Origin of the sequence: Flavobacterium alvei, assembly GCF_002920895.1 — a bacterium.
Lineage (GTDB): Bacteria > Bacteroidota > Bacteroidia > Flavobacteriales > Flavobacteriaceae > Flavobacterium > Flavobacterium alvei.
The window spans coordinates 461,372-519,042 of the sequence record NZ_PQVG01000001.1; the positions used below are offsets into that span (position 1 = coordinate 461,372).

Consider the following 57,671-nt stretch of genomic DNA (forward strand, 5'->3'; position numbering starts at 1 on the left):
AGAATCAGCAAAAAAACACATCAAAGCAGTTTTAGACGAATATAACGTGAATGCTGTTGACACCTTAATTGGTGATATCGTGCCACCAGATTCTTTAATGAAGACATTGACCGATAGAAAAATTGCCGAGGAAGAACAAAAAACCTATCAAACACAAAGAATGGCACAAGAACAACGCCAAGGTGTTGAAAAAGAAACCGCCATTGCCGATATGCAAAAGGAAATTGTAAAAGCCTCTCAAAGTGTAGAAATTGCTCAACGAACTGCCGACGCAACCGTTAAAAAAGCCGAAGGAGATGCAACCAGTTTAAAATTGAATGTAAATGCAGAAGCCGAAGCTACTAAAATGCGTGCCAATGCCGAGGCAGAAGCAACCAAAGCTAGAGCAGGAGCCCAAGCCGAAGCAACCAAACTGAATGCCAGTGCAGAAGCTGAAAAAATTTCAAAAACAGGTTTGGCCGAAGCTGAGAAAATTATGGCAATTGGTAAATCTACTGCCGAAGCTTATCAGTTGCAAGTTTCTGCAATGGGTGGCGATAACTTTACCAAATATAAAATTACAGAAGAAATTGGAAAGGGCAACATTAAAGTGATTCCAGATGTTTTAATTTCAGGAAATTCAGGCTCCGATGGTGGAATTAGTGGTCTTTTAGGGATGAAACTAATGGAAATGATGGATACCAAAAACGAAAAACAAGAACCTAAAAAATAATTTTTTTAGAATTTAGTCCCGAATTTCGGGAGCAGATGTAAAACCGAAGTAGCAATGCTTCGGTTTTTTTAAAACAAACTTTCATTTATTTTTGAAAGTTTAAAAACTTTTACTTACATTTGCTATATGGAATTCAAAGAAGCAAAAAATAAGTTTGTACAAACCTGGGGAGCATTAGGCTCGCAATGGGGCATTAACAAAACTATGGCGCAAATTCACGCTTTGTTGATGGTGTCTAACGAAGCTGTTTCTATGGAAGAAGTAATGGAAGAATTGCAAATTTCCCGTGGCAATGCCAGTATGAATTTGAGAGCTTTGATGGATTGGGGCATTGTCTATAAAGAATATAAAGCAGGCGAAAGAAGAGAGTTTTTTACAGCCGAAAAAGATTTAGACGAATTGGCCGTAAAAATCGCCAGAGAAAGAAGCAAAAGAGAAATTAAACCAGCGCTAAAAATTTTAAAAGAAGTTTCATCGATTCAGTCTAATAATACTGCTGAAGAAACTCAGTTTATTGAGCAAACTACCAAACTTTACGATTTTGTTTTGAAAGCTGATAATGTTTTGGATAAAATTACCGAATACAAAGACAATTGGCTTACCAAATTAGTGGTTAAGTTTATGAAATAGAATTAAAAAAATTTAACCAAAACTTTCATTTTTTTCTGAAAGTTTAAAACATAAAGAACTATGAGCTTTTTAACCGCCGAATGGAAAAACTTAGCCTTAATCAATTATGAAATTGATGCTAAACTATTAAAAAAACACCTCCCAAAAGGAACAGAAATTGATTTATGGAATAACAAATGTTATGTAAGTTTAGTTGGTTTTATGTTTAACAATGTGAAATTAATCGGGTTTAAAATTCCGTTTCACAGCAATTTTGAAGAAGTAAATTTGAGATTCTATGTAAAACGCTTCGAGAATGGAGAATGGAAACGCGGTGTTGCTTTTATTAAAGAAATTGTGCCGAAGCCAGCCTTAACTTTTGTAGCAAATACTATTTACAAAGAGCATTATCAAACGATGCCTATGAAACATTCTGCCACTGAAAATAAAAATTCAATTGATTTTGTTTATCAATGGAAAAACAATAATGAGTGGAATTCAATTTTAGTAGCAACAGAAAAAAACAGCATTGAAATTGATCATAATTCTGAAGCTGAATTCATCACAGAGCACTATTTTGGTTATACAAAAACAAATAAAAACATCACTTTTGAATATGAAGTAAAACACCCAAGATGGCAACAATTACAAGTCGTCAGCTACAAAATTGATGTTGACTTTGAAAATGTGTACGGTAATGACTTTGTTTTTCTTCAAAACCTGGAACCAACTTCTGTCATCCTTGCAAAAGGCTCTACCGTAACAGTTGAAAATAAAAAGAAATTATTATGAACCTCAACATCATCGGCTATTTCATTTACCTAGCCATCACGGTTTTCATTATTCTAAAAGTGGGTAAAATCTGCTACACTAATGGCAATGTTTATGTAGCTGAATTAATCCCAAATCACAAAGAAATCTGCCAAAAAATAAATCAGGTTTTGTTACTGGCGTATTATCTACTCAACATTGGGTATTGCGCAATGACTTTGATTTCGTGGGAGAAAATAATTTCGATTAATCAACTCATTGAAACCATTGCAATAAAAACAGCAATTATCATTTTTATCATTTCGATATTACATTACGGGAACATTATAATCATTACCAAATACATTCAAAAATTAATCAAATAATATTAAAAATAACATTATGGAAACTACAAAAATTCTTATCGGCTACGCCATCTATTTACCAATTGCATTATTACTAACCTATTATGTTTCTAAAACACTTTTTAAAAACGGAAAAATATTTATGCTCGACATTTTCAAAGGCAGAGAAGATATAGCACAAGCCACCAACAAACTCTTCGAAACTGGGTTTTATTTACTCAACATTGGGTTTGCTTTGATGATTCTCGAAATTCAATTATACAATAACAACTATCAGGAATTAATCGAAAAATTAAGTTACAAAATTGGCGGATTTTCTATTTATCTTGGACTGATGTTGTTCTTTAATTTATACTTTTTTTTTAGAGGAAAAAGAAAAGCCAAAGAAACTCAAACCACAGATAGATTAGTATTTAAAGCCTAATTACCTAACAAACCAATCAGGTTTCAAAAACCTGTTAGGTTTAACATCCGACAAAATGAACAAACTCATTATCGCAGCAGGAACTGGATTTTTAGGTCAAAGTCTGCTGGATCACTTTAAAGATAAATTTGACAAAATCGTCATTCTTACTCGTGGAAAGAACAGAACGGAGGGCAGTATAAAATACGTCAATTGGAATGCAAAAACGCTAACCGGCTGGGAAACTGAATTAGAAAATGCGACAGTTTTAGTAAACCTTGCAGGAAAATCAGTTGATTGTCGCTATACCAAAGAGAACAAAAAAGAAATTTTATTATCTCGAATTGAAAGCACCAAGATTTTAAATAAAGCCGTTTTAAAATGCTTAAATCCCCCAAAACATTGGCTGAATTCATCAACATCTACCATTTATAGGTTTTCATTAGACAAAGAAATGGATGAAGTTAATGGCGAAATTGGCAATGATTTCTCGATGAATGTGGCTCAATCTTGGGAGAAAGCTTTTTTTAAAACTGAAACTCCCAAAACCATAAAAACAACTTTACGAACTTCTATAGTTTTAGGAAAAAACGGAGGAGCTTTTATTCCGTTAAAGACTTTGACAAAACTCGGCTTTGGTGGAAAACAAGGAAAAGGCAATCAATTTATCAGTTGGATTCACGAAGTAGATTTTGCCAGAGCCATTGATTTTATAATTGAAAAAGAAATGACTGGAGTTGTCAATATTGTTTCTCCAAAACCAATTCTAAATTTTAATTTTATGAAAAAACTACGAAAAGCAGTTGGTTTTCCTTTTGGTATTCCAATTAATACTTTTTTGTTGAAAATTGGATCTTTTTTCATTCGAACAGAAGCCGAATTGGTTCTAAAAAGTAGAAATGTGATTCCGAAAAGACTTTTAGAAAATGGATTCCAATTCAAGTTCGGAAATATTGATGCTGCTTTTCAAAATTTATTAAAAAATGACAACAATCCATCTCACAACAAAAATAAAAGCCACAAAACAAATCGTTTTTGATGTTTCCAGAAACATTGATATTCATCAGCAATCTGCAAGCAAATCAAATGAAATCGCCATTGCTGGTGTAACTTCTGGATTGATAAATCTAAACGAAACCGTAACTTGGAAAGGAAAACACTTTGGATTTTATTTAACTCATAAAAGCCGAATTACAGTAATGGATTTATACAGCTATTTTGTGGACGAAATGGAAGAAGGTAAATTCAAAACCTTCAAGCACGAACATTTTTTTGAAGAAAAAAACAGACTTACCATAATGACAGACCAACTGCAATATGAAACTCCGTTTGGTATTTTTGGGAAATTATTTGATTATTTGTTTTTGAAAAAACATTTGACACAATTTATTTTGGAAAGAAATAAAATATTGAAAGTTATAGCGGAAAATAGTTGAAAATTTAAAAAACTAAAACCAACCACCACCACAAAATAGGCACACTTTCTACCCAAAAAGAAGTGTAATATTTGGAACGTTTCTCATTCACAAAAAACAAAAACAAAGTGACAATAACAGCAATAGCAATAACCAAAAGTAAGTACTCAATAGTACCATTGAAATTACTATTGAAAAATTCTAAAACACAAAAAATCATCAACAAAATATATCCCAAATTTTTAGTCCGCTTCACTCCTATTTGCTGAGGAACAGTTTTCAAATGTGGGTCATCTTTTGCTAAATCAATTATTTCAAAAATCAATATCAATACAAAAATCAATATAAACCGTTGGATACATTTAAGATAAAAATCGGAAGTAATTGAAATTCCTGAATCCAGAATTGGCAAAACAACTGTTACTCCAACCCAGCACAGCGCCACAATATAAATTTTTACGCCAGCCCAATTTCGAGCATTTTTTCTATTTGGAAAGAAAGGAAGTGTATATAATAATGTTAGAATAAAAACTACAACAGAAACGATTTGCGTAATACGTTGCAATTGTAAAAAACAAAAAACAGCTACGAGCAACGACAAAAAACTCAGAATTAGAATTAATTTCAGTTTTAGTCCAATTTTATTTTTGGCTCTGGCCAAACCTTCATATTTCACAAAGTTATAACCCAAAACAGATCCGAAAAAACCAAAATAACCAATCCAATCATCTCCTATAATATGAAACATATTTTGAGTCATCATTATCAAAGATAGACAAGACAAACCCACGTGAATACTGCCGTCTATATAAAAATCGAAAACTTTTCTTAGAATCCTCATTTTACAAAAATAACAAAACTGTTAACAAGACAGGGTTTTAGTTGAAAAATTCCTAAAAATCAATCCCTTTAGCTCCTTTTTTTCTGATATTTCTCCGTAAATTTGCGGCTCAAAAAACAACACTTTTATCACTACATGAAAACAGATGCTTTTGCTTTAAGACATATTGGGCCGAGAGAAAACGATATTCAACATATGTTGAAAACCATTGGAGTTGAATCTATCGAACAACTGATTTACGAAACGCTTCCTGATGATATTCGCCTAAAAGAACCACTAGATTTAGACCCAGCGATGACTGAATATGAGTATTCAAACCATATTCAACATTTGGGCAATAAAAATAAAATGTTCCAATCCTATATTGGTTTAGGCTACAATCAGGCTATTGTTCCTGCTGTTATTCAGAGAAATATTTTTGAAAATCCGGGTTGGTACACCGCTTACACACCCTATCAAGCCGAAATTGCACAAGGTCGATTAGAAGCTATTTTGAATTTCCAAACGATGGTTATTGAATTGACAGGAATGGAAATTGCCAACGCTTCTTTATTGGACGAAGGAACAGCTGCAGCCGAAGCTATGGCGTTGTTATTTGACGTTCGTTCTCGTGATCAAAAGAAAAATAACATCAATAAATTCTTCGTATCAGAAGAGATTTTACCACAAACTTTATCGGTTTTAGAAACTCGTTCAACTCCAATCGGAATAGAATTGGTTGTTGGAAACCACGAAACTTTTGATTTTTCTTCAGAGTTTTTTGGAGCCATCCTTCAATATCCGGGCAAATTTGGACAAGTTCACGACTATACTAATTTTATTGCCAATGCAAAAAACAACGAAATAAAAGTAGCCGTTGCTGCCGATATTTTAAGTCTAGCAAAACTAACTCCTCCGGGAGAAATGGGAGCAGCTGTTGTAGTAGGAACCACGCAACGTTTCGGAATTCCGTTGGGTTATGGCGGACCACATGCTGCTTATTTTGCCACAAAAGACGAATACAAAAGAAGTATGCCAGGAAGAATTATTGGCGTAACAATAGATACCGACGGAAATCGTGCGCTTCGAATGGCTTTAGGAACACGTGAACAACACATAAAACGAGAAAAAGCAACTTCAAATATCTGTACAGCCCAAGTTTTATTAGCCGTAATGGCTGGAATGTATGTAGTGTATCACGGACCAAAAGGCTTGAGATATATTGCCAATAAAATCCATTCATTGGCTGCAACTTTGTCAAACGAATTAGGAAAATTAGGTTTCGAGCAAACCAACTCCGCTTTCTTTGACACCATTGTTGTAAAAGCCGATGCCAAAAAAGTAAAAACAATAGCAGAACAAAACGAAATTAATTTCTACTATATTGACGAAAATACAGTTTCCATTTCTTTGAACGAAACTACAAGTATTCCCGATTTGAATAAAATTATTTCTGTTTTCGCTTCTGCAAATAATACTCAGGCAACAGCAATAGAAACTTTAACAGAAACCAATCATTTTCCTGCTAATTTAGAAAGAACTTCTACATTTTTGGAATATGATATTTTCAACAAACACCATTCCGAAACCGATTTGATGCGTTATATCAAAAAACTAGAACGCAAAGATTTATCCCTAAATCACTCGATGATTTCGTTAGGTTCTTGTACCATGAAATTGAATGCTGCAGCCGAAATGTTGCCATTAAGCAATGCCAATTGGAACAACATTCACCCTTTTGCTCCATTAGATCAAGTGCAAGGGTATCAAGAAATGTTGTCAAAACTCGAACAACAATTAAACGTAATTACTGGTTTTGCAGGAACTACTTTGCAACCCAACTCAGGTGCGCAAGGCGAATATGCTGGACTTATGGTGATTCGTGCGTATCATCAATCTCGTGGTGACCACCATAGAAATGTTGCGCTTATTCCTTCATCAGCACACGGAACAAATCCTGCTTCGGCAGCAATGGCAGGAATGAAAATAATTGTAACTAAAACACTAGAAAACGGAAATATCGACGTGGAAGATTTACGTCAAAAAGCTATCGAATACAAAGACGATTTGTCTTGTTTAATGGTTACTTATCCTTCGACTCACGGTGTTTTTGAAAGTGCTATCCAAGAAATTACAAAAATTATTCACGAAAACGGTGGTCAAGTCTATATGGACGGAGCCAATATGAATGCACAAGTTGGATTAACAAATCCAGCAACCATTGGAGCTGACGTTTGCCACTTGAATTTACATAAAACATTCGCCATTCCTCACGGTGGTGGTGGACCAGGTGTTGGCCCTATTTGTGTAGCGAAACATTTAGTTCCGTTTTTACCAACAAATCCAGTAGTTTCAACTGGTGGCGAAAATGCTATTTCTGCTATTTCTGCTGCTCCTTGGGGTTCGGCTTTGGTTTGCTTAATTTCTTACGGTTATATTTCGATGTTGGGTGCCGAAGGTTTAAAAAGCTCTACTGAACACGCCATTTTGAATGCCAATTATATTAAAGAAAAATTAAACGGACATTACGACACTCTATATTCTGGAGAAATGGGTCGTGCAGCTCACGAAATGATCTTAGAATGTCGCCCTTTCAAACAAAAAGGTATCGAAGTAACTGATATTGCCAAACGTTTGATGGATTACGGTTTTCATGCACCAACGGTATCTTTCCCAGTTGCTGGCACCTTGATGATTGAACCTACTGAAAGCGAAAATCTAGAAGAATTAGACCGTTTTTGTGACGCAATGATTTCTATCAGAGAAGAAATTGAAGCTTCGACATTAGAAGATAAAAACAACGTCTTGAAAAATGCTCCACACACTTTAGGAATGCTTACTGCCGATGTTTGGAACTTTCCTTACACCAGAGAACAAGCTGCTTTCCCATTAGATTATATTGCAGAAAACAAATTCTGGCCAACCGTTCGTAGAGCCGATGACGCTTATGGAGACAGAAACTTGGTTTGTAGTTGCGCGCCGATTGAGGCTTACGTAGAAAATTAAAAACTTCAATGATTCATATAAAAAATGCCTCGTATTTTTACGAGGCATTTTTTGTTTTTCATTTAATAGAAAACTAATATTTGTATGCTATTCCTTTTCTAATAGCTTGTACTGCACCAAATGAAACTCCATTGGCCCCAGATTCATTAATATCTTTATCGGCTGTCATAAATACAAACGGGCATCCCAATTTTGCAGCTTCCATCTTGAGTTTTTTATCAGCTTTTGAATCTCCTGTGTTTCCGGTGTGCATGTTGATAAACGCAGTTTTACCTTTAATTTCACCAACTTTTTTTAATCCAGCTATATATGATTTGTCTTCAAGAATTATAACTTTATCCCAATCATTTTCTCCATTGACAACAATTTTTTCAGTAACTTCTTCTACTCGTCCACTTTTTCCATAGACAATTTTTTCTATGGCATATTTTCCAATAGAGTTCTCTGCATCTTCTCCGTCATATTTATAAACAACAACGTATTCGTCAACACGAATAACCTTCCCTTTTACAATTTCTCCATTATGTTTTGTAATTACATCTACTTGAGCATAAATTGAACCTGAAAACATAGCAATTGCAAACAATAAAATAATTTTCTTCATTTTTATTTTTTTTTAAATTAGACACAAATATACAAAACAAATCTTACACAAATAAAAATTAATAGCTAAATTTACACCCATTATGACAGACATTCAAACACGCGAGGATTTACATTTATTAATGAGCGAATTCTACAAAAAATTACTTGGCGATAGTAAAATCAGTTTTATATTTACCCAAATAGCAAAAATAGATTTAGAACCTCATTTATTAGACTTAGTCGATTTTTGGGAACAAATCCTTTTTGACAGGGGTAGTTACCAAAAAAATGTGATGCAAATTCATTTGGATTTAAATCAACAATCAAAACTTTCTGAAGAACATTTTGCTATTTGGCTCCATTATTTCAACACCACAATTGACAAAAATTTTGCAGGTCAAATTGCCGAAAATATGAAAACAAGAGCCCTTTCGATTGCAACAGTGATGAAAATAAAAATGTAGCGTTTTGTTGTTTTTAGCAACATATCATCAGAAATTTGCTAAAATACACACTTTTCAATAATTATATGCGCGCATAGTATATTTTATCTGAAAATCTCAATTATTATCTATAATTTAGCATGATATTATTTATTTATTTACAATGAAAATTAAAATAACAGGTGTAGGGAGTTACATTCCCGAAATTCAAGTTGCCAATTCTGATTTTGACAAACATGTGTTTTTGAATGAAGATGGTAGTTCATTTGGATATCCAAATGAAATTGTAATCAAAAAATTTAAAAGCATCACAGGAATAGACCAAAGACGATATGCTGCCCCAGACCAATGTTCCTCTGATTTAGCTTTTTTAGCTTCGCAAAAAGCGATTGAAAATGCAGGTATTGATCCCGAAACTATAGATTATATTATTTTTGCTCACAATTTTGGTGATGTAAAATCAGGAACCACTCAATCGGATATAATTCCAAGTTTGGCCACACGCGTCAAACATAAATTACAAATAAAAAATCCAAAATGTGTTGCCTATGACATCCTTTTTGGCTGTCCTGGCTGGGTTGAAGGCGTGATGCAAGCCAATGCTTTTATCCTTTCGGGTATGGCAAAACGTTGCTTGGTTATTGGAGCCGAAACACTTTCCAGAGTTGTTGATGATCATGATAGAGATTCTATGATTTATTCTGATGGTGCTGGAGCCACAATTATTGAAGCATCAGATGACGAAACAGGAATGTTGTCTTACGAAAGTGCCACTTTCGCCAATGATGAAGCAGGCTATTTATTTTTTGGAAAATCATACAATCCAGATTTAGCCTCAGACACAAAATACATAAAAATGTTTGGTCGAAAAATTTACGAATTTGCCTTAAGCAATGTACCCGCAGCAATGAAAAGTTGCCTCGACAAAAGCGGATTAGACATAGACGATGTAAAGAAAATCCTAATTCACCAAGCCAACGAAAAAATGGACGAAGCCATCATTCACCGTTTTTACAAATTATACGGCAAAACCCCTCCTGAAAACATTATGCCAATGAGCATTCACGATTTAGGAAATAGTAGTGTGGCAACCGTACCAACACTTTACGACCTTATTTTGCAAGGAAAATTAGAAAATCACGAAATCAATAAAGGAGATATTTTAATTTTTGCATCGGTTGGTGCTGGGATGAATATCAATGCTTTTGTTTATAGATATTAAAAAGTTTGTGGTTTATGGCTTTTTGTTCGTGGTTTTAACACAACTATAAACCATAAACTATAAACTACAAACATCACTTTATGTACGAAAAAACATTTCCCAATAAAAGATTCAAACACACTTTAGAATTTTTACAAAAACACATTTCGACTTCCGAAATTATTTTCGATTTAGGTGTTCCTAATCCTTTTTCGAAAATAATGATCGAAAACGGATATACTGTAAAAAACACTACTGGCGAAGATATTGACAACAATCAAACGGCATTGCAAAACGAAAGCTACACTGTTTTTACAGCTTTCGAAATCTTTGAACATTTATTGAATCCTTACACGGTTTTAGAAAATGTAAAATGTGACAAATTGCTAATTTCAATTCCATTGCGTTTGTGGTTTTCATCAGCTTATCGCAGTAAAACCGATATGTGGGACAGACATTACCACGAATTTGAAGATTGGCAATTAGACTGGTTGTTGGAAAAAACCGGTTGGAAAATCATCGACAGAGAAAAATTTACACATCCTGTAAAGAAAATTGGTTTTCGTCCCTTGTTGCGATTTTTTACGCCGAGGTATTATATCGTTTATGCAGTTAAAGAAAAAAGAGAATAGAGCAAAGAAAAAAGAATACACTTATGCGTTATTACATCATTGCACCTGCCTACAACGAAGAAGCATTTATACAGCTAACATTAGACAGTCTAGTCAATCAAACAGTTTTGCCTAGCAAATTAATCATCGTCAATGACAATTCCACAGATAAAACTGCCGAAATAGTTAGCTCTTATTCTCAAAAACATCCTTGGATTCAATTGGTAAACAAAACTTCCGAAAACATCCATTTACCTGGAAGCAAAGTCATTCAGGCTTTCCAGAAAGGATTCGAAACCTTGGATGAAAATTATGATTTGATTGTAAAAATTGATTCCGATTTAATTTTTCCAGCAAATTATTTCGAAACGATTATCAAACATTTTCAATCCGATGAACGAATTGGAATGGCTGGCGGATTTTGTTATATCGAAAAAAATGGCAATTGGATTCTGGAAAATCTAACGGATAAAGATCACATTCGAGGCGCATTGAAAGCGTATCGCGCAGCAACTTTCAAACAAATTGGTGGCTTAAAACCAGCTATGGGCTGGGATACTGTTGATGAGCTACTTTGCAAATACTACAATTGGAAAGTAGTTACCGACGAAAGTTTGCACGTAAAACACCTGAAACCAACGGGTGCTAACTACAACAAAACGGCTCGTTATAAACAAGGAGAGGCCTTTTATACCTTGGGCTATGGATTTTTTATTACCGCAATTGCATCGGCTAAATTGGCAATGATGAAGAAAAAACCTTTACTTTTTTTAGATTACATTCAAGGGTTTTGGAAAGCTAAAACTTCCAAAAAACCAATGTTAGTTAATCCCGAACAAGCCAAATTCATAAGAAACTATCGTTTGCAGAAAATGAAGGAGAAATTGTTTTAAGTTAAAACTCATAACTCATAACTTATAACTCACAACTTCTTAGTATTTTTGACAATATTTAAAAATTATGATGCTTCTTCGCTATTTATCCCAAATCGGAAAATACTTCTTGATGTGGAAAGAAATTTTCAGCAAACAAACCAAATGGTCTGTAATGAGAGGGCTCATCTTCAAGGAAATTGATGACTTAATTATTGACTCCTTAGGAATAGTGGCTTTCATTTCCTTCTTTGTAGGCGGTGTTGTTTCTATTCAAACCGCATTAAATTTAAATAACCCTTTGATTCCCAAAACTCTTATTGGTTATGCCACACGAGAATCGGTAATTCTAGAGTTTGCACCAACTTTTATTTCGGTAATTATGGCTGGAAAAATGGGTTCCTTTATTACATCAAGTATTGGGTCTATGCGAGTAACCGAACAAATAGATGCCTTAGAAGTTATGGGAGTAAACTCCTTAAATTATTTGGTTTTCCCCAAACTAATTGCTGTTCTTTTGTATCCATTCGTAATTGGGATTAGTATGTTTCTGGGCGTTTTTGGTGGGTATATTGCAGCAGTTTACGGTGGGTTTGGTGCTAGTTCAGATTTTATCGATGGTTTACAAATTAATTTCGAACCTTTTCACGTTACCTATGCCTTTATTAAAACTTTCATTTTTGGAATATTACTAGCGTCTATTCCTGCTTTTCACGGCTATTATATGAAAGGTGGCGCACTTGAAGTAGGGAAAGCAAGTACCGTTGCCTTTGTTTGGACATCGGTTTTAATTATTTTAGTGAATTATATACTAACACAATTACTTTTAACCTAATGATAGAAATTAAAAACATAGAAAAATCATTTGGTGAAACCAAAATTCTTAAAGGCGTTTCTACAATTTTTGAAGCTGGAAAAACGAATTTAATTATTGGGCAAAGTGGTTCAGGGAAAACCGTTTTATTGAAATCACTACTCGGAATTCACACTCCTGAAGTAGGAACAATTTCTTTTGATGGCAGAATATATTCCGACCTCAACTCGGATGAAAAACGCGAATTGCGAACCGAAATAGGAATGCTTTTTCAAGGAAGCGCCCTTTTTGACTCGATGACCGTATCTGAAAATGTTGGATTTCCATTAAAAATGTTCACAAACGACAACAAAAAAAAGATACAAGAGCGTGTTGATTTTGTTTTAGAAAGAGTCGCTTTAGTTGGCGCTCATAATAAATTACCCTCCGAAATATCGGGAGGAATGCAAAAGCGGGTTGCCATCGCTAGAGCCATTGTGAACAATCCAAAATATCTTTTTTGTGACGAACCCAACTCAGGTTTAGACCCAAACACGGCAACTCTAATTGATAATCTTATCCGAGAAATTACCGAAGAGTATAACATCACGACAGTAATCAACACCCACGATATGAATTCTGTGATGGAAATTGGCGAAAAAATTGTCTTTCTTAAAAATGGTTTAAAAGAATGGGAAGGCACAAAAGAAGAAATTTTCAGAACAGACAACGAAGCTGTTGTTGACTTCGTTTATTCTTCAAATTTGTTCAAAAAAGTCAGAGAAGCTTATTTGAAGGAATAAAAAAAGTTCTATCTAAATATTTTTTTTTAGATAGAACCCGTTTTTAAATTTGCATAGTCTTTTATACGAACTGAATACACCTATAAATGAATAACTAAATTAAAGTTTATTTGCCAAAGTTGTTATTCGTTTTATATCTTGCTCTTTACTTTTAGGGTAAATAAGTAGAACTCCCTCTTTGTCCACAATAATGTAATCGTGCAAACCATCAACAACGATGATTTTATCGGCATCAGACCTGATGATATTACCTGAGGCATTTTCTAAGACAACTTTTGCATTAATAACCCCATTTTTATTCTCATCTTTATCTAGTTTTTCGTGAAGCTGACCCCAAGTTCCCAAGTCGTTCCAATCAAAAGTAGCTGGAAGAACATAAACATTTTTGGCGCTTTCCATCACGGCATAATCAATAGAAACATTTTCGGATAAAGCATAATTCTCTTCGATGAAAGTTTTCTCGGCAGGAGTATTATAACTTTCTAAACCTTTAAGAAACAAGGCGTTCATCTGTGGTTGAAACTTTTCGAAAGCTTCAGTTATCGATTTGGCACTCCAAATAAAAATACCACCATTCCACAAGAAATTACCGCTTTTTAAGAACGATTTTGCCGTTTCATAATCTGGTTTTTCTCGAAATTGCGATACTTTTTTGATTGGATTAGCATCGGTTTTGTCATATTCAATATATCCAAAACCAGTGTTTGGGAATGTGGGTTGAATTCCAAGTGTCATCAACGCATTTTCATTGGCGCAAAAATCAAAGCATTGCTTTAAATTGGCTGCAAATTCATTTTCGTCTTCAATCCAGTGATCGCTTGGTGCAACAACCATAACAGCATCTGGATTTTGTTTTTGAATTTTTAGCGAAGCATATAAAATACAAGGAGCTGTATTTCGCATGGCTGGTTCTAACAAAACTTGCTCTTGTTTTACCAATGGCAATTGCTCCAATACAATAGCATTGTATTTTTCATTGGTTAAAACCAATATATTTTCCACTGGAATCAATTTCGACAATCTACTGAAGGTCTTTTGGATTAAGGTTTCCCCTGCCCCAAGCATATCGTGAAATTGTTTTGGAAATTCGGTCGTACTTACTGGCCAAAATCGAGATCCAACTCCACCAGCCATTATAATTGCGTAATAATTTTTATTCATTTTTTATATCTTTATTTAATAAATATCAATCTTTTGGCTACAAATGTATTTATTATAATCTAAATCAAAGCATCAAAAACACAATTGAGTTTTGTCTTTCGTTAAAATGCATTTTTTTACGTTCAACTAACATTATCCTGGAATTATTTCGACTTCGGCATTGGCATTAAACAAGAATAATCTTCCAGTATTTACTTCAATACATTCATATCGTTTGGTTCGAAGTCCATTTTTCTTAAAAATTCTTCCATTTTTAATTCGGAATAAACTGCCAGATGGTACTTCGTGAATATAATGAATATCGGCTTTTCTTTCGTCAAATTGTTTTAATGCAAAAGCAAGTCGCGCATCGGTATCGCTGCTAGCGGTGGGATTTCTGAAATGATTAGCCACCAAGGGCAAAATCGTATTTGGAAATATTTCGGGGCGGATATAAGGAATCATCAACCGTTGAAAAGTATATTTCCACTCATTGCCGTGAGGTTTTATATTTCGTCCAAATTTTTCAAAAGCAACCAAATGCGAAATTTCGTGAATTAGCGTAATCAAAAATCGGTATTTATTCAGGTTGGCATTGACCGTAATTTCATGTTTACCTGTCAATCCTTTTCGATAATCGCCGTGACGAGTTTGCCTTTCATTCACAATTTTGAGATGCACTTGATTGGTAACAATCAGCTCAAAAACTGGTTTTACGGCGTGTTCAGGCAAGTATTTTGATAAGGTTTCGGACAATTGTGAGTTTTGGGATTTAGGATTTGGGATTTAAAAATTTGGAATTTAAGTTTTTACGGATTCGTGGATGAAACTTGCAGTACTTTTCCGTTGTAATATTTATTTCCAGTTAAGGCGAAGTCAAAAATATAATTGGCCATTTCATTTGCTGAAATGGGTGCTTCATAACCTGGAAAAGCTTCTTGTAACATTTCGGTTTGAACGGCTCCAAGTGCTAAAACATTAAACGAAATTCCTCTTTCTTTGTATTCTTCTGCCAATAATTCTGACAGGGTAATTACCGCTCCTTTACTCGAACTATACGCTGCCAAACCTGCAAATTTTAAACTGCCTTGAACACCACCCATTGAACTAATCGTAACTACGTGGCTTCCTTTTTGCAAATACGGAATACAAACCCGAGTCAAATTGGCCACTCCAAAAACGTTAACTTTATAAATATTTTCGAAATCGGTTTGGGTTAAGGTTTCAAATGGTTTGCAAATTAAACTTCCTGCGTTATGAATGATGATGTCCACATTTTTCCAAGAATTTGAAAGAAAATTTTCTACTTTGTGCATTTCGTTTTCATCGGATAAATCTATGGAAAGGCAAGTTATATTTGAATTTTCAATAAATGCTTGAGGCGTTTTTCTGGAAATGGCCAAAACCTGATGTCCAGCATTGGCAAACTGCAAAGCCAATTCATAACCAATTCCTCTTGAAGTTCCTGTGATGATAATGTTTTTCATAAAGCGAAAATAAGCAAAATCTTTAAAAAAAATGATCCGAAAATTTCAAAAAAGAAGCTTTTGGACTTTTACGGCAGCGTGACTAAATGTTTTTGGTCACAGATTTTCACAGATTTAAAAAAAACAGATAGAATTAACACCTACTCTCTCCGAAAATAGTTCTTAAATTTAATTCCTTTTGGCCCTAAAATATTTTTTATACACTTTATATGCTTGAAAAACTGCGAGTGCTATAAAAAACAAAGGGATCACAATTGGTACAATATATTTTGAAAAAGAAAATGTGATTTTGGAAAACGAATCCAACAGAAGTATGGCGGACAGCATCCCAAAAAAAGTTCCTATTACTATTCCTGATATATAATAATATTTAAGCTTATTGACCAATGAGATAGAATTGGCATTCAGTAAATACAAATTCCAACCTACCCAAAAAGGTATTTGAAGAAAATTAAATCCGCACAAAACCATCCCAATTAAAAAAGGAGAATAGTGAACATAATTGGCTAAATAATTATTTTCTTCTAAGGTTAGATTGGAGTTTGCATAAAATAAATAAGCCAACAACAGAAAGAAAAAAACGGCGAAAAAATTAATCAACTTCATTAATTTTTGATTTTCAACTAATTGATTGGCAAAAATAACGGTCAAATAAATTACGAATGCCTCGACTAAAATTACTCCGAACAAATAATAAACCAATGCATTTATGCCTAATGTAGTAAAAACTTCTACCCCAATAATATTCAAATAACCAAGAGGCAATGAACCTATAAAGCTTACTAAAAAACCAAAAAAAATATTTTTTAATGCTTTCATTTATTAAAAATTAAGAATCTTTTTGTTTTGCTCCAAATGCAATCGATATTCTTGCATTCCTTCTTTGTGTGACAAATAGGGAATTGCTTTTTTGTGATTTTGAACACTAATTTTATACATATAAGTGATGTGTCGTGCCAGTTCTTTCCAAGCAAAAAACAAGGAATTTTTGGGATCATAAATATGTGTGGGTTCGCTTGCTGCTCCATTTAATTCTACAATTTGAAAGCTGTCGCCTTTTTCTAATTCCTCAAAAGTATTGTACATTACATCCATTCTTCCAAAATAAAAACCTGGAATTTTAAGGCAGATTTCATTTAGAGTTTGGGTCAGTTTTGGCGTAATCCAATGACTTATATCTATAAACTTTGCGCCACGAGCGTGATTGCCATACGGAACCAAATTTAGTTTTTCGCCTTTGGGCAAAATGGCAAACAATTGTTTTCCGTATTCCTGTTTCAAAACTTTCAACTGCAATTCATAACGTGGATTTTTCTTGATTAATTCTTCGGCAGTCGAAACACCATCTCCTTCAATAATCAAGAATTCTTTAGCTACAATTCCAGTTATTCTGCCTGCTTTTTCATTTGGATAACGTATATAAAAAATTCCCACTTCATTTGGATACGGAATTAAATCTTGCACTAAAAAATCAAAATTGGCTTTGCCCAAATAGTCTTTTAATTCACTAAACGATGAGATTTTTTTTACCGCTGAACCACGCAAGCCTATATCTGGTTTGGCGATAAAAGGAAAATGAATTTTATTTTCTGCAATACTTCTTTCTACTATTTCAACTGCGGTTTTTTCTTTGATTAAAATTGTTTTGGGATAATATTGCTGCGGAATCAAATCATAAATAGCTTTTTTGCTTTCCATTATAAAACCTCCGTTTTTTATAGTTGGATTGGACGCATTAAAGAAAAAAATAGATCTTGCCTTAAAGGCATAATAAACCCAAAGAAAATAAATAGGAATATACAAAACCTGAAAAGGCCAATACTCCCAATGGGTTAGTTTATGAAAAAATAATTTCATCTGTTAATTTATTAAATACTAATAAAAGCGGTTGAAAATTCCTGTTCGGCAATTAAATCGCGATAATCAATAACGCTTTTGTTTCTTTTAATGGTTACTTGAGTAATACTCACTGTTTTTAAAACATTTTCTCGATTGATAATCAAGCCATTTTCAGAATCATCCCCTGATGTGTTTTGATGAAAATCGAGCATATCTGAAGCGGCAACAGTTGTTTTGTTTTTCAAAAAATCAGCAAACCAATCCGAACGTTTTTTTCTGATTGCTTCAGGATATAAAGTAACTGACGACCAAATATAATTTTGTGATTCGTCTAACTGAGTCGTTCTTTTTTTGGAACCATCCCAAATCAGTTCATAGAGTGCTTTGTCTTGATATAAAACCAAAGTAAAAGGTTCAATGTTTTCGAGATTGATCTGCTTCCAAAATTCTTTAGGTGAGTCTGAAGCTATTATATCCAAAGCAATTAATCCACGACTTTTCCTATACGAAAGATGAACTTCATGTTTGATGATTCCTCCATTCAACACTACCAAAACCGTTCCATTCGCATCTGCAACAAACCAGGTTCCTCCTGCTTTCTGATCTTTGGGATACATTAGATTTTTACCGTTAAACGTATAGCTTTGGGGTAGAATGGCACTTGGGCGAATCACTTTTTCATCCCGATTAGAAGTGATTATTACCTCATCATTATTACGTACAAAACTTACTGTACACATTGTTTTCTGTATTCTATGGTGGAGCGAGCCACACCAAAATTTTCATTTATTAAAATATTTTCATATTGCAAAACAGCCACTTTTATCAATGCCTGATGATGAATGCAATGTTCTAAATTATACAGCAGTTCTCTGTAATAATTGCTTTGAATCCTTAGAACAAGTCCGTTTATCACTTGTTCTAAATAGATTGTTTTGTCTTCATTTTGAAGACCTATTTTTACATCAAAAATACATTGCTTTGCAAATACTGATTCTGTTTGAATGCGCTGATTTCGTTCTCGATTATCATAATTCAATAGTCCAGAAGCATAACTATTTTGAAGACATTGAAACATTTCGATAATGTGTCGCGTATGCTCGCCAATGGTTGAATTACTTAACGCTTTACAAGATTTAGAATAATCAGTATCAGACAATTGATCTAACAAATTAGTTAACTCGTCTAAACTTTGATGTATGGATTGTATCAACATAATTATTTTATTTTTAGAAAGTTAAACACTTTATATCTATCCAAATAAAGCAGCACTAAACAACATATGAATGTAATTAAAGCCAGCGCAAAAAGAAATCCTCCATCTCCCTGAACTTCAACCCCTAAAACAAATATATGCGAAAAAATGGCACCAATCATAACTCCACAACCGCCCAAAGCACCAAGCCAGGTTGTTTTTGGAATTAAAAGCAATATGGCTACAATTAATTCGGCAATTCCAGAACCTATTCGTCCATAAGGTTCTATACCTAAGGTAGAAAATATATAAATACTTTCGGGTGCTGCCGTAAATTTGAAATACAAAGTTTGCACTAAAATTACCGAAGCCACTATTCTTAAAATCCAGGTTATTTGATTTTTTTTCATCGCTTTACTATTTATAAATTTTTCTCCAGTTGTTTTCTGCTTTAGCTTTCAAATTAGCTTCATTTTTATTCCAGTTTTTCAACGTATTATTAAAAAATGCATTGTAAAATAAATAGAGTTTTCCGTCCATAATTTTAAAAGTTTCGGGGTTTATTTCGACTTTATCGCCTGAATCACCCATTGCAAAAGCACACCAACCGCCAAATTGTGGTTCAAAATTTGCCGGATTTTTTAGAAAAACAGCTTTATTTTCGGCTGATGAAAATTTATATACAACTCCCATATAAGAAGCCGTCAATTCATTTTTTCCTTTTACTGCTTTGTTTTGTTTAAAATAAGCCACAGGATCGTAGCCTTGAATGGCCACTTTATTTTCTAAATTAAATTGCGCTATTCTTTTAGCGTCATTTTGCGAAAAACTGGTTAAGGAAATCAATCCTAACATAACAACGAGGAATACTTTTTTCATAATCTATGAAACTTAAAATGAATATTTATATAAAATTCCGGCAACAAAACTTCGAGTCAATCCGTCTGGACGCACTTCACGGACTACAAATGGAGTGGCTAACGAAAGCTCAATCCCATTTTGCTTATTGATGTCATAAGCAGTAATCAGATTTCCATTTATGGTCAGCCCATCCGAACCAGCAATGGTTTCTCTTTTTCCAAAAATATTTTCAAAACTATCTTCTCCTAAATGATAAATAAACAACAGATTGGGTTTAATGGTAAATTTATTATTAGTTGTTTTTATCGAATAAGTAGCTCTTAACAACGCATCGGGTTTGCGTTCAAACAAATTTGTCGAAGGAAAATCATCTGGTCCGCTATATTCTTTGAAATACGAGTTTTTATTCGAATTGATTACCGGAATTTGGACAGCGCCATTAAAATCCCATTTCTTGTAATGCAGATTTGTTCCCAAAAACAAGTCCATCGTTCCTAAACTGGATTGGTAATCCATTGGCAAAGAATAGCCGTTAATTTTAAGATTAGAGGAATTAAAAGGAAATTTCAAACCCACAAGTGTGCTCCACTGCTTTTTATTCTTTTCTTTAAAAGTATAATTTCCAATTAAATAAGCATCACCAAATTGGCTCTTTGTTCCAAAACTTCCTTTTGCCGCGGAAAAAGCAACCTTGGAAGTAAAAGAATAGTGTTCGTTAAAACGTTTGGTATAACTAATATAAGGAGAAAAATATTTCACATCCGATTCTCCTGCTCCAAGAATGGCAGCTACTTCAATAGTATTTCTAAATTCTTTTTCATTAGATTGAAAAGCGTGATTAATAGAACACAAACCAGCATCACTACAACCTTGTGCAAACGAAAAATTCACAATTAAAGCAAACGAAACAATAAAAAATATCTTTTTCATAGTTCTAGATTTAATTTTGAATTAATGATGCAACCGCAAACAAATGATTGTATTGCTGGCAATTAATGAGTACGTATTTATAATCGGAAATAATAACCGATTCCGGGATTGAATAAATCATAGCTGGATTTAGATTTCCCAAATTAACAAATTCTGTGGGAGTACTTGTTTTAGATAGATACACTTTCAAATCAGGACCATCGGAAATAGAAAAATTTTCTAATTTTAATTTGTATTGATTTGCTTCGAAATAAATTTTCACTCCACCAGCCACTGATATTCCTGATGTTGGCACAAAATCTCCCTGACTTTTTAGAATTGAAATTGGAGAAACTGGTGCTGGAGCAATAGTATTGCTTGTTAAATCGCCCTGCACTTCACAAGAACATATGATGACAAACAATCCGAATACTAAAAATACAGTTCTCATCTTGATTTATTTTAAATTTTTTAAAACTGGCACTAACAAATCCGATGTTATTCGATGTTTGAAATCGGGTGAAATATATTCGAAAAGTATATCTGAATCTTCATTAACCACAAAAACTGCTGGAACTGGCAAAAAACTAGAGTTAACTCCATTTGAATTTACGTTAATAACTGATTTATAGTTTTCTGGAACTTCAAAAGCAATCCCTACCGCTTTGATTAATTCACCTTTGGAATCCGAAAGCAAAGTATATTTTATTTTATCTTTTTCTTTAGTAATTTTTAAATTTTCAGGAGCATCTGGACTTACTGCAATAATTTGAAATCCTAAATCGATGATTTGGTTTTCGGCTTCAGACAGTGCAGACAAATGCATATTACAATAGGGACACCAACCGCCACGGTAAAAAATCAAGACAGTTTTTTTATCGTTAAGCAAATCAGAAATCTTTACATCAGCATTTTCAGAAGATTTTAAACTAAGGTTTGGGATTTTCTCTCCTATCAATAAAGGAGATATATCCGTTGCGACTTTAGGAAGTGCATTTTGAGCATTGGTGACAAAACTCACTATTACGAGTAGAATAAAAAGTGTTTTTTTCATAGTTTCAAGTTTTACATTTTTAATAACAATGTAAAATTACTTCAATATGAAAAAACGAATTGTCGGCTAATTTACAGTTTGAGCAAAATAGTTACTTTTAACTGGAAGCTCTGGCAAAACCCACCGTATCGCGATACATTTGGGGTGAAACATAAGCATTGGTTTTAAAAAAACGGCTAAAATAATGCTCATCGTTATAACCCAATTCAAAGGCGATTTCTTTGACCGGCTTATTGGTAAGATATAGTTCTCTTTTGGCTTCAATAATAATCCGCTCGGCAATTAAATTAGTAAGCGTTTTGTTGAAATGATTTTTGGTAATTTTTGCTAATGCCTTGGGAGTAATATGCAGCAAATCGGCATAATCTCTTGCTGTGTGTTTTGTTTTGAAATGAATTTCTATGTAATTTTTTAGATTTTGAAGTATAAAAGGCTCTTTATCTGAAACGTCCAACAACACCTCTGGATGCTGTTCTTTCTTAAGACGAGATGCTGTTATTAAAAATATTTTTAAATAAGAAATCAAAAGTTCGTACTGTGCCAATGCCGTATTTTGCATCTCGACTTTCATTTGTTCTAAAACCATTTCCAAAGTTGTTTTCGAAACTTCATCAAGAGTAATATAGGGTGGCTGATATATATTATTAAACAAAACACCATTGCAGGCTACCTCTTGATGATGCTTAATTATGCAAAAAAAATCGGGATGAAACCGAATCACGACACCCTCTATCGAATTGTTTGGCTCAATCATAAATGGCTGATAAGGTGCGAACGAGAGCAATTGATTTTCGACAAAATCATATTCTGAAAAATCAACTTTAACGGTACCTTTTCCTTTTTTAATCCAAATCAAAGAATAATAGTTTACTCTTTGAATTTGATCAAAATGAGTATTATCCATAAAAGAAAACAGCTTAAAAGCAAGATTTCCATTTTGTGGATTTATTAAGGTAAAGTCGGACTGATTTATCATAGAATTCAAATTTTACAACCTATTTAGCTTAAACCTGATGCTTTCAATTTATTTTTAAGACTCTCTATTTCTTCTTCTAATTTTGAAATGTATTGAAATTTTGGTTCAAAAGCTATTTGTATTTCTTCAACAGTAAAACGGGGTTTGATATGTTGTGGACAATTCCAATCAAAAGCCTCAATATGAAAAAGGATTATTCGCTCCGGACGAAACTCATATTCACCTAAATCGAGTTTAGCCAGCAGTTGAGGATTATCTTTGAGCTCAGCAATTTCGGCTTTAGCAAAAATTTTCAATCTCGCCCTTGCTGGATAATCCACCAAAATTAATGCTGCATTATTATTAGTCGCAAAATTACCAACAGATATGTATTGTTTGTTTCCTGAAAAATCAATGAAACCAATAGTATCTTTATCCAAGACTTTCAAGAAGCCTTTAGGACCGCCACGATGCTGAATATATGGATAGTTTTTTTCGCCAATGGAAGCCAAATAAAAACTATCCCGATTGGCTATAAAACCCATTTCATTTTCGGACAAACCATCAATGACATTGAATTTTTCCATTCTTTCATATCCCTTTCGGCTGCCGTGTTCTTCCTGCAGCTTCTTAACAGCATCCGAAAATGCTATTTCGGCAAAATTTTTAGCCATAACAATTATTTTAATTTTCTATCCTTTTCTTCAATTGGCAAATCATTAATACTGGCAAATCTTTTTTGCATCAGGCCATTTTCATCAAACTCCCAATTTTCATTTCCATACGCTCTGAACCATTGGCCTTCTTGATTTTGATATTCATATTCAAACCGAACAGCAATTCTGTTTTCGCGAAAACCCCAAAGTTCCTTTTTAAGCTTATAATTTTTCTCTTTATCAAATTTTCCTTTTAAAAAAACAACTACCTCATCTCTGCCATTTATAAAATCCGTTCTGTTTCGCCATTCGGTATTTATGGTATAGGCTTTAGAAATACGATCTGGATCTTTACTATTCCAGGCATCTTCTGCTAGTTGCACTTTTTGCAAAGCTGTTTCCAAACTGAATGGAGGCAACGGAAATTTTTGTTCAATTGTATTCATATTTCATTGTTTAAGAGTTAAAAAAACAAACCAACCCAAATTGAATTGGTTTGCCAATTTACAAATTAAAGCGCTGGAGCTAATGGAAAATCTACAGGTATCTGAGTTAGATTATGCAAATAATTCATCGCCGTTTTATCGCTTATTTGAAGAATTAAATCCACCAGATTTTCGTTGTTATATCCTTGCGAGAAAAAAGCATCTACTTTGTCTGAGCTTGCTTTTCCTTTATTTTCAGTAACATCAGCGGCTAATTGTACCAAAGCATTTAATTTAGTATCCGAAGATTTCCCTTTTCTGATATCTAGCAATTGATCTTCTGAAAACCCGTTCATTTTTCCTAAAACCAAATGAGCGCTTTGGCAATACACACATCCGTTAACTTGGCTTACAATTAAATTTACTGCTTCTTTCTCTTTATTAGACAAAGATGTTTTGGCGTTTTGATAGGCTAAAAATCGCTCTAAACCGTTTTTAGAATACCCAATTGTGGCATACAAATTAGGAACAAATCCTAATGCCTTTTGCAAATTATCAAAAACTAATTGATTGTTTTCTGAAACTTCTTCTCTTGCTGGAACTGTAAATGTTGTCATTTTTGTTTTGTTTAAAATTGCTTGTCGATATTGACAGTGCAAAGATGCGACGGCCTTCAAACAATATAAATGGACAATTAACGTGGCTTGATGGACAATTTTCCCCAAGTGAATATTTTCTCCAAAATCCTGTCAGGATAAGTTATAGTTGGGTTATATCAGCAATGATAATTTCTTTTCTGTTATACATTATAAGATTATTGGCTTCCATTTCATTCAGTAATTGAGTTGCGGTTTGCCTTGAAGTACAAATAATCTGGGCAATATCATTTTGGGTTAAATAATTACCAATAGTAACCGAATTCCCTTCTCTGACTCCTTCTTTTTCTGCCCAATCCTTCAGGAATTGGTACAATCTGGTTTTGGCATCTTTAGAAATTAAATTGGCATAACTGTTTTTGATGCGCTTCATTTTCAGCCCCACAAACTTGGTATAGGAAAGTGCCAAGGTGGGATTTCTTAGCAATAAATCTTCAAAATCAGACATCAGAAAACTGCAAATAGTCACATCATCCGAAAGTACTTTTGCATATTCATTGGCTTTATCATCTGTTTCCAAAGTTAATTCGCCAAATAAATCCCCTTTCTGAATAATGTCTTTTATAGTTTCATTTCCATCTTCATCAACGGCTACAATTTTGATATTTCCTTTTTTGAGCAAAAAAATACGAGGCACATCGGAAGAAGAGAAATAAATAATTTCTCCTTTTGATGCTTTTTTAAAACCAGTGATAATGCACAATTGTTTGATTTGCGACATACTCAATGTCCAAAACAATTTGTGGTCTCGTAAATACCAGTATTTTAATTCTTCATACATAAGATTGCGTCGATAATGTGTAAAAGTAAATAAAAAACCCTTCAAAATTTTCAACTCTGAAGGGTATTATAAATTAATACTTTCAATCTAGTGAGCAATAATACTTCGTGAAATCACGATTTTCTGGATTTCGGAAGTCCCTTCATAAATTTGGGTAATCTTGGCATCACGCATCAATCGCTCTACGTGGTATTCGCGAACATAACCGTTTCCTCCGTGAATCTGCACAGCTTCAATTGTAGTATCCATAGCGGTTTGCGATGCAAAAAGTTTGGACATTGCCCCACTAATGTCATAATTATGATGATGATCTTTATCCCAAGCTGCCTTCAAACAAAGATGACGAGCAGCTTCAATATTGACAAACATATCGGCTAATTTGAATGCGATTGCTTGATGGTTACAAATTTCTGTGCCAAAGGATTTTCTTTCTTTTGAATATTTTAATGCTAGTTCATAAGCTCCAGAAGCGATTCCCAATGCCTGAGAAGCAATCCCAATTCTTCCTCCAGCCAAAGTTTTCATTGCAAATTTGAAACCGAAACCTTCCTCTCCAATTCTGTTTTCTTTAGGTACTTTTACATCATTAAATTGCAATGAATGTGTATCAGAACCACGAATTCCCATTTTATGCTCTTTCGGTCCAACGGTAAATCCCGGCATATCTTTGGTCATAATCAACGCATTAATTCCTTTGCTTCTTTTCTCGACATTGGTTTGGGCAATGACAATATAAAACGAAGCTGTATTCCCGTTAGTAATCCAATTTTTTGTTCCGTTTACCAAATAATAATCGCCCATATCGATAGCGGTTGTTTTTTGCGAAGTGGCATCGCTACCAGCTTCGGGTTCGCTCAAACAAAAAGCACCGTGAATTTGACCCGATGCCAAAAGTGGCAACCAATGTTGTTTTTGTTCTTCGGTTCCAAATTCCTGCAATCCCCAACAAACAAGAGAATTATTGACAGACATCACCACCGAAGCTGAAGCATCAATTTTAGAAATTTCTTCCATTGCCAAAACATACGAAATTGTATCAAGACCGCTTCCGCCGTATTTTGGATCGACCATCATTCCCATAAAACCGAGCTCTCCCATTTTTTTGATTTGTTCAGCTGGAAAAATTTGCTTTTCGTCTCTTTCAATTACACCAGGCAAAAGTTCGTTTTGGGCAAAATCTCTGGCAGCTTGTTGCACCATTAATTGCTCTTCGGCTAGATTAAAATCCATAATTATTTAAAATAAATGACGTTATTTGTTATAAAAATACATTCAAAGATAATTTTTTATACGGAACTATTCAATTATGATTCGTAAATTTGACTAATGAAAAAAAATTACTACAACGTTATCGGATTAATGTCAGGAACCTCGCTGGATGGAGTTGACTTATCTCATATTAAATTCCAATTAATCGATACCAAATGGACTTTTGAAATCCTAGAAAGTGAAACCATTAGCTATAGCCAAGACTGGATTGACCAACTCAAAACAGCAGTAGATTTTTCAAAAACACAGCTTGAGAAACTAAACCACGATTACACTAAACTTCTCGCTTCGATTATTTCTAATTTTATTGAAAAACATAAAATTGAAAATCTGGATGCCGTTTGCTCTCACGGTCACACTATTTTGCATCAACCCCAAAATGGATTTACGTTACAAATAGGCAACTTGCCCGAAATAGCAACTTTGACTCATCAAACGGTGGTTTGTGATTTTAGGGTTCAAGACGTCAAATTGGGTGGTCAAGGCGCTCCTTTAGTTCCTATTGGTGACCGAATTTTATTTTCGGACTATGATTATTGTATTAATTTGGGTGGTTTTTCAAACATCTCTTTCGAACAAAACAGCAAACGAATTGCTTTTGATATTTCGCCTGTAAATACAGTTCTGAATTTTTATGCCAATCAATTGGGGTTGAATTATGATGACAAAGGCCAAATTTCACGAACAGGAAAAGTCAATACCAATTTGTTAAACGAATTAAATGCCTTGGATTTTTACCAACAAACCTTCCCTAAATCATTGGGTTTTGAATTTGTAAAAGAAACTGTTTTGCCTTTAATTGAAAGTTACTCAATTGCTGTTGAAGACAAATTATATACTTTTACAGAGCATGTGGCTTTACAAACTGCTTTGGCTTTGGATCTCTTCGAAACTCGCAAAGACAAGAAAAGTCGAATGTTAGTAACTGGCGGAGGTGCTTATAATGATTTTCTAATTGAGAGAATTCAATCCCAATTACCTGAAATTAAACTTGTTATTCCGAAGTCAAAAATATTAGAATTCAAAGAAGCTTTAATATTTGCCTTACTTGGCGTCTTGAAATTGCGAGGCGAAATTAATGTTTTGAGCAGTGTAACAGGTGCAAAAGCAGATCATAGTTCGGGAGAAATTTATTTCTTTACTTAGCAACTTTTAAAAAATGATACAAAAAACCCGAAACATATCTTCAAAATTATTCAAAGAATTTTTAGAAAGTGAAAAAGCAGGGGGACTTATCCTAATAGCCTGCACATTGATTTCATTGGCATTGGCGAATTCTATTTTTAGTTCAGAATATATCCATTTTTGGCACACCTCTTTTCATGGTCAACCTATAGAATATTGGATTAATGATGGATTAATGACCATTTTCTTTTTGCTGATTGGTTTAGAATTAGAAAGAGAAGTCTATCAGGGAGAATTGTCGAATATCAAAAATGCGCTTTTACCTATTTTTGGAGCCATTGGAGGAATGCTTATTCCAGCAGCCATCTATTTATATTTTAATTATGGTACTTCAACTCAATCTGGAGCAGGAATCCCGATGGCAACCGATATTGCTTTTGCCTTAGGAATCTTATCCTTATTAGGCAATAAAGTTCCAACTTCACTAAAAATATTCCTGACTGCATTGGCGGTTATTGATGACTTGGGAGCGATTTTAGTAATTGCTTTATTTTACACTAAAACTATTTTTTGGACCAACCTTTGCATTGCAATGGGCATTTTTGTTGTCTTGTTAATTTTAAACCGAATCAAAGTAAGAAACCTAATTACTTATTTGACTTTGGGAGTTGTGATGTGGTATTTTATGCTTAATTCTGGTGTGCATGCAACAATTACTGGAGTTTTAGTAGCTTTTGCAATCCCTTTTGGAAATGGAGATAAAAAATCTACATCCTATATATTACAACATTTTTTGCACAAACCAGTCGCATTTATCATACTTCCAGTTTTTGCATTGGCAAATACAGCCATCATTTTGGATTTGGATATGCAAGAAATTGTAACCCAGCATTACAGTATCGGAATTGCATTGGGACTTATAATTGGAAAACCTCTTGGAATTTTTACATTAAGTTTGATTGCAGTAAAATTAGGCATTTGCAAACTTCCTAGTGACCTGAATTGGACTTCTATATTTGGCGTTGGATTCTTGGGCGGAATTGGATTTACAATGTCTATTTTTGTGACCTTATTAGCTTTTGAAGATGTAAGTATAATCAATCATGCCAAAATTATAATTCTACTTTCTTCTTTACTAGCTGGAATAATTGGATTTGTCGGTTTGAAATTTGTATTAAAAACGGATTAATACCATTTTAGTAAGCAAGCAATTTTTAGTACATTTCAACGTTTTTAAAACCAATACGCATTAACACATTAGCAATGAGCACGACCATTTCTTCCGATCAAAGAAAATCAATACTAATCTCCGTTTTATTATACGGACTCTTGCTGTTGATTTTATTCTTCATTCGATTTTGGCCTCCAGCTAATCTGGAAGAATTGACTGGTGGCGGAGGTGGCGGAGGCGTTACCGTTAATTTTGGCGACAGCGATTTGGGTTCTGGAGCCAATTATAAAAGTGAGATTTTGGACATTCACAATCAAGCCAAACAAACTCCAACTCAAGCTACTCCAGACGAATCCATCTTGTCACAGGAAAATACCACAGAGGAAAGTGTCGTAATTCCGCAAAAAGAAAAGCCTCTAAAACCAACGCCTGTAGTAAAAGAAGAACCGAAACCTGTTGTAGTAGCCAAACCAAAAGTTTCAAATAATACTAATGATGCTTTGGCAAGTATTATGAAAGGCTCGAATAAAGGTGGTGATGGCGATGATAAAACAGCTGGCAACAAAGGAAAAGCCAACGGAAGTTTAAGTTCTAATGGCTATTATGGAACTGGAGGATCTGGAGGCGGAACTGGCGGAGGTAACGGAACCGGCAACGGAATTGGAACAGGAAGCGGATACGGTGCTGGAAGTGGTGGAGGTTCTGGAAATGGAAGTGGCGGAGGTTATTCATTAGGAAATAGAAAAGCGATTTCTAAACCTGCTCCAAAATACACTTGCAATGAATCTGGAAAAGTCGTTGTAGAGGTATCTGTTGATAGAAATGGAAGAACAACTAGTGCGATTGCTGGAGTAAAAGGTTCGACCAATACGGCAAGTTGTTTATTAGAACAAGCCAAAATTGCTGCAATGAATACACGATGGGATGCCAGCAGCGATGCACCAGAAAAACAAGTAGGCAAGATTGTTTATAATTTCAATTTGAATTAAGAATAGAGATGAATTTATATAGATAAAATAAATAAAAAATGCCTCGGAATGAATTCGAGGCATTTTTGTTTGATAGTTTTATAGAAAATCAATACTATTTCGGACTAGTAGCAATCACAAATTTCAGATTGTTTTTTACCCCAATTTGTAAAACATCAACTAAATCTTGAACTTGTAAATTGAACGGAATCCGTACAATAACCGTTTGATCTTTTTGGGAGTTCATTTTTGACATTAAAGTTGTTTCTAATTCTTCGAAAGGAACAGGCTGCTTGTCGAGATAGAATTTCTTATCTTCGGTAACGGATAAACTAATGTATTGTTTGTTCGTTTTCTCGTTAGATTTAGCTTTAGGCAATGTCATTTTAATCACATTCGGATTCGCCAAAGTGGATATAATCAAGAAAAAAAGCAATAAGAAAAACATAATATCACTCAACGAAGAGGTAGCAACCTCGGCGTGGAATCTTCTTTTTCGTTTTATGGACATTGCGCTATGATTTTTGAATAATATTTACAAATTCTAATATTTGCTTTTGGATTTTCAGCGCAAAATTATCAATCTTACCGTTCAATAAGTGATAAGCACTGTAAGCAATAATTCCCACGATTAAACCAGAACCACTACTAATCATTTTTTCATACAATCCGCCTGAGATATTACCAATACTGATATTTTCAGTTACTGAAATGCTGTAAAATATCTTAATAACTCCCGAAATTGTTCCGATAAATCCTAAGGTTGGAGCAATTCCTGCAATCAATCCTAACTGTCCTAAATGTTTTTCCATTTCGCCAATTTCAATATCGGCAGCACGATCCATATTCGATTCAATTTCAGAAATAGGTCTGCCTATTAATAAAATCCCTTCTTTTATAACATTTCCAGAAGAAGTATTATTTCTTTCTACGATAGACAATGCCCTATCCAACTTTCCAGAGTTGAGATTATCTCTCACATCTCGCATCATTAGAGAATCAATTTTAGACGCTTTTTGAATGTATAAATAACGTTCGATTACTAAATAAAATGTATAAAATAAGAGAATTGCAATTGGAATTAAGAAAAAACCTCCTTTAAAAATAAATTGTAAAACCGAGATTTCTGTGTTAGGAGCGATATTTTCGACTACTGCACCAGTAGCAGCATTGGCAATAGTATCGGCTTGTAATTGGATTAAACTAAACATAAATTATTATTTTATTCATTAATTCTAAAAAATACTTGAAATTTGCAACCAAAGATACTTTTCGATGTACAATTAAACTAAAAAAAACGAAAATTATTTTAGTCCACCTCCTATTTAACAGAAAATGAATTATCAAGAAACCATAAACTGGATGTTTAATCAGTTGCCAATGTACCAACTTCAGGGCGCATCGGCTTACAAAAAGGATTTGACAAATGCTCATTTGCTTTCGAATCATCTTGATAATCCTGAAAAAAAACTAAAATGTATTCACGTTGCAGGAACCAACGGCAAAGGTTCTACATCGCATATGTTGGCATCGATACTTCAGGAAGCTGGTTACACCGTTGGGTTATACACTTCGCCACATTTAAAAGATTACAGAGAACGCATCAAAATTAACGGGGAGGAAATCTCGGAAGATTTTGTATGTGAATTCATAACCAAAAACAAAGCTTTTTTTGAAGCCAATGATATGAGTTTCTTTGAAATGACTGTTGGTTTGGCTTTCGATTATTTTGCCAAAGAAAAAGTGGACATCGCCATTATCGAGGTGGGAATGGGTGGAAGATTAGATGCAACAAATATTATCACACCACTGGTTTCAGTAATTACAAATATTGGTCTTGATCATACTCAATTTCTAGGCAATACTCTAGAAGCGATTGCTTTTGAAAAAGCAGGAATCATCAAACCTGCAATTCCTGTTGTTATTGGAGAATACACTCCCGAAACTAAGCCTGTTTTTTTGTCCAAAGCCAATGAAAATCATTCTGAAATATACTTTGCTTCTGACTTGATTTCGCATAATTATCCATCAGATTTGATTGGAGATTATCAAAAACACAACAAAAAAACGGTTTTGCAAACCATTGCCGTAATCAACTCCCAAAAGGAATTTAAAATCTATGAAACCGACATTAAATCGGGTTTATTGAATGTTGTACACAATACAGGACTCGAAGGGCGATGGCAACAACTAGGCGATTCACCAAAAATAATTTGCGATACAGCACACAACAAAAATGGATTGAAAATCGTGATGAAACAAATCCAAAAAGAAAAATTCGACACCTTGCACATTGTTTTGGGAGTAGTAAACGACAAAGATTTGGATGGAGTTTTACCCCTATTCCCTACTAATGCAATTTATTATTTCTGTAAACCCAATATTCCTAGAGGCTTAGAAACAAATGTTTTACAACAAGCTGCGTTAAAACACAATCTTATTGGAGACACATATCCTTCTGTTGCAAGCGCTTACAGCCAATCTAAGAAAAATGCCACGGGTAATGATTTTATTTTCATTGGTGGAAGTACCTTTGTTGTCGCTGAATTGCCAATAAACAAAAGGATTTCACTTTAATACACCTTTTTTTTATAAAAAAATAGTTTAATTTAATCTAAATAAATGATTATTAATTGATTAGCTTTATGTTCTAATTTTCAATTAATTAACCATTTAAACTAGATTATTATGAAAAAAAGTAGTTTTTTAGCATCGGTAATGTTAATTTTAACATTTATTTTGAGTACAACAATTTGTGCTCAAGAAGAACAAAAACCTGTATTCATTACAGTAACAACTATGCATCGAAATCTTAATGCAGACGGAAAAGATTGGCGAAAAACAGAACAGGAATATTATGACAAGGTTACAAGTAAGAATGATTTAATCATTGGTTCCGAAATTCTGACGCATTATTATACTGCCAACAGTACTGAAATTTTACATATTTCAGTTTACAAAACCTGGGAAGACATTGAAAAATCAGCAGACGTTTCAGACGAATTAATAAAAAAAGCTTGGCCAGACGAAAAGGCTAGAAAAGAATTTTTCGACAAACAAAGAAGTTATTACACCACCATGCACTCTGACGAAATCTACACCTCTTCACCATTAGCAGGTCATAAAGAATTAAAAACCGATTCGAAAGAACCCATGATTGTTTACATTCGAAAATCTCAATTATCTATGACTGGTCAAGGAAAAGGATTAAAAGAATTCAATGAAAAAGTAACTTTAAAAAACCCATATATAAAAGCATACTATCCCCACCGCCATTATTGGGGAGCTGATAGTAGAGATTTTGTAGAAGCATTTTTGTTTGATTCTATGTCTGATATGGAAAAATCAAGCGATAAAGACGATGAATTAATAAAAGCAGCCTGGCCAAAAGAAGAAGACAGAAAAGCTTTTTTTGACGAAATGAGAAAATCTTTTACGGGACTTCATGGTGATTTCATCTACCACAATGAGCCCACAATGTCTAAATAACATCCAAATTAATCTAAAACAACTCCATTTCACTAATTGAAACGGAGTTGTTTCTTTTAGAACACAATCCTAATAAATTAGATTCTAAGCAAATACAAAATCACGGAAAAAAATAATGAAATTTATATGAAAAAGTTTTGCAAAAGCGAAAAACCTGTCTATATTTGCACTCGCAATCACGAAATGATAGCAACCTAATAAAATAGGGCGATTAGCTCAGCTGGTTCAGAGCACCTCGTTTACACCGAGGGGGTCGGGGGTTCGAACCCCTCATCGCCCACCAAGAAACTTCAACAGAAATGTTGGAGTTTTTTTTTGCCCAAATACTTCCACACAACTTTTATTTTAGGATTGTTTTAAAAAGTTCTAAAAAAAATGAAATATCTTCGTAAACGATTACGAAAAATCTATAAAAAATGACTTACCAACCAGCAACAAACAGATATGACCAAATGGAATATCGCAGATGTGGAAACTCAGGAATTAAACTTTCGGCTTTTTCATTAGGATTATGGCACAATTTCGGTCACAACAGTGATTTTGAAAACAGCAGAAACTTGATAAAAACCGCTTTTGATAATGGAATTACCCATTTTGATTTGGCTAACAATTATGGCCCACCTCCTGGATCGGCAGAAGAATGTCTGGGGAAAATTTTAAAATTAGATTTCAAAAACCACAGAGATGAAATGATTATTTCGTCGAAGGCGGGTTATACGATGTGGGATGGCCCTTATGGCGATTGGGGTTCAAAAAAATATTTGGTTTCCAGTCTAGACCAAAGTTTAAAAAGAATGGATTTGGACTATGTAGATATTTTTTACCATCACAGACCAGACCCAGAAACGCCTTTGGAAGAAACTATGGCAGCATTGAATTTAATTGTGCAACAAGGAAAAGCGTTGTATGTTGGTATTTCAAACTACCGACCTGCCGAAGCCGAAAAAGCGTTCAAAATATTAAAAGAAATGGGGACACCATGCCTAATTCACCAACCCAAATATTCGATGTTTGAACGTTGGGTCGAAGATGGACTTTTGGATTTGTTAGGAAAAGAACATGTGGGTTGCATTCCGTTTTCGCCTTTGGCACAAGGATTATTAACCGATAAATATTTAAACGGAATTCCTGCTGATTCCAGAGTAGCTACAAGCGGACAATTTCTAAACGCCAATCATATTACTCCTGAAGTATTAGAAAAAATCTACGCTTTAAACAATATTGCCAAAGAAAGAGGCCAAAAATTAGCCCAAATGGCTTTGGCTTGGATTTTACGTGACCCAAGAGTGACTTCGGTATTAATTGGTTCAAGCAAACCCGAACAAATTTTAGATTCTATCAAAGCTTTAGAAAACACGAGTTTCAGCAAAGAAGAATTAAACAATATTGATTTGATTTTAAAGTAACAAACCCAAACAATAATGAAGAATTTCAAAAAAACAGAAGCAAAACGATTTAGCTTCATACTTATTTTAGTATTTGCCACAACAGCGATCTTTTCGCAAGGGCGAAAAACAATCAATTTTGACGCCAATTGGCAATTTACAAAAGGAGAAATAGCTGGAGCCGAAAAACTTACATTTAATGACAAAACTTGGAGAACACTCGATGTTCCGCACGATTGGAGTATTGAAGGGCCTTATGATCGTGAAAATCCGTCGGCACGTGGTGGCGGTTATTTGCCAACAGGAATTGGTTGGTATCGCAAAACATTTCAATTAGACGCCGCTGATGCTAATAAAATACTAACCATAGAATTTGATGGCGTTATGGCCAACAGCGATGTATGGATTAACGGAAACCATTTAGGAAAACGTCCGTATGGCTACATCAGTTTTACGTATGATCTTACGCCTTATTTGAACTTTGGAAAAGGAAAAACCAATGTCATAGCGGTTCGAGCTGATAATTCTGTCCAACCTGCTTCTCGTTATTATACTGGTGCTGGAATTTATCGTCACGTACGTTTGGTAGTTGTAAATCCAACACATTTCAAACATTGGGGAACACAAATTACGACTCCAAATGCATCTGCACAAAAAGCGGTTGTGAGCGTTAAAACTGAAATAGAAAACAAAGGAGCAGCTGGAACTTATAAACTGCAAATTGATATTGTTGACAGCAAAGGAAAAATTGTAAAATCTAGCGAAAGTCAAGAAAATATTGCAGCCAATACAACCAGCAATTTAGCCAAAGAAATGGAGGTTCAAAATCCTAAATTATGGGATATTGAAGCACCCAATTTATATACTGTAACTACCAAATTGTATTCCGGAAAAACGCTTATTGATAATGAGACGACTACCATTGGAATCAGAAATGCTGAATTTAGAGCCGATACTGGTTTTTGGTTAAACAATAAGAATTACAAGATAAAAGGAGTTTGCTTGCATCACGATGGTGGAGCGGTTGGCGCTGCAGTTCCGCTTGGAGTTTGGAAAGAACGCTTGAAAAAATTAAAAGAAGTGGGCGTAAACGGCATTCGAACTTCACACAATCCTGTTGCTCCAGAATTTTTGGATTTATGCGATCAAATGGGATTTGTGGTGATGGACGAAACTTTCGACACTTGGACAGCGGCCAAACACAATGGCGAAAAAGGCTATAATTTAATTTTCAAAGAATGGTGGGAACAAGACACCAAAGACATGGTTTTAAGAGACCGAAACCATCCTTCGATAGTTATTTATAGCATTGGCAACGAAGTTCACGATGACCTTAGTTATCCTGAAGGCTTTAAAACCTATAAAATGCAGGAAGATGTTGTTAAAAAACAGGACAATACTAGACCTGTAACTATGGCACTTTTCAGACCCGCCAATTCTAAAGTTTACCTTAGTGGCTTTGCCGATCATATGGAAATTGTGGGTCAAAATTATCGCGAAAACGAACTGATAGCTGCACACGAAGCGCATCCAACTTGGAAAGTTATTGGCACCGAAAACACTCATGTGCTTGTTCAATGGTTGGCATTGCGAGACAAGCCCTATATGGCAGGACAATTTTTATGGACGGGTTACGATTATTTAGGCGAAGCCGATTGGCCAGAAACCACTAACAATCAAGGTTTATTTGACAGAGCCGGAAACTGGAAACAACAATCTTTGCAAAGAGACAGTTGGTGGTCTGAAGAGCCTGTGGTGCACATTGTGAGAAAATCGGATAATGCGGGAGCTGGTGTTTGGGTTGCTGATTGGACGCCGAATGATTTTGACACTTACGACAATGCCAAAGTGAATGTCTATAGCAATTGTGAGGAAGTAGAACTTTTTTTGAACGAGAAATCATTAGGTGCCTTAAAAAAACCTGCCGATGATTCTCCAAGAGAATGGAATGTTACTTTTGAAGCTGGGACGATCAAAGCCATTGGAAAAAACAACGGAAAAATTGTTGCTCAGGAAGAACAGACTTCTGCTGGAAAACCTGCTAAAATTATCTTAACCAAAAGCATTCCAACTTTAGCTAACAATTGGGACGATGTGACATTTATTACCGCAACGATTGTGGACGAAAAAGGAATTAGATGTGCCACTGCCGACAATCAAATTAAATTTACGATTACGGATGCTGGCAAAATTATTGCGGTCGATAATGGAAACATTATCAATCACGATGGGTATCAAGGTCCAGCAACTAGAACTTATCAAGGTACGGCAATTGCTATTATCAAAGCAAACAAAAATAGTGGAACCATTTCACTAAAAGCAACTGCCGAGGGTTTGACATCCGATTCTATTGCAGTTGAAATTGTATCGAAAAAATAACACTATTCAGATTATGAAATTAGTCTAATTTTTACAAACATAATTTCAAAAAAAACACAAAAAAACCGTCTCGAATTATCGGGACGGTTTTTGGTTTTTAGGCTTTGGCTACTTAGCTATTTCCCTTTTTGAAATCAGCTAAGAAAGTAGCTAAACCAATATCGGTCAATGGGTGCTTCAACAAACCTTCGATAGCACTCAAAGGACCTGTGATTACATCCGATCCAATTTTGGCACAATTGATAATGTGCATTACATTACGAACTGATGCAGCTAGAATTTGAGTTTCGTACCCGTAATTGTCATAAATCAATCTGATTTCTTCAATTAAAGCCATTCCATCTGTAGAAATATCATCTAGTCTTCCGATGAAAGGAGACACATAAGTTGCTCCAGCTTTTGCAGCCAATAATGCTTGACCTGCAGAAAACACTAAAGTAACATTGGTTCTAATGCCTTTGTTTGAAAAATATTTACATGCTTTAACTCCGTCTTTAATCATCGGTAGTTTAACCACGATTTGAGGATGCAAAGCAGCAAGCATTTCGCCTTCGGCAACCATTCCTTCAAAATCTGTAGCGATTACTTCGGCGCTTACATCTCCATCTACTAATTCACATATTTTTACATAATGAGCAAGGATATTATCGGCTCCAGTAATTCCTTCTTTCGCCATTAGCGATGGATTAGTCGTTACACCGTCTAAAATTCCAAGATCATTGGCTTCTTTGATGTCTTTTAAATTGGCAGTATCTATAAAAAATTTCATTTCTTTTTGGGTTTATTTTTGATTAATTATTTACTTTCTTGAATGTATTTTAGGATTTCTTTGCTAGCACTTTCAGGGTTGAAACCGAATTTTTGGTCTAAAACGCTTGCTGGTGCTGAATAACCAAAATGACCCAGTCCGATCACTTTTCCGCTATCGCCAATTAACCCTTCAAGGTTTACAGGAAGTCCCGCAGTAAGGCCGAAAACTAATTTTCCTTTAGGAATTACGCTTTCTTGGTAAGCTGCAGATTGTTGTTTGAACAAACCTTCTGAGATAATAGAAGCTACATTTACTTTTAGGTTATTCTCTTTCTCCAAAATAACAGCAGCATCCATAAGTGTTGCAACTTCAGAACCGTTAGCGAATAAAGTAATATCAGGATTTGCAACTGATTTTACTAAATATCCTCCTTTGTTAGCTTCGGTAGCCTCTTGGTATCTTGAAGTTCCCATAGCTGGAATGTCTTTGATATTTTGTCTTGAAAGAATCAAAGCCGTAGGAGTTGTTGTGTTTTTCAACGCCATATCCCAAGCAACAGAAGTTTCGATAGCATCGGCAGGACGAAGTGCTAGTAAACTTTGGTGACCTGAATGGTTTTTGATTTTTTCCATCAAACGCATTTGCGCTTCTTGCTCAATTGGTTGATGTGTTGGCCCGTCTTCACCTACTCTAAATGAATCGTGAGTCAAGACATATTTTACTGGCAATTCTTGAATAGCTGCCAATCGAATCGCTGGTTTCATATAATCTGAAAACACAAAGAAAGTAGCTACAACTGGAACAACACCTCCGTGAAGAGCGATTCCGTTTGCGATAGCAGTCATTGTTAATTCAGCAACTCCGGCTTGTAAAAAAGCTCCTTTGAAGTTGTTTTTTTGCAAAACAGTAGTTTTTTTCAAGAAACCATCTGTTTTATCACTGTTAGATAAATCTGCCGAAGAAACGATTACGTTTTCAAGGTTTTCGGCCAAATATCCTAAGACTATAGAAGAAGCTTCTCTAGTAGCTACATTTGCTTTTTGAACCACTTGGCTTAAATCTAAATCAGGTAATTTTCCAGAAAGGAACATTTCCATTTTTTGAGCTAAAGCTGGATTAGCTGTTTTCCAAATAGCAATAGTTGCTTTTTTAACAGCAGCATCAGCCACTTTTTTAGCTAAAACTTCAGTATAATATGTCTGAACTTCTTCATAAATATCGAAAGAACTTTCTGGATTGGCTCCAAGATTGATTAAGGTTTGTTTGAAATCAGCTTTGGTATCACCAATTGGCTTTCCGTGCAATTCACATTCTCCTTCATACATATCTCCGTTTGCCAAAACGCAACCTTTACCCATAATGGTTTTACCAATAATTAAGGTTGGTTTTTCTGATTCAGCATTGGCATCGTCTAATGCTTTACGAATTTGAGCGTGATCGTGACCATCAATTGTGATTACTTTCCATCCCCAAGCTTCGTATTTTTTAGCAGTATCTTCAGATGTAACTTCATCCGTCATAGAAGAAAGTTGCACATCATTTGAATCATAGAACATAATAAAGTTGTTCAACCCTAAATGTCCTGCTATACGACCAACACCTTGCGAAATTTCTTCTTGCACACCACCATCAGTGATGAAACCATAAATGGTATGAGTAAAAAGACTTTCGAATCTAGCGTCTAGGAATTTGGCAGCAATTGCAGCTCCAACTCCCATTGCGTGTCCTTGCCCAAGTGGTCCAGATGTGTTTTCGATTCCTCTAAGAACATCAACTTCAGGGTGTCCTGGAGTTACTGAACCCCATTGTCTGAAATTTTGTAAATCTTCTTTAGAATAATTTCCTAATAAACTATATTGTGCATACATCAAAGCAGATAAATGTCCCGCATCCATAAAGAAACGATCTCTAAAAGGCCAGTTCATTTCAGTTGGATCAAAATTCAAATATTCGGTATAAAGAATGTGTAAGAAATCAGCACCTCCCATTGCGCCTCCAGGGTGACCTGAATTTGCTTTTTCAACCATTGATATGGCTAAAGCTCTGATGTTGTCAGCAGCTAAATTGTCAATTTGTTTGTTCATTTTTTCTATTATAATTTATTGTTTTTATTCTCAATTCACATTGTATATCACCAAAATAGATAATAAGTGTGAAAAATACATTTACAAATGTAGCCAAATTAATAATACAAAATCAAAAAAAAATTCGTTCTCTTTTTGTCTAAAAAACAGAAGCTATGATAATGCAAATAAATTGATAGATTTTATACGTTCTTTATTTGTTTTCTAAAACACAGAAATCTGAGTTGGAAGAAGAAATAAAAAAATCAATAATTTAGAAACAGTTGCGTTGGATTATCAACAAATTTTTATGCAACTACTGCTGCTAAAAATTCATTTTTTAAACGGGGCAAAAATAAACAAATTAGTCTTTATAACGGTCAAAAAAAGCATAATAATTACTAAAAAACGGCTTTTTATTCTAAAAAAACAAAACCTCTTTACGTTTAAAATCAGCGATTAACAACTTGTTTTTTTAATGATTTCGAACAACTTATCGAAACGAAATCGATTTTTCAGAACCTAATCACTTGTGTTTTTTGCTAAATTCCAAACAAAACATCAATATTATTATTGTAATCAAAAAAAATAAAACAAAATATCTTTTGTGTATCAAAATATTTTATAGTTTTGTTAAACAATCGATTGTTTTATGCAATCGTTTGTTTTAATAAAATCTATTAATTTAACAACCATTAAAAAACTAAAAATCATGATTAAAAAATTACTTTTTCTACTTGTAACGGTAACTTGTACATCATTTACAATGAGTGCACAGAATTTATTATTAAACAGCACTCTTGAAGCTGGAACTGGAGACAGTTTTACCAATTGGTCAAGAACCTCTGGACAAACAAATTTAACGGCTGAAACTGTTAATGTTCATGGAGGCGTTAGAGGTCTAAAAGCTGTTTCGATGGGAACTAACGAATGGGATGTACAGCTCCAGAGTGATGCCGTTACCACAGTAGTTGGTACTAGTTATGAAGTGACTTATTGGATTAAATCTGTTGGCGGTGCTAGTACTATCCGTTTATCTACTGTTAGTTCTGGAGGAAATGCTTATGGTGCTGCTACTACAATTGGAACAGCTTGGCAACAAATCTCTTATTCATTTACCGCTAATTCAACCTCAACAAAAATTAGTTTCGATATGGGAAAAAGCACTGACACATTTTATATAGATGACATTGAAATGTATTCTTTGACAAAAAACAATATAGTAAATGGTGGTTTTGAAACCACTCCGGGTGCTTCTGGAAATGTATTTGCCAATTGGAATGCTACTAATGGTGCTGCACAAATGACACAAGAATTGACCCAATTCCGTTCAGGAGCTAGTGCTTTGAAAGCGATTTCTACTGGCGCCAACGAATACAATGTTCAACTACAAACAGACAACGTAACTACTGTAATAGGAAGAAGTTATGAAGTAGCCATTTGGATTAAATCTGTTGGTGGAGCTAGTAAAATGCGTTTATCAACTTCAGGAGGAACAGCTGTTTACGGAAACTCAACTACTATTGGCACAAGCTGGCAAAGATTAGCTTTGGTCTTCAAAGCTACTGCTACTGCCACAAAATTAAGTTTGGATTTAGGAAAAAGCACAGAAACATTTTATATTGATGATGCCTCTTTTAATGAAGCTCAAACTGTTCCATTGAAAACAGAAGCATTTGCTAAAAATGATAAAATCGTTTTCTATCCAAACCCAGTTACCGATAATTTGAATATTAGCTCAGAAACAGCTATCAAATCAGTATCGATTATCGATCTTAGTGGAAAAACAGTAAAAAAAGTTAAGAGTGCAGATGCTATTGAAACTGTTAATTTATCTGATTTAAGTCATGGCATGTATATTATTTCTACAGACACTAACAAACAATTTAAGTTTTTGAAAAACTAAAAAAGAAAGTATTTAATAAGCAATATTTGAAACAGTGGTAAGCATAAAGTTTACCACTGTTTTTTTTACCTATAACTATCCCAATACAAGCTTTAACTAAAGTAATTTGTTTGGCATTATTGGATTTAAATGCTGAACAGTTGCCATTACACCATCCATTTGTGCCAAAGCAAACATTCGACCGTGAAACGAATATCCTGGATTATAGCCTTTGTCTTCGTCACCCAACATCATTCGACCGTGATCGACTCGCATTGGTAATTTTGTATTTTCAGCTTCAAAAATAGAAACCAATTCTATCAAATGTCCACGACCTTCTAGATGGGAAGCCTCAATGAAATTACCTCCTTCTAAGGCTTCGGTACTTCTTAAATGCACAAAATGGGTTCGTGATGCAAATTTCCTTGCCAACTCAGGAACATTATTCCGGATACCTGTACTCAACGAACCTGCACAAAACGTTAATCCGTTATGCGGATTATCAACGGTGTTCAAAATCCATTGAATGTCTTCTTCATTGGTAACAATTCGTGGCAAACCGAGCATTTGAAACGGTGGATCGTCAGGATGAATGCACATATTAATACCATATTGTTCGCAAACTGGCATAATCCGATTTAAGAAATAACGCAAGTTTTCACGCAATTCATTTTTATCGATATTGTCATAAACTGCTAGTAGTCTATTGAATATTGCCACAGGATTTTGGTCTCCTGCTTTTATATTTCCATTAATGAAGCCTTGTGTTTTTACAATAATAGTGTCTATCAATTGTTGTTTTTCGGCTTCAGTAATAGTTTTATCTAGTTCGTAAACCTTAGCCAATTCTTCATTTGTATAATCCTTATCGGCGCTTTTTCGATTCAGGATTAAAATGTCGAAATAAGCAAATTTGATTTTATCGAAAAACAAAGTCGAAGTGCCGTCTTCTAATTTATACTCTAAGTCGGTTCGAATCCAATCGATAACGGGCATGAAATTATAACAAATGGTTTTCAAACCTGATTTTCCAAGATTTTCAAGACTTATAATATAGTTGTCAATTAATTGGTCTCTATTGGGCGCATTGTTTTTTATGCCTTCGCTCACTGGAAGACTTTCTACAACCGACCAGCGCAAGCCTGCATTTTCGATATAATTTTTCAAATCCAAAATGGCATCTTCCGTCCAGATTTCACCATTCGGAATATCGTGCAATGCAGAAACAATGCCTTCTACTCCAATTTGGCGAAGCATCGATAAAGCTATTTTATCCTTTTTGCCAAACCATCTCCAAGTTTTTTCCATAATTATACGCCGCTAAATGCACTAAAACCACCATCTACTGGCAACACTACTCCTGTAATAAAACTCGCAGCATCGCTACACAAAAACTGAACAGTTCCGTTTAATTCCGCAATATCTCCAAAACGCCCCATTGGCGTTTTTGCTAATACTTTTTTACTTCTATCTGTGAGCGAACCATCCTCATTAATAAGAACTCTACGGTTTTGGTCACCAATAAAAAAACCTGGCGCCAAGGCATTTACACGAATTCCATCGCCATATTTCAGGGCCATTTCAGTAGCCAACCATTGGGTAAAATTGCTAATTCCAGTTTTCGCAACCGAATATCCTGGCACTCGAGTTATGGCCGAATAAGCTGCCATGGATGACATATTGATGATATTACCACTTTTTTGTTTCGACATAACGCGACCAAAAACCATACTAGGAAAAACGGTTCCGTTTAAGTTTAAATTGGTTACTTTATCCCAATCGCTAATTTTCATATCAAAAAATTCTTGGTCGGGCATTAGTGTCGCACCTGGCAAATTTCCGCCTGCTATATTTAATAAAATATCTATTCGCTCCCATTTTGCTACTACTTCTTTGGCTACATTTTCTAAGCTCTCTATATCAAGGACATTACCCACAACTCCAATAATATCAGTTCCAAAAACAGAAAGTTCCGCTACTCTTTTATTAAGGTTTTCTTCGTGTATATCAATAGCTACCACTTTTGCTCCAGCTTGTAAAAAACTCTTGGCAATACTTCCTCCTAAAACTCCACCAGCTCCAGTAATTATGGCTACTTTTCCTTTAATACTAAATGCATCATTCATACTTGTTCTTTTAAAAATTTACCAACAAATTTAACCAATAGTAATGCTAATTATTTTTACTAAATTTGCATATACTAATTCTATATTTGCAATTTAAAAGAATTGATTATGAAAACCATAATGAACGAACGACTTTTAATATCGAAGTCAACTCCATTGAATGTTCGTCTATATGATTACAATCATTTCACATATCCTTTGCATTTTCACTCTGAATATGAGATTATTTACATTAAAGAAAGTACTGGAACTAGGTTTATTGGCAACAACATTACGAAATATGAAGCTGGAGATATATTGCTAATTGGCTCCAATTTACCTCATTTTTTAAAGAGTGATGATGTCTATCATGAAGGAAATGAAGCTCTAAGAGTAAAAGGTACCATTATTCATTTTGAAAAAGAATTTATGTATCATGCCATCCATCATTATCCGCATTTTGTTAAAATAAAAAATCTTCTTCATGAATCGCAAAGAGGTATCTATTTTGCCAGAGGTAGTTCTCAAAAATTGCAGGAGTTATTAGAAAAAATTCCTTTGCAAGATGGAATAAATCAATTGATGCTGTTTTTAGAAATTCTCAAAGAAATGTCTGAAACAGACAACCGAAAAACCATTTCGACCACCGATTTTGTTGACGAAACCCAGTATGACACGCTAAGAATTGATAAAGTAATTTCGTTTTTAAATCAAAATTATACGCGCACTATTAGCCTTGAAGAAATTGCTTCATTTGCTGCTATGAATACTACTGCATTTTGTCGTTATTTTAAAAGCAAAACAGGAAAATCATTTAAAAACTACATTTTAGATATGCGAATTGGTTATGCTTGCAAACTATTGTTGATGGAAGATATCGGTATTTCGATGATTAGTAGTAAATGTGGTTTTGAAACCCTTTCGCATTTCAATAAAAATTTCAAAAAAAATACAGGTCATGTGCCTTCGCAATATCGAAAGTTGATGTTGAGCAAATAGTAAAACTGACAATCCTTTATTCTTGCAATTTGTCACACTGGAATAGAATATTTGTAGAGCATAAGAATCTTGCAACTCTATAAAACCAAAAACCCTGAAAGTTTCCTTTCAGGGTTTTAGAACTACTAAACTAATTTAAAAAACCAAATCATTTTAAATTATTTCGCTACTAAACAAACAGTGTGTTTAGTTTATTTTTACTTTACAGAGAATTTAAAAGTAGTTTTTGTTTTATAATTCTCTCCCGGATTTAATACTGTTGTCGGGAAATCTTTTTGATTTGGAGAATCTGGATAATGCTGTGTTTCTAAACACAATCCTGTTCTGTGAGCATAGGTTCCGCCGTTTCGCATTGGTAAAGTTCCATCTAAGAAGTTTCCAGTATAAAGCTGAATTCCTGGTTGGTCAGAATACACTTCAAGCAACCTTCCGCTTTTAGCATTATAAGCCGAAGCTGCAAATCGGAATCCTTTATCTTGATTGTTCAACACCCAGCAGTGATCGTATCCTAATCCTTTTTTCAATTGATCGTCTTTTACTTCAATGTCTTTTCCGATTACTCTAGGTTTTCTAAAATCGAAAGGTGTATTGGCTACATCCATCAATTTACCTGTTGGAATCAAATCAGCATCAACTGGAACTAATTTGTCAGCATCAATTACAACCTCATCATCCAAGATAGTTTTTGTAAAATCTCCAGAAAGGTTAAAATAAGAGTGTTGCGTTAAGTTTACGATCGTTTTCTTGTCGGTAGTTGCTTCATAAAGAACGTCTAAAGCGTTGTCTTTATTTAAAGTATAAGTAACAAAAACAGTTAGGTTTCCAGGATATCCTTCTTCCATATCTTTGCTTACATACTTCAATTTCAAAGTCGCAACATCTCCACCTTTTGCCTCCTCAGCAGTCCAAATTACTCTGTGAAACCCTTCTGGTCCACCGTGCAAAGCATTTTTACCATTGTTGATTGCCAATTGATATTCTTTTCCATCAAGACTGAATTTACCTTTTGCAATTCGGTTTCCGTATCTTCCGATAAGAGCTCCAAAATAAGGATTGTCTTTGGTGTATTGTGTCAAATTATTAAACCCAATTACCACTTCTTCTGAAGCACCTGCTTTGTTTGGCACTTTTAATGACGTAATAATTCCGCCATAAGTCATAATATTAACTTCCATTCCTTTTTGGTTTTTAAGCGTGTAAACATCTACTTTTTTTCCATCAGGAGTTGTTCCGTATTCCTTTTTTTCTATTGATACACTATCCATTTTTTGTGTGGTATTTTCTTGTTTTTCGTCTTTTTCTTTGCCTTTACACTGAACATTTAAAAATGCCAAACTCAGTATTGCAAATCCACAAATATAACGCTTTACTACATTCATAATTATTTTGGTTTTTTGGTTACTTGTTAATAGGTCAAAAGTTTGAAAATTTCAAAACATACTGTTTTTAGACCTTCAAACTTTTGATTTTTTACTTATTTATAGACTGTTCTGAAACAAGTGGTAGTAAGCTTCGTTCGCATTCAAAGTATCTTTGAAGTTGCGAATTTTAGTGTCGTTATCAATAACCACCAATTCGATTCCGGCGATATCGGCAAAATCTTCCATAAATTCAGTTGTTACGGCTTGGCTGTAAACGGTGTGGTGAGCTCCACCAGCAAGAATCCAAGCAGTGGCTGCAATGTCAAGGTTTGGTTTACAATCCCACAATACACGTGCTACTGGTAATTTTGGCAAATCGGCCATTGGTTTTACTGCTGTTACTTCGTTTACAATTAAACGGAAACGAGTTCCCATATCTACCAATGATACATTAATAGCATCACCAGCTGGAGAATTGAATACCAAACGAACTGGATCTTCTTTTCCTCCAATTCCTAATGGATGAATTTCGCAAGAAGGTTTTCCGTCCGTGATTGAAGGACAAATTTCTAACATATGCGAACCTAATACATATGATTTTTCAGGTGTGAAGTGATAAGTATAATCTTCCATAAAAGAAGTTCCACCTTCAAGACCGATGTTCATTACTTTCAACACACGAACCATCGCCGCTGTTTTCCAGTCGCCTTCGCCACCAAAACCGTAACCATCGGCCATAAGACGTTGGGTTGCAATTCCTGGTAATTGTTTTAATTCGCCCAAGTTTTCGAAAGTATCTGTAAAAGCACCAAAACCACCTTCTTCAAGGAAAGCTCTCAAACCTAATTCGATTTTGGCAGCATCCAATAATGATTGTCTTTGCTCTCCACCTTTTTGCAATTTGGGAGCTAAAGTGTATGATTCTTCATAAACGGCTACTAAGGCATCAACTTGTGCATCGGTAACCAGTTTCATTTTGTTTATAATATCCGAAGAGTCATATCCGTTTACGGACATTCCAAAACGAATTTGAGCTTCCACTTTGTCACCGCAAGTAACGGCAACTTCACGCATATTGTCTCCAAAACGCGCTACTTTCAAGTTTTGCATTTCGTCCCAACCTAAAGCTACTCTAGACCAGTTTCCTAATTTAGTAATTACTCTGTTGTCTTGCCAGTGTCCTACAATTACTTTGCGTTTTTTGCGCATTCTAGACATAATGTAACCAAACTCTCTGTCACCGTGAGCCGATTGATTCAAGTTCATAAAGTCCATATCGATGCTTGCCCAAGGAATTTCGGCATTGTATTGGGTGTGCAAATGGCATAATGGTTTTTTAAGAATACTTAATCCATTAATCCACATTTTGGCTGGAGAAAAGGTGTGCATCCAAGCAATGATACCAATACAATTTTTATTAGCATTGGCTTCCAAACAAATGTCTGTAATTTCAGCAGGCGATTTTGCCACCGATTTGTAAATCACTTTTACGGGAACAGAAGCAGATGCATCAATTCCTTTTGCAATTTCTTGCGAATGTACCGCAACTTGTTTTAAAGTTTCTTCACCATATAAATTTTGGCTTCCTACTACGAACCAAATTTCTTTTTTTGAAATATCTATCATTATTTTTTGTTTAATCGTTATCTTTTTATTTATGTAATCTGCAATCTAAAATCTGCAATCTAAATTCTAAAATTTATTGTCCGTAATACGAATCTTTACCGTGTTTACGTTCGTAATGTTTTTTAATCAAGGAATCCTTCAATCGAGGGGCATTTGGGTTTATCAATTGCGTTAAATGTGCCATTTCGGCAACTACTTCTAGAACTTTAGAATTGTACACTGCTTTGGCAGCATTTTTTCCCCAAGCAAATGGACCGTGATTGCCAATCAAAATCATTTCTACTTCTTCGTATGAAAGGTTTTTCTCTTTGAAACAATCCAAAATTTGGATTCCGGTATTGTGCTCGTAATTTCCTTCAATAAGTGCGTCACTCATTGGCGGAGCACAAGGAATATCAGCAGTTAAATGGTCAGCGTGAGTGGTTCCAAAAATTGGAATATCTCTTTGAGCTTGTGCCCAAGCCACCGAATAAGTAGCGTGAGTGTGGGCAACTCCACCGATGTTTGGCCAATTTTTGTATAAATAAGCGTGCGTTTTGGTGTCAGATGACGGACGCATTGTTCCTTCTATAATGTTGTTGTCGAAATCAACAATTACAATATCTTCAGGTTTCAATTCTTCATAAGCCACACCGCTAGGTTTGATGGCAAAAACACCATTTTCTCTGTCAACGGCACTTACGTTTCCAAAAGTGTAAACTACTAAATTCAAGGCGTTCAGTTCCATATTGGCCTCGTAGCATTCTTGTTTTAAAGCTGCATATTTTGAACTCATTCTAGGTGTTTTATTTTGTTATACTTTCGATAAACTGGGCTAAATCAGAATAAGAATCCATCAATTCTTGATAAGCTTCTATTTGGTCGGCTTGTGGGAAATATTCGCTTTCGAAATCGCTTCCCATTTTTTTGCTGGCTTCAATCACGTTGGGATAAATTCCGGCTGCAACAGCTGCATAAATCGCTGCTCCCAAGGCTGGTGCTTGATCCGAAGCACAAACTTTGATGGGTTTGTTCAACACATTGGCCAAAGTTTGCATAATAAATGGTGATTTTCTGGCCACGCCTCCAATACCGATTACGCTGTCGATTCTCACGCCTTCTTCTTCAAAACGATCTACGATTTTTTTGGAACCAAAACAAATTGAATTGATTAAAGCTTTGAAAATATGTGGTGCTTTTGTTCCTAATGAAATATTTGAAATGGCACTTTTTAGTCCTTGATTGGCATCTGGAGTTCTTCTTCCGTTTACCCAATCCAAGGCAGTAGGAATGCTTTCTGATAAAGGAATAGCTTGCGCTTGTTCGGTTAAGGTTTTGATGAAATTAGACTCCACTTCAACTTTCAATTGTGCTTTTTGTTCAGCAGACAAAACATTTGAAGTGTAAACTAAATTGTCCAAAGGCCAAGCTAATGTTTCTTTGAACCAAGCCAAAACATCGCCAAAAGCAGATTGCCCAGCCTCCAAACCAATATAACCTGGAATTACTGAACCATCTACTTGTCCACAAATTCCTTTCACACATTTGCTTCCGATAATTTCTTTGGTCGAAACTAAAATATCACAAGTGGAAGTACCCATAACGCGAACCAAAGTGTTTTCGTCAATTTTGGCTCCAACAGCTCCTGAATGTGCATCAAAAGTTCCTACGGCAATTATGGTATCTGTTGTAAGTCCTAATTTGGTTGCCCACTCTTGGTTCAAGGTTCCGGCTACAACATCAGATGTGTAAGTTGCATCGTATAAATCTCCTCGAAGTTGTGCCAAATACGGGTCTAATTTTTCTAAAAATTCCACTGGTGGCAAACCGTTCCAGTCTTCGTGCCACATGGCTTTGTGTCCGGCTGCACAACGACTTCTTTTGAATGATTTTAAATCTTTATCGTCAATCAATAAATAGGTCATTAAATCGCAATGTTCCATCCAAGTATGAGTGGCCTTTTTTACGGCTTCGTCTTCACGGGTTACGTGCAATACTTTTGCCCAAAACCATTCAGACGAATAAATTCCACCTTCGTATTTGGTGAAATCAATTCCTCCCCAATTAGCAGCCAATTCATTGATTTCGTTGGCTTCGCTTATAGCGGTATGATCTTTCCACAATACCATCATAGCGTTTGGATTGTGCTCAAAACCTTTAGTCAAAGCTAATGGAGTTCCATCGGCAGTAACTGGAATTGGCGAAGAACCCGTGGTATCAATACAAATACTTTTGATTTGCGAAGGTGCTACTTTCGAAGCAGTAACAACCGCTTTTATGGTAGATTCCAAGCCTTCGATATGATCCAAAGGATGTTGGCGAAATTGATTTATTGAAGCATTGCAATATTCTTTATTGCTCCATCTTTTGTAATGGCAAACATCTGAGGCCAACTCTTGACCATTTTCGGTATCTATCAAAACGGCACGAACAGAGTCTGAACCGTAATCTAATCCTATAACGTAATTTTTCATTCTTAATTCTTTAATTGCAACTACAAATATAATATAAAATATTTTACAAGTGTGTTAAAAACACTTAATTTAATTTACCAGCTTCATTTTTGCAAAATTCTTAAAAACTAGTTCGTATTAAATCTTTCTAACAATTCAATTAAAATTCAAATATTGGCTTGCCTTCCTCATTAAATTTTACGACCATAACCCTTGCATGCCTGTTTGGGTCGTATAAAGGATCGCCAACAATTTTTTCATAATCTCTAGCATGGTAAATACTCAATGGAGTTACCCCATCTTCTGCAACCGTAAAGCTATTATGGCCAGGTCCGAATATCTTCTTTTCATAATCTGTTGCTAATACTGGATATCTTGATTTTTTCCAAGAGTTTCTATCTAATAAATCGGAGTTTTGATCAGCTTCCATCATACCCATACAATAACACGCACCTGTGGCACTTGCTGAAAACGTGATATAAATTTTCTCATTATTTTTTATAACAGCTGGTCCTTCATTTACCCAAAAATCAATTCTTTCCCAATCATAATCAGGTGTTGTAAGCATAAATTGAGCTGTTTTCAGCTTAATTGGCGATTCCATTTCGGCCAAATACAAATTGGAAGCGGCAAATTGTCCGCCAGTTTTTTCGGCCCAACAGAAATATCTTTTTCCGTTATTTTCAAAAACGGTTCCATCCAACGAAAAATCAACAAAAGTCTTCAAATCACCATCAGCAGCTTGCATCTGCCCCAATTCAATCCATTCATCATTTAAAGGATCTTGCCCCTTACATTCAAGCACATAAGGTCTTAATTTCCAGATATCATCTACTTCGCTAGCTGCAAAATAAACATACCATTTTCCATCTAAATAATGTATTTCAGGTGCCCAAACATGTTGGCTCATGGGACCTGAATCGTGTTTTTTCCAAATCTTAAATGTTTCAGCTTCTTGCAGTTCATTTAAAGTTTTGGATCTTCTTATTTCAACCGAATCATAGGAAGGCACAGAACCTGTAAAATAATAATACCCGTCTGAGTGTTTGTAAACAAACGGATCAGCCCGTTGTTCAACAATAAGGGAATTTTTTCTAGTTAAATCCATTTTTATATATTCAATTTCTTTTTTATAGTTTCATAATATTCATCGGTAATTTTATAGCGAAACATAAGTCCTCCCATAATCACGTGGAATACCCCTGGAATAATTGTTAGCATTAGCGCCAGACCGATTAATGCTGATTCTCCTTGAACACCATCGGGATTGTAACTAAAAAAGTCTAGTAAATATCCCACCAATGCTCCTGCAACTCCCATACCTGCCTTTTGAGCAAAAGAAATTCCTCCAAACGAGAGTCCAGAAACACGTTTGCCTGTTTCAGCGTGACCATAATCTACTGCTTCTGCAATAGCTGACCAGAATACTGGTGCATGCAAATCGACAACAAAAGATAGTATAAAATAAAGTACATAGGCCATTGCCATATCACCTGGTTTTACCGCAAAATACATTACTAAACTTATGGCTCCAACGGCCAGTTGCGTATATTTAAAAAGTTTGACTTTACAGTAATGTTTTGTAATATAGGTAGAAACTGGCATCGCTAAAATTGCTGCTGTTACACCTGTTGCCATAAAAGTGGACTGCACACTTGCATCACCTCCAAGGAAATATTTAGCATAGAAAATGGCTACCGATCCACGAATTACATAACCAACAGTTCCAAAGAAGCAAACACCAAATAAAACGGTCCATTGCCCATTTTTGAAAAGTAATTTTAATTGCTCAGAAACTGGTTTTTTATCTACTTCGTGTTCCACTCGCTCTTTGGTCGTAAAAAAGCAAGCTAAAAATAGAATCGTCCCCAGAAGAGCCATAATTCCCATAGCTAATTGATATCCTCTTGCCAAATCATTTTTACCCATTTTTTCGGCCAAAATAGGCACCACTATTGACACTAGAAAAGCGGCGATTTTTGCAAAGAAAAGTCGATATCCGTTGGCAGACAAACGCTCCTTTGAATCACTCGTCAGCACACCAATCAAAGAAATGTATGGGATTGTTACCGAGGTAAACATTAGATTTACAAAAATGTAAGTGACATATGCATAAATCAATTTTCCTGTATAATCAAACTCAGGAGTGGTAAAAGTCAAAAAAACAGAGAGTCCGAAAGGCACAGACAAGAAAAGAAAATAGGGTCTGTAGCGCCCCCACTTTGTGGTAAATTTGTCGGTTATCAGTCCCATTACAGGATCAGCAATTGCATCAATAAATCTTACTAAAAGAAATAATAATGCCATGTCTTTGGGTTTTAAGCCAAAAATATCTGTATAAAAAAACGTGATGATAAGAAACATCGAAGAGATTACGACATTCACTGCTGCATCGCCTGATCCATACCCGATTTTTTCGAGGAAGCTTAATTTTTGATTGTTAGATTTCATATATGTAATTTTTATTTTTTATAGGTCATATATGTTATCGCCTTTTATTTTTGGTGTTTGCTTATGCAAACTTTTTGTTAGTGGCGATTTCATAAATTATATTCTAAATGTTTTAAATATTCAGCAGATAAATGACCCTCACTTCTGCCGTTTTAGTTTAATTATTCTATTTTTCTGGAATCCAAACTTTCATTTTTCCGACACCTCTATTCGACCAAGAATAATAGGGAATTGCTTTAAAGTTTTTGGTTTGAATAGTGTTTACACCTTCTAAAAGTGTTGGTTCTTTGGTCACTTTAAAAGTGTCGTTTGCATCAATTGTGATTTTATCGAAAGCAGTTGGATTGTCAATTTCTTCTATAGCATAAACGATTGGACCATATTCTAAAGACACTTTTCCTTTGTTGCCTTCTACTTTTTCATTGGTCACCACTTTTTTCACTTCCATTGGGAGATTCATTTCTATGATTTCTCCTTTTTTCCATTTTCGGCTGATGGTGATGTATCCTTTATCTTCTTTAAATTCGAAAGGTTTTCCGTTTATCTTCAGGAGCACTTTTGCGGAAGCTGAAGTTGCATAACCGTATAAATCTCCCGGCAAAACTTGGTTTCTGGCCCATCCCGGAATTCTTAACTTGACCGTGAATTCGCTTTCCTTTTTTGGCCAAACTGTTATTGCGACATTACCATCCCAAGGGTAATTGGTTTGTTGTACGATTCGTAATTCGGTTTTGTCCAATGCAATATTCGCCGTATTCGAAGCGTATAAATTTACATAAAGCACGTCTTTGTTTGTAGAATAAATCAGACCCGGAATCGAAGGAATAAATCGAATTAAATTGGTTGGGCAACAAGAGCAATCAAACCAAGATTGACGGGTGCATTCGCCACGATTGAATTTATAAACTCCATCCGATTCCAAAGCATTTGGATAAAAGAATTTTTTTCCATCTAATGATAATCCAGAAATCAATCCGTTGTATAAAGAGCGCTCAATCACATCAAAATAATCAGAATTTCCAGAAATATTGTGCAGTCTGTGGTTCCAATAAACATTGCCAATAGCAGCGCAAGTTTCGTTGTAAGCGGTAAGATTTGGTAATTCGTAGTTCTCTCCAAAGGCTTCTCCATCGTGTTTTGCACCAATGCCTCCAGTGATATACATTTTTTTGTTGACTACATTTTCCCATAAACTATTTACGGCTTTGTAGTATTCAGCATTGTTTTCAATTGCAGCTATATCAGTCATTCCGGCATACATATAAACGGCTCTCACAGCGTGACCTACGGCTTCTTTTTGTTGAATAACAGGAATATCGTCTTGTGAATAAGCACCATATAATTTATGGTTATTTGGGTTTCCTCTGTTATCCAGAAAATATTTGGCCAAATCCAAATAGGCTTTATTTTTTGTGATTTGATACAATTTCACTAAACCTGTTTCCACGATTTGATGCCCTGGAACTCCTTGTACTTGGTCTTTTCCATCTCCGAAAGTTTTAACTAATAAATCAGCATTTTTGATGGCAATATCCAAGAAATTTCTCTTTCCGGTGGCTTCAAAATGTACTACGGCAGCTTCTATCATATGTCCAGAATTGTACAATTCGTGACTGATTTGCAAGGATTCCCAACGTTTTCCTTCGATTACAGGAACCCAAGGCGCTGGCGGTTTGGCTGGATTTATGGTTCTCCAGGTGGTTAAATAGCCATCTTTTTCCTGACCTATTTTGATAATTCCAATGAGAGAATCCAACAATTTTTCGAGTTTTGGATTTGGTTCACTAATCAAGGTATTCGAAGCTCCTTCGATAATTTTATAGACATCCGTATCGTCAAAAGGCATTTGACCTTTAACCGTTCCTTCTTTTTGTTTTCCTGCAATTAGAAAATTGTCCATACGACCTTCTTCCTCACATTTCTGAATGGCGTATTCGATGGTTTTTTCCTGTACTTTTTTTATTATTGGCAACCAAAATTCATCCGTCAATTTCACTTGCTGAATATTTACTGGCGCAATTGTATAGGCTATTTTAGGCACTTCTGTTATTTCTTTCTTGTATGTTTTACAATTAAAAAGTACAAGTGCAAATCCTATGAGCAATATTGTTTTTGTTAGTTTCATTTTTAATCCATTGGTTTTACAGTTGGCCAACCATCTACCCAGGTTACTTCTTTTACAATTAATTTTGGTAATGCTTTATCACTGGCATCATATCCGTGCATAAATGTGTAATCTTTACCATCAAAAGTGAACACACTATTATGACCGACACCATACCAGTTTTTGTTGCCTTCAATCACTAAAGAGCCACCACCTTTATTTAGTTCTAAGCCGTTTTTATCAATATAAGGCCCGGTGACTGATTTTGAGCGACCTACCATTAACTTATAAGTGCTTTTTTCTCCTCGACAGCAATAATCCCAAGAGTTAAATTGATAATAATAATCTCCTTTTTTGAAGATAAAAGGTCCTTCAATAGCAGCATTACCCGCTTCAGAATCTTCAACATCACTTTTCCTGTATCTGCTGGCAATGGCTGTCCATCCCTCTGGTTTTGCCACTTCTTTTAGATTAGCGTTTAATTTCACCATTTTTAATCCACTCCAAAAAGACCCAAAAGCTAAGTAAGGTGTTCCTTTTTCATCAAAAATCAAATTGGGATCAATGGCATTCCAAAAATCTCTGTTGGGTACGGATTGAATAACAATTCCTTGATCTTCCCATTTGTAATTTTTATCTTTTGAGTTTAATGTGGTATTGGTTACCAATCCAATGGCAGAGGTATTTTTACCAAAAGCAGAAACAGAATAATATAAATAATAAACACCATTATGAAGCGTAATATCTGGAGCCCAAATATGTCCGTTAAAACCTGGCGCTACTGACAAAGCCCATTCTGGTGATTTTGCAAAAACCGGATCAGCTTGTGTCCAATTTTTTAAATCTTTAGATGTAAAACTTGTAATTCCGGGTCCAGTACAAAACAGATAATAAGTATCTCCTTGTTTTGCCACTACGGGGTCATGTGTCACGGGTCTTTTTTGGGCATTGCTATAAATCCCCGTGAACAACAAACTGCAAAGTGCGATTTTTGAGATTAAGTTATATTTCATCTTTATTTATTTTAATAGTTATATTTTTAAACTATTTTTATTCTGCTTTTATTTTTAAAGTTTCTGTAGCCAAGCCATCAACAGTTGCTGACAGAATAATTTCTCCTTTAGTACGGTTGCTTTTTATGATAGCCATAGCTTTACCTTTCCAAGTCATTCTAGTGGGTAATACATACGAATTTGTATCTTTTAAATTGGCATTATCAGTTCCTAGAATAGAACCCGATCCGGTAACATTAAACTGAGCTTTCAAATCTGCATTTGGCACTACGATTCCAAATTCATCAACTAATTCTAATGTGACATAAGACAAATCTTGTCCGTTGGCTTTAATAGTGTTTCTATCCGCTTTCAAGACAATCTTTGCCGCTTTACCAGCTGTTTTTAAAATTTTAGATTCTGCTTCATTTCCATTTTCTAATCCAACCGCTTTTAATTGACCTGGACTGTAAGGGACGGAAAAGGTTGTTTTGAATTGAGTATTCATATTGGTTTCACTTTCTCCAATAATTTTATCATTAAGATAGAGTCTAACTTTTGGATATTTTGAATACACTTCAACTTGAATCTTCTTGTCTTTAAATTCAGGCCATGTCCAACTTTCCCATGTTGGCCAGACTGACCACTTTGTTTCGATTATCTCTAAAGGTTCAGGATTAGGTTCTTTTACTGCCAAATACAATTTTTCATTATCATTATATAACATACTTCGATAGTGCGAAATTGGTTTTCTCCAGCCCATCATATCAATATCTCCGCAATAAGCTCCGTGCCAAGGAAAAAGTTCTCTTTCCCAATGTTCCCCTGAAACTTCACCTGAGTAATACCATCTACCAATACCTGACTCTCCCAAATAATCAATAGCTGTCCAAACAAAATCACCAATGATGTATTTGTTTTCAGTTACCAATTTCCAATTTTCAAATGCTTCTCTAGGATAGGATTCAGTTTGCACAATCACTCTTGAAGGCACACGTTTATGGTCTTCAGGAGCTCGTTTTAGTTCATAATTATATCCCGCAACATCGTGTTCTGCCATCAATGGATCAAATATTTCCCAATCTTTATCCCAAGTTGTCATGGCAGAAGTAACCGGTCGTGTTGCATCAATCGCTTTTACTGCTTTGGCAAGATTTCTAGCTGTTATAACTGCTTGTTTTTCTTTTCGTTCGATTATTTCATTTCCAATACTCCACATTATTATAGATGGATGGTTGCGATCACGCTTGACCATTGCTTGAATATCACGTTCATACCAATTATCAAAGTACAATGCGTAATCATAATCTGTTTTCTTGGTTCTCCAACCGTCAAACGCTTCGTCTATGACTAACAACCCAAGACGATCACAAGCTTCTAGAAAAGCTTTGGAAGGAGGATTATGAGAGGTGCGTACAGCATTAAAACCAGCTTTTTTTAAGAGTTCCACTTTTCTTTCTTCGGCTCTATCATAAGATGCTGCTCCTAAGGCTCCGTTGTCGTGATGAACACATCCTCCGTTTAAAAGCATCCTTTTTCCGTTCAATTTAAAACCCTCTGCGGCAGAAAAAGTAATAGAACGAATGCCGAAATTTTGTATAGATTGGTCTGCTATTTCTTCTTTATCAATTATACTAACTTTTACATTATAGAGATTCGGAGATTCCGGCGACCATAATTTTGGGCTAGATACTTTCAAATTTTGTTGTAAAACCTTTTCACTTTTACCATCAATCTTTACAGTAATAGAAGTCTGTTTTACTTCTTTGT

General features: G+C 34.9%; 58 protein-coding genes and 1 tRNA gene (2 of these 59 running past the window's edge). 24 read left to right on the top strand and 35 right to left on the bottom strand.

All coding sequences use genetic code 11. The annotated features are described in order from the left end of the window. The 7 genes from C3L50_RS01885 to C3L50_RS01915 form a co-directional block, all read left to right on the top strand. Positions 1 to 712 carry the end of an SPFH domain-containing protein gene (locus C3L50_RS01885; RefSeq protein WP_103804404.1) on the top strand. Its footprint begins 1,196 nt before the window's first position, so only the last 712 of its 1,908 coding nucleotides appear in the window; its start codon lies off the left edge, out of view; the stop codon is at positions 710 to 712. 126 nt (positions 713 to 838) lie between these two features. Then, entirely contained in the window at positions 839 to 1,342 is a 504-nt protein-coding gene (locus tag C3L50_RS01890; protein ID WP_103804406.1) for a GbsR/MarR family transcriptional regulator, read from the top strand. A 60-nt stretch (positions 1,343 to 1,402) separates the two neighbouring features. After that, the gene (locus tag C3L50_RS01895) at positions 1,403 to 2,113 is read left to right on the top strand and encodes a YqjF family protein (protein ID WP_103804409.1); all 711 of its coding nucleotides are present in this window, start codon (positions 1,403 to 1,405) and stop codon (positions 2,111 to 2,113) included. Next, positions 2,110 to 2,457 (top strand): hypothetical protein, encoded by a 348-nt coding sequence (locus C3L50_RS01900; protein WP_103804410.1) that lies wholly within the window; start codon positions 2,110 to 2,112, stop codon positions 2,455 to 2,457. The genes C3L50_RS01895 and C3L50_RS01900 overlap by 4 nt, the downstream gene beginning before the upstream one ends. 16 nt (positions 2,458 to 2,473) lie before the next feature. Next, entirely contained in the window at positions 2,474 to 2,860 is a 387-nt protein-coding gene (locus C3L50_RS01905) for a hypothetical protein (RefSeq protein WP_103804412.1), read from the top strand. A gap of 55 nt (positions 2,861 to 2,915) precedes the next feature. After that, positions 2,916 to 3,878, top strand: coding sequence for a TIGR01777 family oxidoreductase (locus C3L50_RS01910; protein WP_103804414.1), 963 nt, complete (start codon positions 2,916 to 2,918; stop codon positions 3,876 to 3,878). Further along, on the top strand, positions 3,823 to 4,275 hold the full coding sequence (locus C3L50_RS01915) for an SRPBCC family protein (RefSeq protein WP_103804415.1): 453 nt from the start codon (positions 3,823 to 3,825) through the stop codon (positions 4,273 to 4,275). The genes C3L50_RS01910 and C3L50_RS01915 overlap by 56 nt, the downstream gene beginning before the upstream one ends. Positions 4,276 to 4,279: 4 nt before the next feature. Here C3L50_RS01915 and C3L50_RS01920 read toward each other — a convergent pair whose 3' ends face one another. Next, positions 4,280 to 5,095 carry a UbiA prenyltransferase family protein gene (locus C3L50_RS01920; protein WP_103804417.1) on the bottom strand — a complete coding sequence of 272 codons (816 nt, stop codon included), beginning with the start codon at positions 5,093 to 5,095 and terminating at the stop codon, positions 4,280 to 4,282. 135 nt (positions 5,096 to 5,230) lie between these two features. On the opposite strand from C3L50_RS01920, the gene gcvP reads away from it, so the two are divergent. Further along, the gene (gene gcvP / locus C3L50_RS01925) at positions 5,231 to 8,080 is read left to right on the top strand and encodes an aminomethyl-transferring glycine dehydrogenase (RefSeq protein ID WP_103804418.1); all 2,850 of its coding nucleotides are present in this window, start codon (positions 5,231 to 5,233) and stop codon (positions 8,078 to 8,080) included. A 73-nt stretch (positions 8,081 to 8,153) separates the two neighbouring features. On the opposite strand, the gene C3L50_RS01930 is transcribed toward gcvP, so the two are convergent. Next, complete coding sequence (locus C3L50_RS01930) at positions 8,154 to 8,684, bottom strand: hypothetical protein (RefSeq protein ID WP_103804420.1); 531 nt, start codon at positions 8,682 to 8,684, stop codon at positions 8,154 to 8,156. 82 nt (positions 8,685 to 8,766) lie between these two features. On the opposite strand from C3L50_RS01930, the gene C3L50_RS01935 reads away from it, so the two are divergent. The 6 genes from C3L50_RS01935 (at position 8,767) to C3L50_RS01960 (ending at position 13,388) form a co-directional block, all read left to right on the top strand. Then, positions 8,767 to 9,129: a group III truncated hemoglobin gene (locus C3L50_RS01935; RefSeq protein ID WP_103804421.1), complete on the top strand. Its 363-nt coding sequence runs from the start codon at positions 8,767 to 8,769 to the stop codon at positions 9,127 to 9,129. A 142-nt stretch (positions 9,130 to 9,271) separates the two neighbouring features. After that, complete coding sequence (locus tag C3L50_RS01940) at positions 9,272 to 10,330, top strand: 3-oxoacyl-ACP synthase III family protein (protein WP_103804423.1); 1,059 nt, start codon at positions 9,272 to 9,274, stop codon at positions 10,328 to 10,330. A gap of 80 nt (positions 10,331 to 10,410) precedes the next feature. Continuing rightward, a complete protein-coding gene (locus C3L50_RS01945) occupies positions 10,411 to 10,941 on the top strand; it encodes a methyltransferase (RefSeq protein WP_103804424.1) in 531 nt (176 codons plus the stop codon). Positions 10,942 to 10,964: 23 nt separating this feature from the next. After that, entirely contained in the window at positions 10,965 to 11,813 is an 849-nt protein-coding gene (locus C3L50_RS01950) for a glycosyltransferase (protein WP_103804426.1), read from the top strand. Positions 11,814 to 11,880: 67 nt separating this feature from the next. Next, complete coding sequence (locus C3L50_RS01955) at positions 11,881 to 12,627, top strand: MlaE family ABC transporter permease (protein WP_103804427.1); 747 nt, start codon at positions 11,881 to 11,883, stop codon at positions 12,625 to 12,627. Next, on the top strand, positions 12,627 to 13,388 hold the full coding sequence (locus C3L50_RS01960; protein ID WP_103804429.1) for an ABC transporter ATP-binding protein: 762 nt from the start codon (positions 12,627 to 12,629) through the stop codon (positions 13,386 to 13,388). The genes C3L50_RS01955 and C3L50_RS01960 overlap by 1 nt, the downstream gene beginning before the upstream one ends. Before the next feature lie 99 nt (positions 13,389 to 13,487). Here C3L50_RS01960 and C3L50_RS01965 read toward each other — a convergent pair whose 3' ends face one another. The 18 genes from C3L50_RS01965 to C3L50_RS02050 form a co-directional block, all read right to left on the bottom strand. Then, a complete protein-coding gene (locus tag C3L50_RS01965; RefSeq protein ID WP_103804430.1) occupies positions 13,488 to 14,549 on the bottom strand; it encodes a mannose-1-phosphate guanylyltransferase in 1,062 nt (353 codons plus the stop codon). Positions 14,550 to 14,681: 132 nt separating this feature from the next. Continuing rightward, positions 14,682 to 15,284 (bottom strand): SprT-like domain-containing protein, encoded by a 603-nt coding sequence (locus C3L50_RS01970; RefSeq protein WP_103804432.1) that lies wholly within the window; start codon positions 15,282 to 15,284, stop codon positions 14,682 to 14,684. Positions 15,285 to 15,337: 53 nt separating this feature from the next. Then, entirely contained in the window at positions 15,338 to 16,015 is a 678-nt protein-coding gene (locus C3L50_RS01975; protein WP_103804433.1) for an SDR family NAD(P)-dependent oxidoreductase, read from the bottom strand. A 168-nt stretch (positions 16,016 to 16,183) separates the two neighbouring features. Continuing rightward, entirely contained in the window at positions 16,184 to 16,834 is a 651-nt protein-coding gene (locus C3L50_RS01980) for a hypothetical protein (protein ID WP_103804434.1), read from the bottom strand. A gap of 3 nt (positions 16,835 to 16,837) precedes the next feature. After that, positions 16,838 to 17,872 (bottom strand): ATP-grasp domain-containing protein, encoded by a 1,035-nt coding sequence (locus C3L50_RS01985; RefSeq protein WP_103804436.1) that lies wholly within the window; start codon positions 17,870 to 17,872, stop codon positions 16,838 to 16,840. A gap of 11 nt (positions 17,873 to 17,883) precedes the next feature. Next, positions 17,884 to 18,594, bottom strand: coding sequence for an NRDE family protein (locus tag C3L50_RS01990; protein ID WP_103804438.1), 711 nt, complete (start codon positions 18,592 to 18,594; stop codon positions 17,884 to 17,886). Further along, entirely contained in the window at positions 18,582 to 19,070 is a 489-nt protein-coding gene (locus tag C3L50_RS01995; RefSeq protein WP_103804439.1) for a hypothetical protein, read from the bottom strand. Before C3L50_RS01995 ends, C3L50_RS01990 begins: the two co-directional genes overlap by 13 nt. A gap of 2 nt (positions 19,071 to 19,072) precedes the next feature. Continuing rightward, positions 19,073 to 19,459 carry a DoxX family protein gene (locus C3L50_RS02000; protein WP_103804441.1) on the bottom strand — a complete coding sequence of 129 codons (387 nt, stop codon included), beginning with the start codon at positions 19,457 to 19,459 and terminating at the stop codon, positions 19,073 to 19,075. A gap of 7 nt (positions 19,460 to 19,466) precedes the next feature. Then, positions 19,467 to 19,928, bottom strand: a complete 462-nt coding sequence (locus tag C3L50_RS02005; protein WP_103804442.1) for a YHS domain-containing (seleno)protein — start codon at positions 19,926 to 19,928, stop codon at positions 19,467 to 19,469. Positions 19,929 to 19,940: 12 nt separating this feature from the next. Continuing rightward, positions 19,941 to 20,840 (bottom strand): hypothetical protein, encoded by a 900-nt coding sequence (locus C3L50_RS02010; RefSeq protein WP_103804444.1) that lies wholly within the window; start codon positions 20,838 to 20,840, stop codon positions 19,941 to 19,943. A 10-nt stretch (positions 20,841 to 20,850) separates the two neighbouring features. Continuing rightward, on the bottom strand, positions 20,851 to 21,270 hold the full coding sequence (locus C3L50_RS02015) for a DM13 domain-containing protein (RefSeq protein WP_103804445.1): 420 nt from the start codon (positions 21,268 to 21,270) through the stop codon (positions 20,851 to 20,853). A 6-nt stretch (positions 21,271 to 21,276) separates the two neighbouring features. Continuing rightward, a complete protein-coding gene (locus C3L50_RS02020) occupies positions 21,277 to 21,873 on the bottom strand; it encodes a peroxiredoxin-like family protein (protein ID WP_103804447.1) in 597 nt (198 codons plus the stop codon). Between the two features lie 97 nt (positions 21,874 to 21,970). Beyond that, positions 21,971 to 22,849 carry a helix-turn-helix domain-containing protein gene (locus C3L50_RS02025; protein WP_103804449.1) on the bottom strand — a complete coding sequence of 293 codons (879 nt, stop codon included), beginning with the start codon at positions 22,847 to 22,849 and terminating at the stop codon, positions 21,971 to 21,973. A gap of 23 nt (positions 22,850 to 22,872) precedes the next feature. Further along, a complete protein-coding gene (locus C3L50_RS02030; RefSeq protein ID WP_103804450.1) occupies positions 22,873 to 23,502 on the bottom strand; it encodes a pyridoxamine 5'-phosphate oxidase family protein in 630 nt (209 codons plus the stop codon). A 5-nt stretch (positions 23,503 to 23,507) separates the two neighbouring features. Further along, entirely contained in the window at positions 23,508 to 23,930 is a 423-nt protein-coding gene (locus C3L50_RS02035) for a nuclear transport factor 2 family protein (protein ID WP_103804452.1), read from the bottom strand. Positions 23,931 to 23,995: 65 nt separating this feature from the next. Further along, positions 23,996 to 24,526, bottom strand: coding sequence for a carboxymuconolactone decarboxylase family protein (locus tag C3L50_RS02040; RefSeq protein WP_103804453.1), 531 nt, complete (start codon positions 24,524 to 24,526; stop codon positions 23,996 to 23,998). Between the two features lie 142 nt (positions 24,527 to 24,668). After that, a complete protein-coding gene (locus C3L50_RS02045; RefSeq protein ID WP_103804455.1) occupies positions 24,669 to 25,346 on the bottom strand; it encodes a Crp/Fnr family transcriptional regulator in 678 nt (225 codons plus the stop codon). Between the two features lie 87 nt (positions 25,347 to 25,433). Further along, the gene (locus C3L50_RS02050; RefSeq protein WP_103804457.1) at positions 25,434 to 26,576 is read right to left on the bottom strand and encodes an acyl-CoA dehydrogenase family protein; all 1,143 of its coding nucleotides are present in this window, start codon (positions 26,574 to 26,576) and stop codon (positions 25,434 to 25,436) included. A 96-nt stretch (positions 26,577 to 26,672) separates the two neighbouring features. Between C3L50_RS02050 and C3L50_RS02055 the strand changes: the two genes are divergently transcribed. From C3L50_RS02055 to C3L50_RS02065, 3 genes are all read left to right on the top strand, one after another. Beyond that, positions 26,673 to 27,761 carry an anhydro-N-acetylmuramic acid kinase gene (locus tag C3L50_RS02055; protein ID WP_103804458.1) on the top strand — a complete coding sequence of 363 codons (1,089 nt, stop codon included), beginning with the start codon at positions 26,673 to 26,675 and terminating at the stop codon, positions 27,759 to 27,761. A 13-nt stretch (positions 27,762 to 27,774) separates the two neighbouring features. Continuing rightward, positions 27,775 to 28,929, top strand: coding sequence for a Na+/H+ antiporter NhaA (nhaA, locus tag C3L50_RS02060; RefSeq protein WP_103804460.1), 1,155 nt, complete (start codon positions 27,775 to 27,777; stop codon positions 28,927 to 28,929). Positions 28,930 to 29,003: 74 nt separating this feature from the next. Continuing rightward, the gene (locus tag C3L50_RS02065; protein ID WP_103804461.1) at positions 29,004 to 29,900 is read left to right on the top strand and encodes a hypothetical protein; all 897 of its coding nucleotides are present in this window, start codon (positions 29,004 to 29,006) and stop codon (positions 29,898 to 29,900) included. A gap of 94 nt (positions 29,901 to 29,994) precedes the next feature. Here C3L50_RS02065 and C3L50_RS02070 read toward each other — a convergent pair whose 3' ends face one another. Together C3L50_RS02070 and C3L50_RS02075 are read right to left on the bottom strand one after the other, a co-directional pair. Then, a complete protein-coding gene (locus tag C3L50_RS02070; RefSeq protein ID WP_103804463.1) occupies positions 29,995 to 30,390 on the bottom strand; it encodes an ExbD/TolR family protein in 396 nt (131 codons plus the stop codon). Between the two features lie 4 nt (positions 30,391 to 30,394). Continuing rightward, positions 30,395 to 31,090 (bottom strand): MotA/TolQ/ExbB proton channel family protein, encoded by a 696-nt coding sequence (locus C3L50_RS02075; RefSeq protein ID WP_103804464.1) that lies wholly within the window; start codon positions 31,088 to 31,090, stop codon positions 30,395 to 30,397. Positions 31,091 to 31,214: 124 nt separating this feature from the next. Here C3L50_RS02075 and C3L50_RS02080 point away from each other — a divergent pair, with 124 nt between their 5' ends. From C3L50_RS02080 to C3L50_RS02100, 5 genes are all read left to right on the top strand, one after another. Next, positions 31,215 to 32,456 carry a bifunctional folylpolyglutamate synthase/dihydrofolate synthase gene (locus tag C3L50_RS02080; protein ID WP_103804466.1) on the top strand — a complete coding sequence of 414 codons (1,242 nt, stop codon included), beginning with the start codon at positions 31,215 to 31,217 and terminating at the stop codon, positions 32,454 to 32,456. Positions 32,457 to 32,567: 111 nt separating this feature from the next. Further along, positions 32,568 to 33,368, top strand: a complete 801-nt coding sequence (locus C3L50_RS02085; RefSeq protein ID WP_103804467.1) for a hypothetical protein — start codon at positions 32,568 to 32,570, stop codon at positions 33,366 to 33,368. Positions 33,369 to 33,573: 205 nt separating this feature from the next. Then, a tRNA-Val gene (locus C3L50_RS02090) sits at positions 33,574 to 33,651 on the top strand. Positions 33,652 to 33,784: 133 nt separating this feature from the next. Then, positions 33,785 to 34,774: an L-glyceraldehyde 3-phosphate reductase gene (mgrA, locus tag C3L50_RS02095; protein WP_103804469.1), complete on the top strand. Its 990-nt coding sequence runs from the start codon at positions 33,785 to 33,787 to the stop codon at positions 34,772 to 34,774. 15 nt (positions 34,775 to 34,789) lie between these two features. After that, on the top strand, positions 34,790 to 37,132 hold the full coding sequence (locus tag C3L50_RS02100) for a glycoside hydrolase family 2 TIM barrel-domain containing protein (protein ID WP_103804471.1): 2,343 nt from the start codon (positions 34,790 to 34,792) through the stop codon (positions 37,130 to 37,132). Between the two features lie 112 nt (positions 37,133 to 37,244). Here C3L50_RS02100 and fsa read toward each other — a convergent pair whose 3' ends face one another. Both fsa and C3L50_RS02110 read right to left on the bottom strand, forming a co-directional pair. Then, a complete protein-coding gene (fsa, locus tag C3L50_RS02105) occupies positions 37,245 to 37,901 on the bottom strand; it encodes a fructose-6-phosphate aldolase (RefSeq protein ID WP_103804472.1) in 657 nt (218 codons plus the stop codon). A gap of 26 nt (positions 37,902 to 37,927) precedes the next feature. Then, entirely contained in the window at positions 37,928 to 39,967 is a 2,040-nt protein-coding gene (locus tag C3L50_RS02110; RefSeq protein ID WP_103804474.1) for a transketolase family protein, read from the bottom strand. Between the two features lie 691 nt (positions 39,968 to 40,658). Here C3L50_RS02110 and C3L50_RS02115 point away from each other — a divergent pair. After that, positions 40,659 to 41,852 carry a carbohydrate binding domain-containing protein gene (locus C3L50_RS02115; RefSeq protein ID WP_165783952.1) on the top strand — a complete coding sequence of 398 codons (1,194 nt, stop codon included), beginning with the start codon at positions 40,659 to 40,661 and terminating at the stop codon, positions 41,850 to 41,852. Positions 41,853 to 41,948: 96 nt separating this feature from the next. On the opposite strand, the gene uxuA is transcribed toward C3L50_RS02115, so the two are convergent. Both uxuA and C3L50_RS02125 read right to left on the bottom strand, forming a co-directional pair. After that, complete coding sequence (gene uxuA, locus C3L50_RS02120; RefSeq protein WP_103804477.1) at positions 41,949 to 43,139, bottom strand: mannonate dehydratase; 1,191 nt, start codon at positions 43,137 to 43,139, stop codon at positions 41,949 to 41,951. A gap of 2 nt (positions 43,140 to 43,141) precedes the next feature. Next, positions 43,142 to 43,957: an SDR family oxidoreductase gene (locus tag C3L50_RS02125; RefSeq protein WP_103804479.1), complete on the bottom strand. Its 816-nt coding sequence runs from the start codon at positions 43,955 to 43,957 to the stop codon at positions 43,142 to 43,144. A gap of 108 nt (positions 43,958 to 44,065) precedes the next feature. Between C3L50_RS02125 and C3L50_RS02130 the strand changes: the two genes are divergently transcribed. Further along, positions 44,066 to 44,935: an AraC family transcriptional regulator gene (locus C3L50_RS02130; protein WP_103804481.1), complete on the top strand. Its 870-nt coding sequence runs from the start codon at positions 44,066 to 44,068 to the stop codon at positions 44,933 to 44,935. Positions 44,936 to 45,132: 197 nt separating this feature from the next. On the opposite strand, the gene C3L50_RS02135 is transcribed toward C3L50_RS02130, so the two are convergent. From C3L50_RS02135 to C3L50_RS02175, 9 genes are all read right to left on the bottom strand, one after another. Then, positions 45,133 to 46,314: an aldose epimerase family protein gene (locus C3L50_RS02135; RefSeq protein WP_103804482.1), complete on the bottom strand. Its 1,182-nt coding sequence runs from the start codon at positions 46,312 to 46,314 to the stop codon at positions 45,133 to 45,135. A 99-nt stretch (positions 46,315 to 46,413) separates the two neighbouring features. Further along, entirely contained in the window at positions 46,414 to 47,922 is a 1,509-nt protein-coding gene (gene araA / locus C3L50_RS02140; protein WP_103804484.1) for an L-arabinose isomerase, read from the bottom strand. 73 nt (positions 47,923 to 47,995) lie between these two features. Then, on the bottom strand, positions 47,996 to 48,697 hold the full coding sequence (locus tag C3L50_RS02145; RefSeq protein WP_103804486.1) for an L-ribulose-5-phosphate 4-epimerase: 702 nt from the start codon (positions 48,695 to 48,697) through the stop codon (positions 47,996 to 47,998). Positions 48,698 to 48,707: 10 nt separating this feature from the next. After that, on the bottom strand, positions 48,708 to 50,375 hold the full coding sequence (locus C3L50_RS02150) for a ribulokinase (protein ID WP_103804487.1): 1,668 nt from the start codon (positions 50,373 to 50,375) through the stop codon (positions 48,708 to 48,710). Positions 50,376 to 50,514: 139 nt separating this feature from the next. Beyond that, complete coding sequence (locus C3L50_RS02155) at positions 50,515 to 51,462, bottom strand: glycoside hydrolase family 43 protein (RefSeq protein WP_103804489.1); 948 nt, start codon at positions 51,460 to 51,462, stop codon at positions 50,515 to 50,517. Between the two features lie 2 nt (positions 51,463 to 51,464). Next, the gene (locus C3L50_RS02160; protein ID WP_103804490.1) at positions 51,465 to 52,805 is read right to left on the bottom strand and encodes an MFS transporter; all 1,341 of its coding nucleotides are present in this window, start codon (positions 52,803 to 52,805) and stop codon (positions 51,465 to 51,467) included. A gap of 166 nt (positions 52,806 to 52,971) precedes the next feature. Beyond that, positions 52,972 to 54,930, bottom strand: coding sequence for a glycoside hydrolase family 127 protein (locus C3L50_RS02165; protein ID WP_103804669.1), 1,959 nt, complete (start codon positions 54,928 to 54,930; stop codon positions 52,972 to 52,974). Between the two features lie 2 nt (positions 54,931 to 54,932). After that, positions 54,933 to 55,922: an arabinan endo-1,5-alpha-L-arabinosidase gene (locus C3L50_RS02170; RefSeq protein ID WP_103804491.1), complete on the bottom strand. Its 990-nt coding sequence runs from the start codon at positions 55,920 to 55,922 to the stop codon at positions 54,933 to 54,935. 37 nt (positions 55,923 to 55,959) lie between these two features. Continuing rightward, on the bottom strand, positions 55,960 to 57,671 hold the 3' portion of the coding sequence (locus C3L50_RS02175; RefSeq protein ID WP_103804492.1) for a glycoside hydrolase family 2 TIM barrel-domain containing protein. It continues 715 nt past the right edge of the window; 1,712 of the gene's 2,427 nt are visible here — the last part of the coding sequence; the start codon falls outside the window, past its right edge; the stop codon is at positions 55,960 to 55,962.

Excerpts from the sequence above, each read along its gene's own strand:
- C3L50_RS01890 (WP_103804406.1), top strand. The coding sequence starts at position 839 with ATGGAATTCAAAGAAGCAAAAAATAAGTTTGTACAAACCTGGGGAGCA.
- C3L50_RS01895 (WP_103804409.1), top strand. The coding sequence starts at position 1,403 with ATGAGCTTTTTAACCGCCGAATGGAAAAACTTAGCCTTAATCAATTAT.
- C3L50_RS01900 (WP_103804410.1), top strand. The coding sequence starts at position 2,110 with ATGAACCTCAACATCATCGGCTATTTCATTTACCTAGCCATCACGGTT.
- C3L50_RS01905 (WP_103804412.1), top strand. The coding sequence starts at position 2,474 with ATGGAAACTACAAAAATTCTTATCGGCTACGCCATCTATTTACCAATT.
- C3L50_RS01910 (WP_103804414.1), top strand. The coding sequence starts at position 2,916 with ATGAACAAACTCATTATCGCAGCAGGAACTGGATTTTTAGGTCAAAGT.
- C3L50_RS01915 (WP_103804415.1), top strand. The coding sequence starts at position 3,823 with ATGACAACAATCCATCTCACAACAAAAATAAAAGCCACAAAACAAATC.
- C3L50_RS01920 (WP_103804417.1), bottom strand. The coding sequence starts at position 5,095 with ATGAGGATTCTAAGAAAAGTTTTCGATTTTTATATAGACGGCAGTATT.
- gcvP (WP_103804418.1), top strand. The coding sequence starts at position 5,231 with ATGAAAACAGATGCTTTTGCTTTAAGACATATTGGGCCGAGAGAAAAC.
- C3L50_RS01930 (WP_103804420.1), bottom strand. The coding sequence starts at position 8,684 with ATGAAGAAAATTATTTTATTGTTTGCAATTGCTATGTTTTCAGGTTCA.
- C3L50_RS01935 (WP_103804421.1), top strand. The coding sequence starts at position 8,767 with ATGACAGACATTCAAACACGCGAGGATTTACATTTATTAATGAGCGAA.
- C3L50_RS01940 (WP_103804423.1), top strand. The coding sequence starts at position 9,272 with ATGAAAATTAAAATAACAGGTGTAGGGAGTTACATTCCCGAAATTCAA.
- C3L50_RS01945 (WP_103804424.1), top strand. The coding sequence starts at position 10,411 with ATGTACGAAAAAACATTTCCCAATAAAAGATTCAAACACACTTTAGAA.
- C3L50_RS01950 (WP_103804426.1), top strand. The coding sequence starts at position 10,965 with ATGCGTTATTACATCATTGCACCTGCCTACAACGAAGAAGCATTTATA.
- C3L50_RS01955 (WP_103804427.1), top strand. The coding sequence starts at position 11,881 with ATGATGCTTCTTCGCTATTTATCCCAAATCGGAAAATACTTCTTGATG.
- C3L50_RS01960 (WP_103804429.1), top strand. The coding sequence starts at position 12,627 with ATGATAGAAATTAAAAACATAGAAAAATCATTTGGTGAAACCAAAATT.
- C3L50_RS01965 (WP_103804430.1), bottom strand. The coding sequence starts at position 14,549 with ATGAATAAAAATTATTACGCAATTATAATGGCTGGTGGAGTTGGATCT.
- C3L50_RS01975 (WP_103804433.1), bottom strand. The coding sequence starts at position 16,015 with ATGAAAAACATTATCATCACAGGAACTTCAAGAGGAATTGGTTATGAA.
- C3L50_RS01980 (WP_103804434.1), bottom strand. The coding sequence starts at position 16,834 with ATGAAAGCATTAAAAAATATTTTTTTTGGTTTTTTAGTAAGCTTTATA.
- C3L50_RS01985 (WP_103804436.1), bottom strand. The coding sequence starts at position 17,872 with ATGAAATTATTTTTTCATAAACTAACCCATTGGGAGTATTGGCCTTTT.
- C3L50_RS01990 (WP_103804438.1), bottom strand. The coding sequence starts at position 18,594 with ATGTGTACAGTAAGTTTTGTACGTAATAATGATGAGGTAATAATCACT.
- C3L50_RS01995 (WP_103804439.1), bottom strand. The coding sequence starts at position 19,070 with ATGTTGATACAATCCATACATCAAAGTTTAGACGAGTTAACTAATTTG.
- C3L50_RS02000 (WP_103804441.1), bottom strand. The coding sequence starts at position 19,459 with ATGAAAAAAAATCAAATAACCTGGATTTTAAGAATAGTGGCTTCGGTA.
- C3L50_RS02005 (WP_103804442.1), bottom strand. The coding sequence starts at position 19,928 with ATGAAAAAAGTATTCCTCGTTGTTATGTTAGGATTGATTTCCTTAACC.
- C3L50_RS02010 (WP_103804444.1), bottom strand. The coding sequence starts at position 20,840 with ATGAAAAAGATATTTTTTATTGTTTCGTTTGCTTTAATTGTGAATTTT.
- C3L50_RS02015 (WP_103804445.1), bottom strand. The coding sequence starts at position 21,270 with ATGAGAACTGTATTTTTAGTATTCGGATTGTTTGTCATCATATGTTCT.
- C3L50_RS02020 (WP_103804447.1), bottom strand. The coding sequence starts at position 21,873 with ATGAAAAAAACACTTTTTATTCTACTCGTAATAGTGAGTTTTGTCACC.
- C3L50_RS02025 (WP_103804449.1), bottom strand. The coding sequence starts at position 22,849 with ATGATAAATCAGTCCGACTTTACCTTAATAAATCCACAAAATGGAAAT.
- C3L50_RS02030 (WP_103804450.1), bottom strand. The coding sequence starts at position 23,502 with ATGGCTAAAAATTTTGCCGAAATAGCATTTTCGGATGCTGTTAAGAAG.
- C3L50_RS02035 (WP_103804452.1), bottom strand. The coding sequence starts at position 23,930 with ATGAATACAATTGAACAAAAATTTCCGTTGCCTCCATTCAGTTTGGAA.
- C3L50_RS02040 (WP_103804453.1), bottom strand. The coding sequence starts at position 24,526 with ATGACAACATTTACAGTTCCAGCAAGAGAAGAAGTTTCAGAAAACAAT.
- C3L50_RS02045 (WP_103804455.1), bottom strand. The coding sequence starts at position 25,346 with ATGTATGAAGAATTAAAATACTGGTATTTACGAGACCACAAATTGTTT.
- C3L50_RS02050 (WP_103804457.1), bottom strand. The coding sequence starts at position 26,576 with ATGGATTTTAATCTAGCCGAAGAGCAATTAATGGTGCAACAAGCTGCC.
- C3L50_RS02055 (WP_103804458.1), top strand. The coding sequence starts at position 26,673 with ATGAAAAAAAATTACTACAACGTTATCGGATTAATGTCAGGAACCTCG.
- nhaA (WP_103804460.1), top strand. The coding sequence starts at position 27,775 with ATGATACAAAAAACCCGAAACATATCTTCAAAATTATTCAAAGAATTT.
- C3L50_RS02065 (WP_103804461.1), top strand. The coding sequence starts at position 29,004 with ATGAGCACGACCATTTCTTCCGATCAAAGAAAATCAATACTAATCTCC.
- C3L50_RS02070 (WP_103804463.1), bottom strand. The coding sequence starts at position 30,390 with ATGTCCATAAAACGAAAAAGAAGATTCCACGCCGAGGTTGCTACCTCT.
- C3L50_RS02075 (WP_103804464.1), bottom strand. The coding sequence starts at position 31,090 with ATGTTTAGTTTAATCCAATTACAAGCCGATACTATTGCCAATGCTGCT.
- C3L50_RS02080 (WP_103804466.1), top strand. The coding sequence starts at position 31,215 with ATGAATTATCAAGAAACCATAAACTGGATGTTTAATCAGTTGCCAATG.
- C3L50_RS02085 (WP_103804467.1), top strand. The coding sequence starts at position 32,568 with ATGAAAAAAAGTAGTTTTTTAGCATCGGTAATGTTAATTTTAACATTT.
- mgrA (WP_103804469.1), top strand. The coding sequence starts at position 33,785 with ATGACTTACCAACCAGCAACAAACAGATATGACCAAATGGAATATCGC.
- C3L50_RS02100 (WP_103804471.1), top strand. The coding sequence starts at position 34,790 with ATGAAGAATTTCAAAAAAACAGAAGCAAAACGATTTAGCTTCATACTT.
- fsa (WP_103804472.1), bottom strand. The coding sequence starts at position 37,901 with ATGAAATTTTTTATAGATACTGCCAATTTAAAAGACATCAAAGAAGCC.
- C3L50_RS02110 (WP_103804474.1), bottom strand. The coding sequence starts at position 39,967 with ATGAACAAACAAATTGACAATTTAGCTGCTGACAACATCAGAGCTTTA.
- C3L50_RS02115 (WP_165783952.1), top strand. The coding sequence starts at position 40,659 with ATGATTAAAAAATTACTTTTTCTACTTGTAACGGTAACTTGTACATCA.
- uxuA (WP_103804477.1), bottom strand. The coding sequence starts at position 43,139 with ATGGAAAAAACTTGGAGATGGTTTGGCAAAAAGGATAAAATAGCTTTA.
- C3L50_RS02125 (WP_103804479.1), bottom strand. The coding sequence starts at position 43,957 with ATGAATGATGCATTTAGTATTAAAGGAAAAGTAGCCATAATTACTGGA.
- C3L50_RS02130 (WP_103804481.1), top strand. The coding sequence starts at position 44,066 with ATGAAAACCATAATGAACGAACGACTTTTAATATCGAAGTCAACTCCA.
- C3L50_RS02135 (WP_103804482.1), bottom strand. The coding sequence starts at position 46,314 with ATGAATGTAGTAAAGCGTTATATTTGTGGATTTGCAATACTGAGTTTG.
- araA (WP_103804484.1), bottom strand. The coding sequence starts at position 47,922 with ATGATAGATATTTCAAAAAAAGAAATTTGGTTCGTAGTAGGAAGCCAA.
- C3L50_RS02145 (WP_103804486.1), bottom strand. The coding sequence starts at position 48,697 with ATGAGTTCAAAATATGCAGCTTTAAAACAAGAATGCTACGAGGCCAAT.
- C3L50_RS02150 (WP_103804487.1), bottom strand. The coding sequence starts at position 50,375 with ATGAAAAATTACGTTATAGGATTAGATTACGGTTCAGACTCTGTTCGT.
- C3L50_RS02155 (WP_103804489.1), bottom strand. The coding sequence starts at position 51,462 with ATGGATTTAACTAGAAAAAATTCCCTTATTGTTGAACAACGGGCTGAT.
- C3L50_RS02160 (WP_103804490.1), bottom strand. The coding sequence starts at position 52,805 with ATGAAATCTAACAATCAAAAATTAAGCTTCCTCGAAAAAATCGGGTAT.
- C3L50_RS02165 (WP_103804669.1), bottom strand. The coding sequence starts at position 54,930 with ATGAAACTAACAAAAACAATATTGCTCATAGGATTTGCACTTGTACTT.
- C3L50_RS02170 (WP_103804491.1), bottom strand. The coding sequence starts at position 55,922 with ATGAAATATAACTTAATCTCAAAAATCGCACTTTGCAGTTTGTTGTTC.